The 56570-nt window shown below is 72.7% G+C and carries 50 protein-coding genes, 1 tRNA gene and 2 pseudogenes (1 of these 53 only partly in view); 36 read left to right on the top strand and 17 right to left on the bottom strand.

Annotation, left to right across the window (positions count from 1 at the left end; translation table 11 throughout):
- Positions 1-1862, top strand: the 3' portion of a protein-coding gene (locus tag ACZ5ID_RS08895; RefSeq protein WP_468894853.1) for a PQQ-dependent sugar dehydrogenase. 217 nt of this gene lie to the left of the window's left edge; only the last 1862 of its 2079 coding nucleotides appear in the window; its start codon lies beyond the left edge, outside the window; its stop codon occupies positions 1860-1862.
- Between the two features lie 60 nt (positions 1863-1922).
- Here ACZ5ID_RS08895 and ACZ5ID_RS08900 read toward each other — a convergent pair whose 3' ends face one another.
- Both ACZ5ID_RS08900 and ACZ5ID_RS08905 read right to left on the bottom strand, forming a co-directional pair.
- Positions 1923-3722, bottom strand: a complete 1800-nt coding sequence (locus ACZ5ID_RS08900) for an AMP-dependent synthetase/ligase (RefSeq protein ID WP_468894855.1) — start codon at positions 3720-3722, stop codon at positions 1923-1925.
- Positions 3723-3965: 243 nt separating this feature from the next.
- On the bottom strand, positions 3966-5450 hold the full coding sequence (locus ACZ5ID_RS08905) for an MFS transporter (RefSeq protein WP_468894857.1): 1485 nt from the start codon (positions 5448-5450) through the stop codon (positions 3966-3968).
- A gap of 113 nt (positions 5451-5563) precedes the next feature.
- Here ACZ5ID_RS08905 and ACZ5ID_RS08910 point away from each other — a divergent pair, with 113 nt between their 5' ends.
- Positions 5564-6532 (top strand): Lrp/AsnC family transcriptional regulator, encoded by a 969-nt coding sequence (locus ACZ5ID_RS08910; RefSeq protein ID WP_468894859.1) that lies wholly within the window; start codon positions 5564-5566, stop codon positions 6530-6532.
- A 254-nt stretch (positions 6533-6786) separates the two neighbouring features.
- On the opposite strand, the gene ACZ5ID_RS08915 is transcribed toward ACZ5ID_RS08910, so the two are convergent.
- Positions 6787-7689 (bottom strand): quinone oxidoreductase family protein, encoded by a 903-nt coding sequence (locus ACZ5ID_RS08915; protein WP_468894861.1) that lies wholly within the window; start codon positions 7687-7689, stop codon positions 6787-6789.
- A gap of 107 nt (positions 7690-7796) precedes the next feature.
- Here ACZ5ID_RS08915 and ACZ5ID_RS08920 point away from each other — a divergent pair, with 107 nt between their 5' ends.
- Entirely contained in the window at positions 7797-8252 is a 456-nt protein-coding gene (locus ACZ5ID_RS08920; RefSeq protein ID WP_406553338.1) for a MarR family winged helix-turn-helix transcriptional regulator, read from the top strand.
- A 109-nt stretch (positions 8253-8361) separates the two neighbouring features.
- Here the strand turns inward: ACZ5ID_RS08920 and fdhD are convergent, their stop codons facing one another.
- Positions 8362-9213, bottom strand: a complete 852-nt coding sequence (fdhD, locus tag ACZ5ID_RS08925) for a formate dehydrogenase accessory sulfurtransferase FdhD (RefSeq protein ID WP_468894863.1) — start codon at positions 9211-9213, stop codon at positions 8362-8364.
- Between the two features lie 370 nt (positions 9214-9583).
- Here fdhD and ACZ5ID_RS08930 point away from each other — a divergent pair, with 370 nt between their 5' ends.
- Complete coding sequence (locus ACZ5ID_RS08930; protein ID WP_468895091.1) at positions 9584-10522, top strand: beta-ketoacyl-ACP synthase III; 939 nt, start codon at positions 9584-9586, stop codon at positions 10520-10522.
- Between the two features lie 91 nt (positions 10523-10613).
- On the opposite strand, the gene ACZ5ID_RS08935 is transcribed toward ACZ5ID_RS08930, so the two are convergent.
- Entirely contained in the window at positions 10614-11069 is a 456-nt protein-coding gene (locus ACZ5ID_RS08935) for a peroxiredoxin (protein WP_468894865.1), read from the bottom strand.
- A 250-nt stretch (positions 11070-11319) separates the two neighbouring features.
- Here ACZ5ID_RS08935 and ACZ5ID_RS08940 point away from each other — a divergent pair.
- A tRNA-Leu gene (locus ACZ5ID_RS08940) sits at positions 11320-11407 on the top strand.
- Positions 11408-11520: 113 nt separating this feature from the next.
- On the opposite strand, the pseudogene ACZ5ID_RS08945 reads toward ACZ5ID_RS08940, so the two are convergent.
- The 3 genes and pseudogenes from ACZ5ID_RS08945 to ACZ5ID_RS08955 all read right to left on the bottom strand — a co-directional run.
- Positions 11521-11774: pseudogene (locus tag ACZ5ID_RS08945) on the bottom strand (DUF6879 family protein); the annotation flags it as partial.
- A 274-nt stretch (positions 11775-12048) separates the two neighbouring features.
- Complete coding sequence (locus ACZ5ID_RS08950; protein ID WP_468894867.1) at positions 12049-12222, bottom strand: hypothetical protein; 174 nt, start codon at positions 12220-12222, stop codon at positions 12049-12051.
- Positions 12219-12599, bottom strand: coding sequence for a hypothetical protein (locus tag ACZ5ID_RS08955; protein ID WP_468894869.1), 381 nt, complete (start codon positions 12597-12599; stop codon positions 12219-12221). The genes ACZ5ID_RS08950 and ACZ5ID_RS08955 overlap by 4 nt, the downstream gene beginning before the upstream one ends.
- Before the next feature lie 428 nt (positions 12600-13027).
- Here ACZ5ID_RS08955 and ACZ5ID_RS08960 point away from each other — a divergent pair, with 428 nt between their 5' ends.
- The 4 genes from ACZ5ID_RS08960 (at position 13028) to ACZ5ID_RS08975 (ending at position 19501) form a co-directional block, all read left to right on the top strand.
- A complete protein-coding gene (locus ACZ5ID_RS08960) occupies positions 13028-13411 on the top strand; it encodes a hypothetical protein (RefSeq protein ID WP_468894871.1) in 384 nt (127 codons plus the stop codon).
- 455 nt (positions 13412-13866) lie between these two features.
- Positions 13867-15618, top strand: coding sequence for a cytochrome bc1 complex cytochrome b subunit (qcrB, locus tag ACZ5ID_RS08965; RefSeq protein ID WP_468894873.1), 1752 nt, complete (start codon positions 13867-13869; stop codon positions 15616-15618).
- A 219-nt stretch (positions 15619-15837) separates the two neighbouring features.
- Positions 15838-17895 carry a phosphocholine-specific phospholipase C gene (locus ACZ5ID_RS08970; protein ID WP_468894875.1) on the top strand — a complete coding sequence of 686 codons (2058 nt, stop codon included), beginning with the start codon at positions 15838-15840 and terminating at the stop codon, positions 17893-17895.
- A 178-nt stretch (positions 17896-18073) separates the two neighbouring features.
- Positions 18074-19501, top strand: a complete 1428-nt coding sequence (locus ACZ5ID_RS08975) for an FAD-dependent oxidoreductase (RefSeq protein WP_468894877.1) — start codon at positions 18074-18076, stop codon at positions 19499-19501.
- A 14-nt stretch (positions 19502-19515) separates the two neighbouring features.
- On the opposite strand, the gene ACZ5ID_RS08980 is transcribed toward ACZ5ID_RS08975, so the two are convergent.
- Positions 19516-19986 carry a MarR family winged helix-turn-helix transcriptional regulator gene (locus ACZ5ID_RS08980; RefSeq protein WP_468894879.1) on the bottom strand — a complete coding sequence of 157 codons (471 nt, stop codon included), beginning with the start codon at positions 19984-19986 and terminating at the stop codon, positions 19516-19518.
- Between the two features lie 190 nt (positions 19987-20176).
- Here ACZ5ID_RS08980 and ACZ5ID_RS08985 point away from each other — a divergent pair, with 190 nt between their 5' ends.
- Genes ACZ5ID_RS08985 through pcaDC form a run of 5 tightly spaced genes read left to right on the top strand, consistent with a single transcriptional unit; the run spans position 20177 to position 23708 of the window.
- Positions 20177-20980, top strand: a complete 804-nt coding sequence (locus ACZ5ID_RS08985; protein ID WP_468894881.1) for a CoA transferase subunit A — start codon at positions 20177-20179, stop codon at positions 20978-20980.
- Entirely contained in the window at positions 20977-21273 is a 297-nt protein-coding gene (locus tag ACZ5ID_RS08990) for a hypothetical protein (RefSeq protein WP_468894883.1), read from the top strand. The genes ACZ5ID_RS08985 and ACZ5ID_RS08990 overlap by 4 nt, the downstream gene beginning before the upstream one ends.
- Positions 21274-21284: 11 nt before the next feature.
- Complete coding sequence (gene pcaH, locus ACZ5ID_RS08995; protein ID WP_468894885.1) at positions 21285-22058, top strand: protocatechuate 3,4-dioxygenase subunit beta; 774 nt, start codon at positions 21285-21287, stop codon at positions 22056-22058.
- Entirely contained in the window at positions 22055-22576 is a 522-nt protein-coding gene (gene pcaG, locus ACZ5ID_RS09000) for a protocatechuate 3,4-dioxygenase subunit alpha (protein WP_468894887.1), read from the top strand. Before pcaH ends, pcaG begins: the two co-directional genes overlap by 4 nt.
- Entirely contained in the window at positions 22563-23708 is a 1146-nt protein-coding gene (pcaDC, locus tag ACZ5ID_RS09005; RefSeq protein ID WP_468894889.1) for a bifunctional 3-oxoadipate enol-lactonase/4-carboxymuconolactone decarboxylase PcaDC, read from the top strand. The genes pcaG and pcaDC overlap by 14 nt, the downstream gene beginning before the upstream one ends.
- Positions 23709-23715: 7 nt before the next feature.
- Here pcaDC and ACZ5ID_RS09010 read toward each other — a convergent pair whose 3' ends face one another.
- The 3 genes from ACZ5ID_RS09010 to ACZ5ID_RS09020 form a co-directional block, all read right to left on the bottom strand.
- Positions 23716-24477: a hypothetical protein gene (locus ACZ5ID_RS09010; RefSeq protein ID WP_468894891.1), complete on the bottom strand. Its 762-nt coding sequence runs from the start codon at positions 24475-24477 to the stop codon at positions 23716-23718.
- Positions 24477-25751 carry a VWA domain-containing protein gene (locus ACZ5ID_RS09015; RefSeq protein ID WP_468894893.1) on the bottom strand — a complete coding sequence of 425 codons (1275 nt, stop codon included), beginning with the start codon at positions 25749-25751 and terminating at the stop codon, positions 24477-24479. Before ACZ5ID_RS09015 ends, ACZ5ID_RS09010 begins: the two co-directional genes overlap by 1 nt.
- 99 nt (positions 25752-25850) lie before the next feature.
- Complete coding sequence (locus ACZ5ID_RS09020; RefSeq protein WP_468894895.1) at positions 25851-26528, bottom strand: helix-turn-helix domain-containing protein; 678 nt, start codon at positions 26526-26528, stop codon at positions 25851-25853.
- A 304-nt stretch (positions 26529-26832) separates the two neighbouring features.
- Between ACZ5ID_RS09020 and ACZ5ID_RS09025 the strand changes: the two genes are divergently transcribed.
- From ACZ5ID_RS09025 to ACZ5ID_RS09040, 4 genes are all read left to right on the top strand, one after another.
- Complete coding sequence (locus ACZ5ID_RS09025) at positions 26833-27549, top strand: MmyB family transcriptional regulator (RefSeq protein WP_468894897.1); 717 nt, start codon at positions 26833-26835, stop codon at positions 27547-27549.
- 225 nt (positions 27550-27774) lie between these two features.
- Positions 27775-28803 carry an L-threonine 3-dehydrogenase gene (tdh, locus tag ACZ5ID_RS09030; RefSeq protein ID WP_468894899.1) on the top strand — a complete coding sequence of 343 codons (1029 nt, stop codon included), beginning with the start codon at positions 27775-27777 and terminating at the stop codon, positions 28801-28803.
- A 39-nt stretch (positions 28804-28842) separates the two neighbouring features.
- On the top strand, positions 28843-30024 hold the full coding sequence (locus ACZ5ID_RS09035; RefSeq protein WP_468894901.1) for a glycine C-acetyltransferase: 1182 nt from the start codon (positions 28843-28845) through the stop codon (positions 30022-30024).
- A complete protein-coding gene (locus tag ACZ5ID_RS09040) occupies positions 30021-30935 on the top strand; it encodes a LysR family transcriptional regulator (RefSeq protein WP_468894903.1) in 915 nt (304 codons plus the stop codon). The genes ACZ5ID_RS09035 and ACZ5ID_RS09040 overlap by 4 nt, the downstream gene beginning before the upstream one ends.
- Positions 30936-31016: 81 nt before the next feature.
- On the opposite strand, the gene ACZ5ID_RS09045 is transcribed toward ACZ5ID_RS09040, so the two are convergent.
- Both ACZ5ID_RS09045 and ACZ5ID_RS09050 read right to left on the bottom strand, forming a co-directional pair.
- Positions 31017-31445, bottom strand: coding sequence for a hypothetical protein (locus tag ACZ5ID_RS09045; RefSeq protein ID WP_468894905.1), 429 nt, complete (start codon positions 31443-31445; stop codon positions 31017-31019).
- Positions 31442-31909 carry an ATP-binding protein gene (locus tag ACZ5ID_RS09050; RefSeq protein ID WP_468894907.1) on the bottom strand — a complete coding sequence of 156 codons (468 nt, stop codon included), beginning with the start codon at positions 31907-31909 and terminating at the stop codon, positions 31442-31444. Before ACZ5ID_RS09050 ends, ACZ5ID_RS09045 begins: the two co-directional genes overlap by 4 nt.
- A 184-nt stretch (positions 31910-32093) precedes the next feature.
- Here ACZ5ID_RS09050 and ACZ5ID_RS09055 point away from each other — a divergent pair, with 184 nt between their 5' ends.
- Together ACZ5ID_RS09055 and ACZ5ID_RS09060 are read left to right on the top strand one after the other, a co-directional pair.
- Positions 32094-32954, top strand: coding sequence for a helix-turn-helix domain-containing protein (locus ACZ5ID_RS09055; RefSeq protein WP_468894909.1), 861 nt, complete (start codon positions 32094-32096; stop codon positions 32952-32954).
- Positions 32955-33191: a DUF397 domain-containing protein gene (locus tag ACZ5ID_RS09060; RefSeq protein ID WP_067166531.1), complete on the top strand. Its 237-nt coding sequence runs from the start codon at positions 32955-32957 to the stop codon at positions 33189-33191.
- Positions 33192-33249: 58 nt separating this feature from the next.
- Here ACZ5ID_RS09060 and ACZ5ID_RS09065 read toward each other — a convergent pair whose 3' ends face one another.
- Entirely contained in the window at positions 33250-35034 is a 1785-nt protein-coding gene (locus ACZ5ID_RS09065) for a hydroxysqualene dehydroxylase (RefSeq protein ID WP_468894911.1), read from the bottom strand.
- A 181-nt stretch (positions 35035-35215) separates the two neighbouring features.
- Here ACZ5ID_RS09065 and ACZ5ID_RS09070 point away from each other — a divergent pair, with 181 nt between their 5' ends.
- Together ACZ5ID_RS09070 and phsA are read left to right on the top strand one after the other, a co-directional pair.
- Complete coding sequence (locus ACZ5ID_RS09070) at positions 35216-35632, top strand: YchJ family protein (RefSeq protein ID WP_468894913.1); 417 nt, start codon at positions 35216-35218, stop codon at positions 35630-35632.
- Between the two features lie 66 nt (positions 35633-35698).
- Positions 35699-37534, top strand: coding sequence for an O-aminophenol oxidase PhsA (gene phsA / locus ACZ5ID_RS09075; protein WP_468894915.1), 1836 nt, complete (start codon positions 35699-35701; stop codon positions 37532-37534).
- 54 nt (positions 37535-37588) lie between these two features.
- On the opposite strand, the gene ACZ5ID_RS09080 is transcribed toward phsA, so the two are convergent.
- The gene (locus ACZ5ID_RS09080; protein WP_468894917.1) at positions 37589-39667 is read right to left on the bottom strand and encodes an MDR family MFS transporter; all 2079 of its coding nucleotides are present in this window, start codon (positions 39665-39667) and stop codon (positions 37589-37591) included.
- A gap of 253 nt (positions 39668-39920) precedes the next feature.
- Between ACZ5ID_RS09080 and ACZ5ID_RS09085 the strand changes: the two genes are divergently transcribed.
- Positions 39921-41825, top strand: coding sequence for an AMP-dependent synthetase/ligase (locus ACZ5ID_RS09085; protein WP_468894919.1), 1905 nt, complete (start codon positions 39921-39923; stop codon positions 41823-41825).
- On the opposite strand, the gene ACZ5ID_RS09090 is transcribed toward ACZ5ID_RS09085, so the two are convergent.
- Complete coding sequence (locus ACZ5ID_RS09090) at positions 41761-43044, bottom strand: PucR-like N-terminal domain-containing protein (RefSeq protein ID WP_468894921.1); 1284 nt, start codon at positions 43042-43044, stop codon at positions 41761-41763. The two genes, ACZ5ID_RS09085 and ACZ5ID_RS09090, sit on opposite strands and share 65 nt — an antisense overlap.
- Positions 43045-43801: 757 nt before the next feature.
- Between ACZ5ID_RS09090 and ACZ5ID_RS09095 the strand changes: the two genes are divergently transcribed.
- From ACZ5ID_RS09095 to ACZ5ID_RS09155, 13 genes and pseudogenes are all read left to right on the top strand, one after another.
- The gene (locus ACZ5ID_RS09095) at positions 43802-45310 is read left to right on the top strand and encodes a DUF6801 domain-containing protein (RefSeq protein WP_468894923.1); all 1509 of its coding nucleotides are present in this window, start codon (positions 43802-43804) and stop codon (positions 45308-45310) included.
- Between the two features lie 14 nt (positions 45311-45324).
- Positions 45325-46359 (top strand): ABC transporter ATP-binding protein, encoded by a 1035-nt coding sequence (locus tag ACZ5ID_RS09100; protein WP_468894925.1) that lies wholly within the window; start codon positions 45325-45327, stop codon positions 46357-46359.
- The gene (locus ACZ5ID_RS09105; RefSeq protein ID WP_468894927.1) at positions 46356-47183 is read left to right on the top strand and encodes an MlaE family ABC transporter permease; all 828 of its coding nucleotides are present in this window, start codon (positions 46356-46358) and stop codon (positions 47181-47183) included. Before ACZ5ID_RS09100 ends, ACZ5ID_RS09105 begins: the two co-directional genes overlap by 4 nt.
- A 1-nt stretch (position 47184) precedes the next feature.
- Positions 47185-48054: an MlaE family ABC transporter permease gene (locus ACZ5ID_RS09110; RefSeq protein ID WP_468894930.1), complete on the top strand. Its 870-nt coding sequence runs from the start codon at positions 47185-47187 to the stop codon at positions 48052-48054.
- Entirely contained in the window at positions 48051-49367 is a 1317-nt protein-coding gene (locus ACZ5ID_RS09115) for an MCE family protein (RefSeq protein ID WP_468894932.1), read from the top strand. Before ACZ5ID_RS09110 ends, ACZ5ID_RS09115 begins: the two co-directional genes overlap by 4 nt.
- A 40-nt stretch (positions 49368-49407) precedes the next feature.
- Positions 49408-50442, top strand: coding sequence for an MCE family protein (locus ACZ5ID_RS09120; protein ID WP_468894934.1), 1035 nt, complete (start codon positions 49408-49410; stop codon positions 50440-50442).
- Entirely contained in the window at positions 50439-51503 is a 1065-nt protein-coding gene (locus ACZ5ID_RS09125; RefSeq protein ID WP_468894936.1) for an MCE family protein, read from the top strand. The genes ACZ5ID_RS09120 and ACZ5ID_RS09125 overlap by 4 nt, the downstream gene beginning before the upstream one ends.
- Positions 51500-52546 carry an MCE family protein gene (locus tag ACZ5ID_RS09130; RefSeq protein ID WP_468894938.1) on the top strand — a complete coding sequence of 349 codons (1047 nt, stop codon included), beginning with the start codon at positions 51500-51502 and terminating at the stop codon, positions 52544-52546. Before ACZ5ID_RS09125 ends, ACZ5ID_RS09130 begins: the two co-directional genes overlap by 4 nt.
- The gene (locus tag ACZ5ID_RS09135; protein ID WP_468894940.1) at positions 52543-53691 is read left to right on the top strand and encodes an MlaD family protein; all 1149 of its coding nucleotides are present in this window, start codon (positions 52543-52545) and stop codon (positions 53689-53691) included. Before ACZ5ID_RS09130 ends, ACZ5ID_RS09135 begins: the two co-directional genes overlap by 4 nt.
- Positions 53688-54923: an MlaD family protein gene (locus ACZ5ID_RS09140; RefSeq protein WP_468894942.1), complete on the top strand. Its 1236-nt coding sequence runs from the start codon at positions 53688-53690 to the stop codon at positions 54921-54923. The genes ACZ5ID_RS09135 and ACZ5ID_RS09140 overlap by 4 nt, the downstream gene beginning before the upstream one ends.
- A gap of 4 nt (positions 54924-54927) precedes the next feature.
- Positions 54928-55431 (top strand): hypothetical protein, encoded by a 504-nt coding sequence (locus ACZ5ID_RS09145; protein ID WP_468894945.1) that lies wholly within the window; start codon positions 54928-54930, stop codon positions 55429-55431.
- A 14-nt stretch (positions 55432-55445) separates the two neighbouring features.
- Positions 55446-56006 (top strand): hypothetical protein, encoded by a 561-nt coding sequence (locus ACZ5ID_RS09150; protein ID WP_468894947.1) that lies wholly within the window; start codon positions 55446-55448, stop codon positions 56004-56006.
- A gap of 27 nt (positions 56007-56033) precedes the next feature.
- A pseudogene (locus ACZ5ID_RS09155) lies at positions 56034-56549 on the top strand (nuclear transport factor 2 family protein); the annotation flags it as partial.
- Between the last annotated feature and the right edge of the window lie 21 nt (positions 56550-56570).

Consider the following 56570-nt stretch of genomic DNA (forward strand, 5'->3'; position numbering starts at 1 on the left):
GCAACGCGGTGGGCGCGTATGTGGAGTTCACGGTCGACGCCCCCGCCGCCGGCAACGCCACGCTCGGTGTGCGCTACGCCAACGGCACCACCGCCGACCGCCCCGCCGACGTCCAGGTCAACGGCGCCACCGTCGCCGCCGCCCGCGCCTTCGGGCCCACCGCCGACTGGGACACCTGGACCACCTCCACCCTCTCCGCGCCGGTGCGGGCGGGCGCCAACAAGGTCCGGCTCAGCGCCACCACCGCGGCGGGCCTCGCCAACCTCGACTACCTCGACGTCCAGGCCTCCGGCGGCGACGGCCAGGCACCCACCGCACCCGGCGCGCCCACCTGTTCGGCCGTCACGGAGGACTCGCTCACCCTGAGCTGGGGCGCCTCCAGCGACAACGTGGGTGTGTCGATGTACGACGTCTACGAACACGGCAACAAGATCGACGAGGTGGCGGGCAACCTCACCTCCGACACCCTCACGGGCCTGAGCCCCAACACCCCCTACAACCTGACGGTGTTCGCCCGGGACGCGGCCCAGAACGTCTCCCCGGCCAGCGCCGCCGCCGACTGCACCACCCGCCCCAGCACCGACACCTCCCCGCCGACCACCCCCGGCACCCTCACCGCGTCCCGTGTCACCGCCGACAGCGCTGACCTGAAGTGGGGCGCCTCCAGCGACGACAAGGGGGTCACCGCCTACGAGGTGCGCAGCGGCGCCGGCGTCTACAAGACCGTCACCGGCACACCCCCTGCCACCGCCGTCACCGTGACCGGGCTCGCCTGCGACAGCCCGTACACCCTGACCGTGGTCGCCAGGGACGCCGGCGGCAACACCTCGCCACCGGGCAACGCGGTCACCTTCACCACGGGCGCCTGCCGCAGCGACGGCGGTGTGCCGTCCTCCATCGGCACGCTCTCCAGCGGCTGGACCATCCCGTGGGGCACCTTCTGGCTGCCGGACGGATCCGGCGCCCTGGTCACCGAGCGGGACAGCTTCAAGGTCTTCACATTGACCCCGAACGGCACGAAGACGCAGGTCGGAACCGTACCCAACGCGGTCACCACCGACGGTGAGGGCGGTCTGATGGGTGTCGCGGTGGACCCGAAGTGGGCCACCAACCACCGCGTCTACTTCATGCACAGCGCCGCCGAGGGCAACCGGGTGGTGCGTATGACGTACGACGGCGGTTCGCTCGGTGAGTACACCGTCCTACTCAAGGGGATCAAGAAGAGCAAGTACCACAACGGCGGGCGGCTCGCCTTCGGCCCGGACGGGTATCTGTACGCCTCGACCGGCGAGGCCCAGAGCCCCGACCTCGCCCAGGACAAGGCCTCCCTCAACGGCAAGATCCTGCGGATGACCACCGACGGCAAACCGGCCCCCGGCAACCCGTTCGGCACCTACGTCTACAGCTACGGCCACCGCAACCCGCAGGGCCTGGCCTTCGACCGGAGCGGCCGGCTGTGGGAGGCCGAGTTCGGCAACAGCTCCAAGGACGAGCTCAACCTCATCAAGCCGGGCGGCAACTACGGCTGGCCGGTGTGCGAGGGCCCCTGCTCCACGGCCGGAATGACCAACCCGAAGGCGTCGTGGCCCGTCGCGCAGGCCTCGCCCAGCGGGATCGCCATCGTCCGCAACGTCATCTACATGGCGGCGCTCAAGGGCGAACGGCTCTGGCGCGTCCCGATCAACGGTGACACGGAGACGGTGGGCACACCGACCGCGTACTACGTGGGCTCCTACGGCCGGCTGCGCACGGTCACCAAGGTGCCGGGGGAGGACGCGCTGTGGCTGTCGACCACCAACTGCGACAACAACGGCCACGCGCCCGCGGGCTCGGACAAGGTCTTCAAGGCGCAGATCAAGTGAGCCGGAGGGGAGGAGCCCCGGCCGGCTGAGAGGGGGCGGCCCGCCCTGTACCGCGACGGCTCAGCGGTACAGGGCGTCCACCTCCACCGTGTAGGCCTCCTCGATGGCCCGCCGCTTGAGCTTCAGCGACGGGGTGAGCAGACCGTGCTCCTCGGTGAACTGATGGGCGAGGATCCGGAAGGTACGGATCTGCTCGGCTGTGGAGACCAGGGTGTTGGCGGCGACCACCGCGCGCCGCACCTCGGTCTCCAGGTCGGGGTCGCGTACGAGCTCCGACGGGGTCATCGACGGTTTGTTGCGCATCGCCAGCCAGTGGTCGACGCCCTCCTGGTCGAGGGTGACCAGGGCCGCGATGTAGGGGCGGTCGTCCCCGACGACGATGCACTGGGCCACCAGCGGGTGCGCGCGCACCCGCTCCTCCAGGGCCACCGGCGAGACGCTCTTGCCGCCGGAGGTCACCAGGATCTCCTTCTTGCGGCCGGTGATGGTCAGATAGCCGTCCTCGTCGAGCGCGCCGATGTCACCGGTGGCCAGCCAGCCGTCCTTGAGAACACGCTCGGTCGCCTTGGGCTCGTTGAGGTAGCCGGAGAAGACCTGGCCGCCGTGGAGCCACACCTCGCCGTCCTCCGCGATGTGCACGGTGGTGCCCGGTACCGGCTGGCCGACGGTGCCGAACCGGGTGCGCTCGGGCGGGTTGGCGGTGGCGGCGGCCGTGGACTCGGTCAGACCGTACCCCTCGTAGATCGTCACCCCGGCTCCGGCGAAGAACAGCCCGAGGCGGCGGCCCATGCTGGAACCGCCGGACATGGCGTGCCGCACCCTGCCGCCCATCGCGTCGCGGACCTTGCCGTACACGACCTTCTCGAAGAACTGGTGCTGCATCCGCAGCGCCGCCGAGGGCCCCGGGCCCAGCCCGAAGGCCTTCTCCTCCATCGCCTCCGCGTACTTCACCGCGATGTCGACGGCCTTGTCGAAGGCGGCTCTCTTCCCCTCCGCCTCGGCGCGCCGGCGGGCGGTGTTGAAGACCTTCTCGAAGATGTACGGGACCGCCAGGATGAAGGTGGGCCGCAGCGACCGGAGGTCGGGCAGGAGCGCGGAGGCGGACAGCGCGGGCTGGTGGCCCAGCTTCACCCGGCCCCGGACCGCGGCGACCTCCACCATCCGGCCGAAGACGTGCGCCAGCGGCAGGAAGAGCAGCGTCGAGGCCTCGTCGCCGGGGCGCGAGTGGAAGACCGGCTCCCAGCGGGCGACCATGGTGTCCGCCTCGAACATGAAGTTGGCGTGGGTGATCACACAGCCCTTGGGGCGGCCGGTGGTGCCGGAGGTGTAGATGACGGTCGCGGTCGACTCGGGGGTGACCGCGCGCCGGTGGCGGTGCACCACGTCGTCGTCGATCTGCTCGCCCGCCGCCAGGAGTTCGGCCAGCGCCCCCGCGTCCAGCTGCCACAGGCGTTTGAGGTGCGGCAGCCGGTCCACGACCGAGCCGATGGTCATGGCGTGGTCCTCGTGCTCGACCACGCACGCGGTGACCTCGGAGTCGTGCAGCATCCAGAAGACCTGCTCGGCGGAGGAGGTCGGGTAGATGGGCACCGGCTGGGCGCCGATGGACCAGAGCGCGAAGTCGAAGAGCGTCCACTCATAGCGGGTCCTCGACATCACGGCGACCCGGTCCCCGAACCGCACACCGTCCGCGATCAGCCCCTTGGCGAGCGCCAGCACCTCGTCGCGGAAGCGCGCCGAGCTCACGTCCTGCCACTGGCCCGCCGCGTCCTTGCGGGCCAGCGCGACCCGGTCCGGATCGTCCAGGGCATGGTCGAACACCACGTCCGCGAGCCCGCCGACGTGAGGCGCCGTCGCCATGGGTGGGACAGTGAACTCGCGCAATACCTTGCTCCTTGTGGCGCTCCGCACAGCGCCGGTGACGGTACCCCACCCGGGGTCCCGGGGGGAGGGGCGTCAAGGAATGCGGTCAAGTGCGGCAGTGATCGGCATCACTACAGGTCAGCACCGTGGAAACGGCCCCGTCCGGCCCGAGCGTCCCCCCATTCTGACCCTGGAGTCAGGAGCGGGCCGTCTTTTCTCCACGGAATCTGTACGACCTGGTCACGCCCGCTCTACCGGCACCGGGCCGTTGGTCCGTACCTGCGCGGGCGCCGCCGACGGCGTCCGTACCAGCGCGAAGACCGCGAGCCCGGCCACCACGGCAAGCACCCCGGCCGCCACCGCGGCGCCGTTCAGACCCGAGGCGAAGGCGGTGTGCAGCGCCTCGTCGGGGACCCGGCCGCGCAGCGACCCGGCTGCGCCGCCCGCCAGCGCCCGTGCCTCGGAGGTGCTGTCCAGCGAGTCGGCCATCCGGGAGGTGGCGAGGGTGCCGAACACCGCGATGCCGACCGCGTAGCCGAGCTGGCGCACGGCGTTCATCGCGCCGGTCGCCATACCGCTGCTGCGCTGCGGCACCGACGCGAGCGCGGCCGACGCGAGCGCCGGGCTGACCAGGCCGACGCCGACACCGGTCACCACCAGCCCCGCCACCAGCGCCGTCCAGTCCGAGCCCGCGTCCAGCAGCGCCTGCCCGAACAGTCCGGCGGCGATGAGCAGCAGCCCGAGGCAGAGCAGCAGCCGCTGCGAGACGCCGTGCAGGAACCGGCCGCCGAGCGCCGAGGTCGCGAACGAGGCCAGCGCCAGCGGCACCAGCGCCAGGCCGCCGGTCACCGGGCTCATGCCCAGGAGCGTCTGGAGCCAGATCGAGGTGTACGGGAGCACTCCGAAGGCGGCCGAGTTCAGCGCGAGCGCCGCCATCAGCACGCCGACGAAGGCAGGGCGCCGCAGCAGCGACAGATCCATCAGCGGATGCTCGGTGCGGCTCTCCACCACGACGAAGACCAACAGGGCGGCCACCGCCACGGCGAAGGAGAGCAGGGTGCGGGTGGCGCCCCAGCCGTCGGAGCCCGCGTTCACCGCCCCGTAGGTGAGGGTTCCGGCGAAGAGCGCGAACAGGGCCGTGCCCGCCCAGTCGGTGCGCCCGCCCGCCGGGCTCTTGGACTCCGGGACCACCCGCAGCGTCAGCCACACCGCGGCGGCGCTCACCGGAAGGTTGACGAAGAATATCCACCGCCAACCGAACCCCTCGGTGAGCAGCCCGCCCAGGATCGGGCCGAGCGCCGCGGCGGCGCCGTTGACCGCGCCCCACACCCCGAGCGCCACCGAGCGGTCACGGCCCTGGTAGGCGGCGCCGAGCAGGGGCAGGGTGGTCGCGAACATCGCGGCGGCGCCGACGCCCTGGAGCGCGCGCATCGCGATCAGCGTGCCCGCGTCGTCCGCGAGGCCGCAGGCGAGGGAGGCGCCCGCGAAGAGCACCGTGCCCGCCGCGTAGAACTTCCGGCGCCCGGCCCGGTCCGCGCCCGCACCGGCCCCGAGCAGCAGCGCGGCCAGCGCCAGCGCGTATACGTCGATCACCCACTGCAGGCTCGACAGCGAGGCGTCCAGCGAACTCGCCATGTCCGGCAGCGCCACCGTCACGATGGTCACGTCCAGCAGCAGCATGAACGTTCCCAGACACACGGCGACCAACGGCCCCCACTTGCGCATCACATTCCTCCGGATCAGTCGTTCGTCGTCCCGTACGATCGATCGAGGCCGGACCGAAGTTCCACCCAGTTCGCCGATCACGCAGGAATCCGACATCACGGGGGCACAGGCCGATGGATTCACCCGAGTTCGATGACCTCGACCAGCGTCTGGTGAGCGCGCTCGTCCTGGACGGCCGGGCCCCGTTCAGCCGGATCGCCGCCGTGCTCGGTGTCTCCGACCAGACCGTCGCCCGCCGCTACCGCAGGCTGTACGCGGAGGGCGAGCTGCGTGTCGTCGGGGCCCGCGACACCGAGCGGCTCGGCCACACCCGCTGGATGCTGCGGCTGCGCTGCACCCCGGACGCCTCCGTCTCCATCGCCACCGCGCTGGCGCGGCGCCCCGACACCGCCTGGATCGGGCTGACCTCGGGCGGCACCGAGGTGGTGTGCACGACCGAGACACGCCGGCCCGAGGACCACGAGGCATTGCTGCTCGGCAAGCTGCCGCGCACCCCGAGCATCGTCGAGATCGGCGCCCACCAGCTGCTCCACCGTTTCTACGGCGGCCCGCTCGGCTGGTTCACCAAGGACTCGGCGCTCACCGCCGAGGAGCGGGCCGCGCTGCTGCCCGCACCGGTGGAGCCCCCGGGCGGGCCGATCCGGCTCGACGAGTCGGACGAAACCCTGATCGCCGCGCTGGCCCGCAACGGCCGGGCGGGCTATCCCGAGCTCCAGAAGGCCACCGGGCGTTCGGAGTCCGCCGTCAAGCGGCGCCTGGACCAGCTGGTGCGCTGGGGGGCCGTGTTCTTCGACGTCGAGTTCGACACGGCCCGGTTCGGCTTCCACAGCCGGGCGCTGCTGTGGATCACGGTGGCGCCATCGGCCCTGGCCTCGGTGGGCGAGGCCCTGGCCGCCCACCCGGAGGTGGCCTTCGCCGGTGCCACCTCGGGTCCGGCCAACCTCGTCGCGGTGGTCATCTGCCGGGACGCGGCCGGGCTCTACACGTACCTCAGCGAGAAGCTCGGCATGCTGGAGGGCGTCCGGCACGTCGAGACCGCGCCTCTGCTGCGCCAGGTCAAACGGCTGACGTACGCGGGCTGAGGCCGCTCGCCGGGATCGCCGACGCGTGCGCGTCCGCCGCTTCCCGCGTCGAGGGACGACGCCGGCCCGTCCGTGCGGCAGCACGAAGTGCACCGGTCCCGGCCCGGACAGCCCCGACCGTGCCGACAGCGGTACGGGCGGGTGGGGCCAGTCCTCGGGCGTACACCATCACCCCGAGGCCCGCCCGGGCCGCGGCGACCACCCGCTGAAGGAGGCGGCACCGGCCGCCCCGGGCGCGGCGCCGCCCGCCGCCGTCACGCGGCGCCGGTGACGAGTACGACCTTGCCCAGGTTGCGCCGTGACTCGATGAGCCGATGCGCGTGGACGGCCGCGCGCAGCTTCCCGGTGCGGTGCAGCTCCCACAGCTCCTCGCGCCAGGCCGCGTACAGCTCGGGCCTGCCGCGCGCGATCATCGCCATCTGGAAGGCGATCACCGACTTCCCGCCGACGAGCAGGTCGTAGACCTCGACCGTGCCACCGCCCGAGCCGAAGGCGACCAGCCGGCCGCCGGGGGCGAGCGCCCGCACCGCCGGGGCGAGCACCTCGCCGCCCACACCGTCGAGGACGACGTCGACCGGCTCGCCCCAGGACGCGTCGCCGTAGAGCACCACCTCGTCGGCGCCCTTCTCCCGTACGAAGGCCGCCTTGTCGGCCGAGCTCACCGCCGCCACCACCCGGCTCGCCCCGCCCGCCCGGGCCAGCTGGAGGGCGAGCTGCCCCACCGCGCTCGCCGCCGCCGTCACCAGCACCGATTCCCCGGGCCCGGGGCGCGCCGCCTCGTGGGCGCCCCGCGCCACCAGACCGCTGCGGACGAGCGCGACCGCCTCGACGGGGGTGGCGTGGTCGGGGACGCGGGAGGTCATGGACTCGTGCAGGACGGCCAGTTCGGCGTACCCGTACGAGAAGCAGAGCCCCGTCACGCGCTCGCCCACGGCGAAGGCGGTGACGCCCTCGCCGACCGCGGCCACCGTGCCCGCGACCTCGCCGCCGAGCGGGAACGGCTCCTTTCCCTCGCGGACCTTGCGGACGACGGGCAGGGTGACGCCGATCGCGTCGGTACGGATCAGCAGCTCGCCGGGGCCGGGCGCGGGGGCCTCGACGTCCTCGACGAACAGGACCTCGGGGCCGCCGTTGACCTCGAAGCGAACACGGCGCATGGACTCTCCCGGTATGTGGGTGGTTCACCGACGGAATTCGTTGGTGGTCCCAACGGTAAACGATGAATCGTTGGGAAGTCCAATGGTTTGAGGGTAGGGTCGGTGACGTGACCGAACACGCCGACTCCCTCCCCGCCCTCCAGCGCATCCAGACGCTGCCCAGTTGGGTCCTGGGCCGGGTGGCCGCCCGGGGCCGGAGCATGGTGGCGCGGGCCATCGGGCGCGAGGGCGCCAAGATGTGGCACCACGCCGTGCTGGCCGCCGTCTCCGAGCACGGCCCGCTCGCCCAGGCCGACCTCGGGCGCCGGATCGCGCTCGACCCCAAGGACCTGGTCGGCGTCCTCAACGACCTTCAGGCCGACGGCTATGTCGTACGCGAACCGGACCCCCGCGACCGCCGCAAGAACGCGGTGACGGTCACTCCGGAGGGCGAGGCGATGCTGACGCGCTGCGCCGCGGCGGCCGAACGGGCCAACGACACCCTTCTCGCGCCGCTGAGCGCGGCCGAACGTGAGCAGCTGATGGAGCTGCTGCGACGGATCGGAGTGGAGGAGCCCGAGTAACCGGGCGGGACGGACGGGGCGCGGGGACGGGAGCTCCGCCCCGGCCGGGGCGGAGGTGCTCCTCACCGGCCGCACCCGCTGGTGCCGGCGCCGCGGTCGGCGGCCCTCCTCAGTCCTGCACGGGGGCGGGAACCTCCAGGGCGATCCGGTGCTCGCCCGCGTACACGTTCATGGAGGCGCCCCGCAGGAAGCCCACCAGGGTCAGGCCCGTCTCCGCGGCCAGGTCCACGGCGAGCGAGGAGGGCGCCGAGACGGCGGCGAGCAGCGGTATCCCGGCCATCACGGCCTTCTGGGCCAGCTCGAACGAGGCCCGCCCCGACACCAGCAGCACCGACCGGGACAGGGGCAGCCGACCCTCCTGGAGCGCCCGCCCCACCAGCTTGTCCACCGCGTTGTGCCGCCCCACGTCCTCCCGTACGTCGAGCAGTTCGCCGTCCGGCGAGAAGAGCGCGGCGGCGTGCAGACCGCCGGTCCGGTCGAAGACCCGCTGGGCCGCCCGCAGCCGGTCGGGGAGGCTCGCGAGCAGTCCGGGCGTCACCCGGACCGGGGGAGTGTCGGCGATCGGGAAGCGCGCCTGCGTCCGTACGGCGTCCAGGCTGGCCTTGCCGCACAGCCCGCACGAGGACGTGGTGTACACGTTGCGCTCCAGCGTGATGTCCGGGACTTCGACGCCGGGGGAGAGCCGCACGTCGACCACGTTGTACGTGTTGACGCCCTCGGCGGTCGCTCCGGCGCAGTAGACGATCGACTGCACGTCGTCGGCCGCCGCGATCACCCCCTCGCTGACCAGGAACCCGGCCGCGAGCGCGAAGTCGTCGCCGGGGGTGCGCATGGTGATGGCGAGCGGCCGGCCGTTCAGCCGGATCTCCAGTGGCTCCTCGGCCACCAGCGTGTCCGGCCGGGCGGAGACGGCCCCGTCCCGGATGCGGATGACGCGGCGGCGCTCGGTGACCCGTCCCATGACGCAATTCCTTCGTTTTCCGACCGGTTTTCGTGCCGGTTTTCTTGCCGGGGTTCGTGCCGGGTTTGGTGCCGGTCTCTGTGCCGGTTTCGTTAGTCGCCCTCCGTGACCGGCCGGCGCCGGGTACGTGCGGGAATCCGAAGGGGCCGGTGACGCAAAGTGTGCCGTGGGCCACCGGGTTGTGGTGCGGCGGGGCGGCCCCGGCCACCTCATTGTCCTGCACGGACGGGGCGGGCCGTCCCGCCGCTGACACAAGGCTCCAAAGGCACGCCGGGAAGCCTGTGGGATCTCTTGCCTCTGTACCGGTCGGTAGCCACGAAGACTGGTTGGCTCCTGATGTCCTACGAGGGGAAACCGTGGCATGACCGGCATGCGAGGCTCACGCGTCGTCGCGCTCGGGCACTACCAGCCCGCCAAGGTGCTCACCAACGACGAGCTCGCCGCCATGGTCGAGACCAGCGACGAGTGGATCAGGAGCCGGGTCGGCATCCGCACCCGCCATGTCGCCGGGCCGGACGAGCCCGTCGACGAACTGGCCGCGCACGCCGGCGCCAAGGCACTGGCCGCCGCCGGGCTGACCCCGGCCGACATCGACCTGGTCCTGGTCGCCACCTCCACGGCGGTCGACCGCTCCCCGAACACCGCGGCCCGGGTCGCCGCCCGCCTCGGCATGGGCGCGCCCGCCGTCCTCGACCTCAACGTCGTCTGCGCGGGCTTCACCCACGCCCTGGCCACCGCCGACCACGCCGTACGGGCCGGCTCGTCCACCCGGGCCCTGGTCATCGGCGCGGACAAGATGACCGCCATCACCGACTGGACCGACCGCACCACGTGCGTCCTGGTCGGCGACGGCGCGGGCGCGGCCGTGGTGGAGGCGTCGCAGGAGGAGCTGATCGGCTCGGTGCTGTGGGGCTCGGTCCCCGAGATGGGCCACGCCGTACGGATCGAGGGCACCCCGCCCGTCTTCGCCCAGGAGGGCCAGGCCGTCTACCGCTGGGCCACCACCCAGCTGCCGCCGATCGCCCGCCGGGTCTGCGAGCGCGCCGGGGTCACCCCCGAGGACCTGGCCGCGGTCGTCCTGCACCAGGCCAATCTGCGCATCATCGAGCCGGTGGCCCGCAAGATCGGCGCGGTGAACGCGGTGATCGCCCGCGATGTCGTCGACTCCGGCAACACCTCGGCCGCGAGCATCCCGATGGCCCTGTCGAAGCTGGTGGAACGCGGCGAGATCGGCACCGGCGACCCGGTCCTGCTCTTCGGTTTCGGCGGCAACCTGTCGTACGCGGGTCAGGTCATCCGCTGCCCGTGACGCGCCGGGGTCCGCCCAGGCGGCGGTCCCCCGCCCGGGCGCCGGGCTTCGGCCCAGACGGCGGCCCCCCGCCCCGGTGGCGGCCTCCCGCCTAGGTGGCGCGCCCGCGCAGGGCGGCGAGGGCGCGGTCGGCGTGGACGCTCATCCGGATCTCGCTCCTGACGATCTCCAGCACGCGCAGATCCGTGTCGATGACGAAGGTGACGCGCTTGGTCGGGGCGATGCTGAACCCGCGCCGGACGCCGAACGCCTCCCGTACGGCACCGTCGGCGTCCGAGAGGAGCGGATAGCCGAAGGAGTGCTTCCGCGCGAACTCCGCCTGCCGCTCCACCGCGTCGGCGCTGATCCCCACGGGCTGGGCCCCGAGAGCCCGCAACTCCCCGGCGATGTCGCGGAAGTGGCAGGCCTCGGCGGTGCAGCCGGGGGTGAAGGCGGCGGGATAGAAGAAGAGCACCACGGGACCCTCGGCCACGAGCCCGGAGAGGGTGCGCGGGGTGCCGGTCTCGTCGGGGAGCTTGAAGTCGTCGACGGTGTCGCCAATTCTCATGCGCGCAGTCAACCACTCGCGGAGGGGGGAGGCACGGGGCCGGGGAACGGGACGCGCGTCACGCTCGGCACCCGACCGACCACGCTGGGCCCCCCACCCCCACCGACCACGGCCCGGACCGCCCACCACCCCACCCCGGCGAAGGCCCCCCACTCGCCTGACCACGCAATATGCGGGTGAACACCACCTCGAACCCCTGGTAGAGTTATCTCTGTCGCCGCGGGGAACGAGCCCGCGCGAAAGACACCTTGTCCGGGTGGCGGAATGGCAGACGCGCTAGCTTGAGGTGCTAGTGCCCTTTATCGGGCGTGGGGGTTCAAGTCCCCCCTCGGACACCAGCGAAAACCCCAGTTGATCTGGGGTTTTCTGCGTTTGTGGTGCAGTGGTGCGTGACGCCTTGGCCGGACTCCAGCCACAGCGAAGAGCCGCGGATGCAGGTTGAAGAGCACGGTTTCCCGTCGAACACCCAGCAGTCGTTCCCGGGAAGAGCGATGTCGGATGCCTGACGGCGGGGAAGCCAGCGCACCTGTTCCCCGGCGTAGAGGTTCACCACGGTGCCGGCGTGCTCGTACCGGATGTACTCATGACCGGCTCCGACACCACACGGGCCCGCCGGACGACGACTCCCCGGGCCACGGTGCCGCGAATCAGGTCAACCCAAGGCGCCCAGCAGGCAGAGGCAGGGTCCACGTCGCGTTCGCCGGTGGTTGGGATGCTGCCCGCTCCCCCCAAGGGGCCTCATCGGCAGGAGGCGAGCGATCTTCCCTAGCCGGCTCACCTCATACCCCTGACCGCGGCCTGTCGAATACGGCAGTGCCCCGCTTCCAGTCCGTGAGGATCGTTCCGCGCTCACGTGTGTTCGTCATGCTGCATGCCTCCGGGCCGCTTCATCGGTTGTGAATACCTTGCGGCCGCAAGCGATCTCAGCCCAGGGAGAGGGCGTGCGAGTGCGCACCTCAGGTAGGACGCGGTGTCCTGGTCAGTTCTCGACCTCCAAACGAGCCGCCAGATCTCTGATGGGCGAACCACGGCGCCGTTCGCGCTCCCGCAGCTCGATGACGAGATGGCGGGAGGTGGAGTGGTACCGCATCCACTCGGGGGCCGTCCGTTCAGCAGCCAGCAGAGCCCTGGTGGCTTCGGGATCGCGGTTCATGTCCGCATAGGCCAGAGCGCGGTCCAGATGATGCCGGGCAAGCCAGGTGGGGGGGGCAGGCCGGCCGAGTCGGTGATGCGCCTGGCGTGACTCAGGGCCTTGTCCGGCTTCCCCATGTCCGCATACGCGTTCACCGCCGCCACTGCGGCATTCGTCGGGCCGAAGGGCGTCGCGTAGTCGAGTCGGTCGAGGCCGATGCGCGCGGCTGCCGCCGTGGCCAACGACAGCAACTCTGCGGCGGTGGCGGTGCGTTGCGCCCGGACCGCGGCACTTGCGCCACGAAGAAGAAGAATCCCCCACCGTGACAGGTCGATCGGCGCCGACCTGAATCCGGGCTCGATACGCTCCGCCATCCGGACCGCGACCTCTTCGGCCATCCGCCAACAGGATCGGCAGGAGCGCGGTGATCTTCGTGAGCTCACCTCGGCGACGGATCCGTTCGGTGCTGCGGATGCTCTCGCGAAGCTGGGCGATGGTCGGAGGCGGCGCGTCGTCGGGCTCCCCGCAAGCTGCTCCTGCGTCAGGCCACGACGCGTGCGAAGCTCGACCAGCCGGTCCCCAGGTGTTGTCGCCATGGCCCTGCCTGTCGGAGGAGGAAAGCGCCTCGCAACCACGGTACGCCCGCCCCCGCTTGCCCCGGTCGTCCCTCCAGCGCTCCGGCCACCGTCCCGCCGCCGGTGGATCCCCCCGGTCAATCCCCCTGCGGGCAAGTCTCCCTATAGCCCCATGCGATACACACGGTCCGTGGCCGGTGCCCCACCCCCGCGCCACGAACCAGTGTCACGACCGGCAAGGAGCAGCAGTGATGACCGTCGTCAGCGTCTTTCTGACCCGTCTCGATGTGAAGGACGCCGTGATCGGCCTGCTGGCGGCGCCCGCCGAGGGGCGGGAAGGGGCCGGCGGGGTCGCTGTGAAGGCCGAGTTCGACGGCAGGCCCGTCAGCGCCGCCCTCCAGCGTGTTCACCGCTATGTCGACGAGCAGCTCGCCGACGCCCGTACGTACGGGGTGTGCGAGCAGTCCGTACGGGACGAGTTGAGCGGGCTCCTCGCCGGCGGTGAGGGGGGAGCCGGCACGGAGGTGGCCGACCCGGATGCCGACCGGGACGTGGCCCATCAGATCATCGCCGCGCTCGCCCAGCGGTATCCCCTTCCGCCGGACGTACTGGCCGCCCTCCCCGTGGCCGAGTGAGGTTATCCGACCGGTCTGCTGGTTTTTGATGGGCGGAAAGCTCCCCTATCTGGCGATACGGGTCGTTCGGTCGCGCGGTTTTCGTGCCCGACCGCTAGTGAAGTAGACTCTCCGGTTGGTATTCTCGGTCCGCGTCGCGAGCCGCCGTCGTTACGTCACCCACCCCCCACCCCTCACTCCGATCCCGAACGCCTCTCAGGGGAGCGACACTTGAACGCCATCGTCATGCCCGCAGCCGACGCCGCCGCAGCCACCCCCGCTGCCGCATCCGCAGCCGAGCCCACCTGGGAGTTCGTCGCGCGCGACCGCCGCCGGGCCGGCTGACCGGCCATCGGCGCCCGGACCGCGTGGTCCGGCTCACTCAACTCGCGTCCGGGTAGGGGCTGTTGGCCCGGGTGTTCGGATGTCTACCCTGTTACAGGCCTTGAGGGATGGAACGCCTGAGGGGGAGACGCATGAGCACCGATATCAGGAGCGGCACGGAGGACACCGAGCGGCCCGCGGAGCCGGCGAAAGGCGAGCGGCTGGCCGACTGGGCGGACGGGCGGCTCGGTATCTACTCCATCGCCCGGACCCAGATGCGCAAGATCTTCCCGGACCACTGGTCCTTCATGTTCGGGGAGATCTGCCTCTACAGCTTTCTCGTCCTCATCCTCACCGGCATCTATCTGACCCTCTTCTTCGAGCCGAGCGGTGTCGAGGTCGTCTACCACGGCTCGTACACCCCGCTCAGCGGCGTCCGGATGACCAGGGCCTACGAGTCCACCATCGACCTCAGCTTCGACGTGCGCGGCGGTCTGCTGATACGTCAGGTCCACCACTGGTCCGCGCTGGTCTTCTGCGCCGGGCTGCTGGTGCACATGATGCGGGTGTTCTTCACCGGCGCCTACCGCAAGCCGCGCGAACTGAACTGGCTGTTCGGCTGGACCATCCTGTTCACGGCCCTCATCACCGGCCTCACCGGCTACTCGCTCCCGGACGATCTGCTCTCCGGTACCGGCATCCGCTTCGCCGACGGCGCGATCCTGTCGATCCCGGTGATCGGTACGTACATCTCCTTCTTCCTCTTCGGCGGCGAGTTCCCCGGGCACGACATCATCCCTCGGCTCTACTCGGCGCACGTGCTGCTGCTGCCGGGGCTCATCCTGGGGCTGGTCGTCACCCATCTGATCCTGGTCTTCTACCACAAGCACACCCAGTTCGCCGGACCCGGCCGCTCCGAGAAGAACGTGGTGGGCGCGCCCCTGATGCCCGTCTACACCGCCAAGGCCGGCGGGTTCTTCTTCCTGGTCTTCGGGCTGCTGACCATCATGGGCGCGGTCGCGACCATCAACCCCGTCTGGGCGATGGGCCCCTACCGGCCGGACCTCGTCTCCACCGGCGCCCAGCCCGACTGGTACCTGGGCTTCTCCGAGGGGCTCATCCGGGTGATGCCGGGATGGGAGATCAACGCCTGGGGCCATACGCTCGCCCTCGGCGTCCTCATCCCCTTCACGCTCTTCCCGCTGCTGCTCGCCGCGATCGGCGCGTACCCCTTCATCGAGGCCTGGGTCACCGGCGACAAACGCGAGCACCACATCGCGGACCGGCCGCGCAACCATCCCGTCCGCACCGGCCTCGGCACGGCCTGGCTCGCCATGTACTTCGTCTGCCTCATCGGCGGCGGCAACGACCTGTGGGCCACCCACTTCCATCTCTCCATCAACTCGATCACCTGGTTCGTCCGCGTCGCCTTCTTCGCCGGACCGGTCCTCACCTTCATCGTCACCAAGCGCATCTGCCAGGGACTCCAGCTCCGCGACCGGGAGATGGCGCTGCACGGCCGGGAGAGCGGCGTCATCAAGCGGCTGCCGCACGGCGAGTACGTGGAGGTGCACGAGCCGCTCGACCAGGGGCAGCTCTACAAGCTCACCCACCACGAGCAGCCCGCGCCCTACGAACTGGGCCCGGAGGTCGACGGGAACGGCGTCCGCCGCAAGGTCACCCGCTCCCAGCGGCTGCGCGCCAAGCTCGCCGGGGCCCTGTACGGACCGGGTTCGCACATCCCCAAGGCCACCGTCGAGGAGTACCGGCAGATCCAGAACTCCGGCCACGGCCACGGCCACGGCCATGCCCAGGCCCACGGTCGGCTCCCCGGTCGCGGTCGGCTCCCCGGCCACGAGGAGCAGGAGCACCAGGAGGAGCAGCAGGAACAGCAGCCGCGCTGAGTCACCTCGGCCGCCCCGGCCGCCCCGGCCTCCTCGGCCCCTCAACCCCGCAGCGCCCCGCACCAAGGACCCCGTCGCCCCGCGGCGGGGTCCTGTTCGTCTCGCGTACCGCCGCGGGACACCGATCCGCCACCGGGTCTTCCGTATTCCTCGCTGTTCTTGGAACACTCCACTCCGAATCGCTTCCGTCCCCACACCCTTGCAGAGGTCACCTCACTCATGGCTGAACTCAATCGGCGCCGGTTCATGCAGCTCGCCGGCGGCACCGCCGCCCTCACGATGCTGTCCGACAGCATCGCCCGCGCCGCCGCCATCCCGGCGCAGGGCAGCACCGGCAGCATCCAGGACGTGGAGCACATCGTCGTCCTGATGCAGGAGAACCGTTCCTTCGACCACTACTTCGGCTCGCTCAAGGGCGTCCGCGGCTTCGGCGACCCGCGGCCGGTCACGCTTCCCAGCGGCAAGTCGGTCTGGCACCAGGAGAGCGGCGGCAAGGAGGTACTGCCCTTCCGGCCCCAGGCCGACAACCTCGGGCTCCAGTTCATCCAGGACCTCAACCACGACTGGGCCGGCGGCCACAAGGCGTTCAACAACGGCAAGTACGACCAGTGGGTGCCCGCCAAGACGTCCACCACGATGGCGTACCTCACCCGTGAGGACATCCCGTTCCACTACGCGCTCGCCGACGCCTTCACCATCTGCGACGCGTACCACTGCTCGTTCATCGGCTCCACCGACCCGAACCGCTACTACATGTGGACCGGGTACACCGGCAACGACGGCACCGGCGGCGGCCCCGTGCTCGGCAACGACGAGAAGGGGTACGGCTGGACGACGTACCCCGAGCGTCTGGAGAAGGCCGGGGTGTCCTGGAAGATCTACCAGGACATCGGCGACGGCCTGGACGCCGCCGGCGGCTGGGGCTGGATCAACGACGCCTACCGCGGCAACTACGGCGACAACTCCCTGCTGTACTTCAACAGCTATCGCAACGCCAAGCCGGGCGACGCGCTGTACGAGAAGGCCCGCACCGGCACCAACGCCAAGGCCGGGCAGGGCCTCTTCGACATCCTCAAGGCCGACGTGCGGGGCGGGAAGCTGCCGCAGGTCTCCTGGATCGCCGCGCCGGAGGCGTTCACCGAGCACCCCAACTGGCCCGCCAACTACGGCGCCTGGTACATCTCCCAGGTGCTCGACGCGCTCACCTCCGACCCCGATGTGTGGGCGAAGACCGCGCTGTTCATCACGTACGACGAGAACGACGGCTTCTTCGACCACATCGTGCCGCCGTTCCCGCCCTCCTCGGCCAACCAGGGCCTCTCCACGGTCTCGACCGCTGCCGACTACTACACCGGTGGCCTCACCTACGCGGCGGGCGCCTACGGGCTCGGCCAGCGCGTCCCGATGCTCGTCGTCTCGCCCTGGTCCACCGGCGGCTACAGCTGCTCCGAGACCTTCGACCACACCTCGATCATCCGCTTCATGGAGCGCCGCTTCGGTGTCCAGGAGCCCAATATCTCGCCCTGGCGGCGGGCCATCTGCGGCGACCTGACCTCGGCGTTCGACTTCGCCAAGTCCGACACCGCGCCCGCCGCGCTGCCCTCCACCGCCGGCTATGTGCCGCCGGACCGCGACCGGCACCCGGACTACGTGCCGGTGCCGCCCACGACCGGCAGTGTGCCCAGGCAGGAGCGGGGCTCGCGCAGGACCCGGCCGCTGCGGTACGCGCCGTGCGTGGACGGCTCGGCCAACGCCGCCACGGGCAGGTTCACGCTGACCTTCGGCGGAGGCGCCTCGGCCGGCGCCCAGTTCCTGGTGACCTCCCCGAACCGCACCGACGGGCCGTGGACCTACACCACCGAGGCGGGCAAGACGCTCTCGGACACCTGGAACACCGCGTACTCCAAGGGCACCACCGACCTCACGGTCTTCGGGCCCAACGGGTTCCTGCGCACCTTCCGCAACCCCGGCAGGGCCGCGGGTCCCGAGGTGCGAGCCCGGCACAACGCCGTCACCGGCAACCTCGACCTGACGCTGACCAACGCGGGCACGACCAGTGCGCGCCTGACGGTCACCAACGGGTACGGCGGCGCCTCCCAGGCGCTGACCGTCCGGCCGGGCGCGACCGTCACGTACACGGTCGACCTGACGGCGAGCAGGCACTGGTACGACGTGTCGGTGGTGTCCAGCGCCAGTTCGGTGTTCCTGCGGCGGTTCGCCGGACATGTGGAGACCGGGGCGGCGGGCGTCAGCGACCCGGCGATCCTCACCGTCTGAGCGATCGGACGCGTACGGCCGGGCCGTCCCCGCGGGGGGCGGCCCGGTCCGCTCGCACGGAGCCGCCTTCGCCGAACGAGGGGTCGGATCGGGCCACATCGTGTGACTTCGCCGGTTCTGGGAAGGGATGGCACGCCATACTGGTCGGCCACGGACCACGGCGGACAGGGGAAGTACGTTGCTGGAGACGGTGAACGGGACGGGCGCGCCCCGGAGCGGGGGACGGCACGCCGTCGTCGTCGGGGGGAGCCTGGCGGGGCTGCTCGCGGCCCATGTGCTCGCGGAGCACGCCGAGCGGGTCACGATCGTCGAGCGCGACCGGCTGCCCGAAGGGCCGGAGCCGCGCGGCGGGGTGCCGCAGAGCCGCCACACCCATGTGCTGATCGCGGGCGGCCAGGCAGCGTACGACGCGCTGCTGCCGGGCTTCTGCGAGGAGCTGATGGAGCTCGGCGCACCCCGCGTCGGAGCGCCCAGCGACATCGCGCAGTGGCAGGGAGGCCGCTGGTTCCGCCGTACCGAGGAGACCGCGTTCTTCATCTGCCCGACCCGGCCCCTGCTGGAGTGGCTGGTGCGCCGCCGGGTGCTGGCCAACCCCCGGATCGAGCTCGTCGAGGGCACCGAGACCGTGGGCCTGGTCGGTGACGCCTCGCGGGTGCGCGGGGTGCTGCTGCGCGAGCGGGGCGCGGCGGCCGTCGCCGTGGGCCGGGAGCCGCAGCCGCTCGCCGCGGACCTCGTCGTCGACGCCTCGGGGCGGGGCAGCCGGGCCGGCGACTGGCTGACCGCCATCGGCGCCGAACCGGCGGTCGAGGAGACCCTGGAGACCGGTCTCGCCTACGCCACCCGGGTCTACCGCACGGGCGAGGACAGCGGCGCGGAGCCCCACTTCATCGTGCCGAACCCCGGCCAGACGTACGGCGCGGTGGTGCTGCCCGCCGAGGGCGGCCGGTGGATGGTCACCCTCTCGGGGCTGCGCGGCGCCGAACCCCCGCTGGACGACCGGGGGTTCACCGACTTCTCCGAGCGGCTGCCGCACCCGATCACCCGCGAGTGGCTGGACGCGGCCAAGGCCGAGTCGCCCGCGCTCGCCTACCGCACCACCGCGAACGTCCGCCGCCGCTACGACCGTCCGGGCCGGCGCCCCGCCGGTTTCCTGGTCACGGGTGACGCCCAGTGCGTCTTCAACCCGATCTACGGGCAGGGCATGACGGTCGCCGCCCTCTGCGCCGTCGCCCTGCGGGACGCGCTGGCCGACCCCCGTCGTACGCCGACGACCCGGCGCGTACAGAAGGCGATGCTGGACGCCTCGCGGCAGGCCTGGGACATCTCGGCCGGGTCGGACAAGAACATGCCGACCGCGACGGGCAGCGCGGCGCGCGGCACCCTCGCCGACCGGGTCTCCGGGTGGTATCTGGGGCGCGTGGAGGCCCGAGCGCCCGGCGACCCCGCGGTCGGCCGGGTCTTCCGCGATGTGCTGTATCTGAGCGCGCCGGTGTCCGCGCTGTTCGCGCCCGCCATCGCGAAGGCGGTGCTGTTCGGCCCCGTACGGCCGGCCCCGCAGAAGCCGCCGCGCCGGCGCGAGGACCAGGACCCCCTCGGCAACCGCTGACCGGTCGCGGCCGGTCAGCTCGCCTCCGCCTCCCGCACCTCCTCGGCCGTACGGCCCAGGCCCTCCGCCGCGTCCGCGACCCGGCGCAGCAGATCGAGGAAGACGCCCTGCTCGGCGGGGTCCAGCGGGGCGAGGAAGACCTCGTTCATCCGGCCCGTGCGGACGGTGAGTTCGCGGTGCACCGCGCGGCCCTCCTCGGTGACGGCGAGCCGCGAGCGCCGGCCGTCGCGCGGGTCGCGCGTCTTGCGCAGCAGACCGCGCCGGGTGAGCCTGCTGACGACTTCGGCGATGGTCGACCGGTCCAGGCCCACGCGCTCGCCGACGGTCCGCTGGTCCAGCCCCGGTGCGGCGACCAGGGTGTTGAGGACGGCGAACTGGGGGGAGGTGGTCTGCTCGGAGACCATCGTGTTCCACAGCAGGTGGTGAACCTGCTGGAGCCGCCGGGCCAGATGCCCGGGGTGGCTGCTCAAGTCGACTGCGGACACGGCCGTGTTCCTCTCGTGCTGCCGCTCGTAGCGAGCGCTTTCGGTCAACCGCGTACGGTCAAGTGTTCAGCGCCCGCCGGGTGTTGACCCGTCCGAGTCGTCCCGTTAGCTTCGGGAGCGGTAGGTACTCAGTGCACTGACCAATCACTGACCCTACCGCTACGGGGAAGCGAAGGGCAGGGGGGAAGCAATGGCCGAGATCCGAGGGCTGCGCGAGGCGGTGGCCGACCTGATCCACGACGGTGACACGGTCGCCATGGAGGGCTTCACGCACCTCATTCCGTTCGCGGCGGCCCACGAGGTCATCCGGCAGGGCATCACCGATCTCACGCTGGTGCGGATGACCCCGGACGTGATCTACGACCAGCTCATCGGGGCGGGGCTGGCCAGGAAGCTGGTGTTCTCCTGGGGCGGCGACCCGGGGGTGGGCTCGCTGCACCGCTTCCGGGACGCGGTCGAGAACGGCTGGCCGCGGCCCTTGGAGCTGGACGAGCACAGCCACGCGGGGATGGCCAACCGCTATGCGGCGGGCGCCTCCCGGCTGCCGTTCGCGCTCCTCAACGGCTACCGGGGCAGCGATCTCGGACGCCGTACGACAACGCTGTCAACCATCGACTGCCCCTTCACCGGGCAGGAGCTTGCGGCGGTCGCCGCGGTCAACCCGGACGTCACCGTCATCCACGCCCAGCAGGCCGACCGGGAGGGCAACGTCCAGCTCTGGGGGCTCGCCGGGGTGCAGAAGGAGGCGGTCCTCGCGGCCGACCGGGTGCTCGTCACCGTCGAGGAGCTGGTCGAGGAGCTGGACCCGCGCCCGGGAGGCGTGGTGCTGCCCGGCTGGGTCGTCGACGCTGTCGCCTGGGTACCGGGCGGCGCCCATCCCTCGTACGCGGCGGGGTACTCGGAGCGGGACAACGACTACTACCGCGAGTGGGAGCGTGTCTCGCGCGACCGCGAAATGTTCCAGCAGTGGCTCAGGGAGTGTGTGACCGGATGAGCGACGGGCCGGGCCGGGGCGCCCCCGGGGGCGACGTGCCGATGGCGGTCGGCGCGGCACGGGCCCTGGCGGGCGCGCCGACGTGCTTCGCGGGCAGCGGACTGCCGTCCCCGGCCGCCGCCGCGCGATGCGGACACGCCGGTGACCGCGGTCTCGGGGTGCGCCCCGGCGTCACCGTCGGGCAGGTGCGGGCGGCGACGGGCGGGCGGCTGCGGGCCGCCGAGCGGGTGGGGGTGACACCACCGCCCAGCCGGACGGAGCTGAAGGAGCCGCACGCGCTCAAAACGGCCTGAAAGAGGTACGGATGACATCTCGTCAGCACCACGGCACGGCGCCCGACGGTCTCGATCAGCATGTCGTCGCCACCGGGGCCGCCGAGGTCCGGGCCGCCGTGCGGGACGCCGGCCACCCCCCGCGCGACTTCCCGCCGTACGTGGGCAGCCGGCTGCGCCACCCCCGCCGCCCGCCGCTGCCGGTGCGCGACCCGGACGCCGTCGAGCTGTACGGTCCGGTCTTCGGCGCCACCGACGTGGGCCCGCTCGACCACGACCTGACCGTGCACCACCGGGGCGAGCCGCTGGGCGAGCGCATCACGGTCAGCGGCCGGGTCGTGGACCGGCGGGGACGGCCCGTGGCGGGCCAGCTCACCGAGATCTGGCAGGCCAACGCGGCCGGGCGGTACGCCCATCAGCTCGACCGGCACCGCGCGCCCCTGGACCCCCACTTCACCGGCGTCGGCCGCTGCCTCACCGACGCGGACGGGCGGTACGCCTTCACCACCGTCAAACCGGGCGCCTACCCCTGGCAGAACCATGAGAACGCCTGGCGGCCCGCGCACATCCACTTCTCGCTCTTCGGGACCGCCTTCACCCAGCGGCTGATCACCCAGATGTACTTCCCCGGAGACCCGCTCCTCGACCTCGACCCGATCCTGCTCGCGGTCCCCGACGAGGCCGCGCGGGGCCGTCTGGTGGCGGCGTACGACCCGGAACTCTCCGTCCCCGACGAGTCGCTGGGCTACCGCTGGGACATCGTGCTCGACGGACCCTCGGCCACCACCCGCGAGGAGGAACGGTGAGGCCCCCCACCCCCTCCCAGACCATCGGCCCCTTCTACGGCCACGCCCTGCCCTTCCCGGGCGGCGCCGCGATCGCCCCGCCCGGCCACCCGGACACCCTCACGCTCCACGGCCACGTCTACGACGGCGAGGACGCGCCGGTCCCCGACGCCCTCCTGGAGTTCTGGCAGCCCGGCCCCGACGGCTCCCGTGCCGGGAGGCCCGGCTCGCTCGGCCGCAACGGCGTCGACTTCACCGGCTTCGGCCGGGTCCCCACGGACGCGGCGGGCCACTGGACCCTGCGCACCCTGGCGCCCGGCGGGGTCCCCTACCTCTGTGTCGCGGTCTTCGCCCGGGGCCTGCTCCACCACCTGTTCACCCGGGTGTATCTGACCGGGGCGCCGGACCCGCTGCTCGACTCCCTGGAGCCGGAGCTGCGCCGCACCCTGGTGGCGGTGCCCGACCCCGGGGCGGGCGGCCACCGCTTCGACATCCACCTCCAGGGCGCGAAGGAGACGGTGTTCCTTGAACTCCGCTGACCGGGGGGCCGCCGGTCTCCTCCACCACCGCTGCGAAGGCCCGGCGGCCGGGCCGGTGCTCCTGCTGGGGCCCGCCCTCGGCACGTCCACCGCCGTGTGGGACGGCGTCGCCCCCGGACTCGCCGCCACGCACCGGGTGGTCCGCTGGGACCTGCCCGGCCACGGCGGCTCGCCCGCCACCCCGGTCGGCGCCGGCGCCGGCGTCGGGGACTTCGCCCGGCTGGTGCTGCGCCTCGCCGACGCGCTGGGCGTCCGCGGCTTCTCGTACGCGGGGGTCTCGTTCGGCGGGGCCGTCGGGATGTGGATCGCCGCGCACCACCCGGACCGGGTGGACCGGCTCGCGGTGGTGTGCGCCTCGGCGGACTTCGGTGGCCGCGAACCCTGGCACGAGCGTGCCGCCGTCGTCCGCCGGGAGGGGATGGAGCCGGTCGCGGCGGGCGCCGCCGGGCGGTGGTTCACCTCCGGCTTCGAGGTACCCGGGCCCCTGGCCGATCTGCGCGCCACCGACCCGCGCGGCTACGCGGCGGCCTGCGACGCCCTGGCCGGGTTCGATCTGCGGACCGAGCTGAAGAAGATCGCGGCGCCGACGCTCGTCGTCGCCGGGCGGGCCGACCCGGTCACCCCGCCCGCGCACGCGCGGGAACTCGCCGACGCGGTGCCGGGCGCCTCGCTCGTCGAGATCGCGGGCGCCTCGCACCTGGCTCCGGTGGAGCGCCCCGAGGCCGTACTGGCCGCGCTGCGCGGCCACTTCGCGCCGCCCGCGCCCGGCGGCGCCGCGATCCGCCGCGAGGTCCTCGGGGACGCCCATGTCGACCGGGCCGAGGCCCGCACCGACGCCTTCACCACGCGCTTCCAGGACCTCGTCACCCGGTACGCCTGGGGCGAGGTCTGGGGCGACCCGACGCTGACCCGGCGCGAGCGCAGCCTGATCACGCTGACCGCGCTGGTGGCCCGCGGGCACTGGGACGAGCTCGCCCTGCATGTGCGGGCCGCGCGGCGCGGCGGCCTCACCCCCGACGAGATCGGCGCGGCCCTGCTCCAGAGCGCGGTCTACTGCGGGGTGCCCGCCGCCAACTCCGCCTTCGCCGTGGCCCAGCGGGTGCTGGCCGAGCCCGCGGCGCAGGCGGAGTGAGGGGCCGTCAGCCCCGGGGGACGTGCGGGGGACGGCCCCGGCCGCGGGTCAGCGCGTACCCGCCGACACCGGCGAGGGCCGCGAGGACCCCGCCGAGCGCCGTCCAGATCCAGCGGTCGGTCCACCAGCCGGACGACCAGCCGTCCTCCGGCTCGGTCTTCGGGCCGCCCGCGCCCAGCGGCGTGGACAGGCTGCCGTCCACGGCGTGCGAGCCGCCCGCCTTCACCGTGCGGGGCTTCATCTCCGCCCTGACGGGCAGACCCCGCTCGGAGGCGGGCAGCCCGACGGCGGTCAGCCGTACGTAGTAGCTGCCCGGCAGCGGGGCGTCGGCCCACGCGTCCGCCCAGGCCACCACCGGCCGCAGGGTGCAGGAGAGCGTCACTGCGGTGGCGTCGGGCGCCGCGGTTCGGGACTGCGCCCCGTACATGCACGGCTGGCGGCGGCGCAGCCCGTCGTACACGTCGATCCGCCACGTCGTCGCGGCCTGGCGGCCGGACGACGGCAGCGTCACCGTGGCGTCGACGGTGGGGCGCTGCCCCGCGTCGGCGGGGAAGACCCAGTACAGGTAGTCACCGGTGGAGGCGGTCGCGGTGGCCTGCTGACCCTGCTTGACCGGTGTCGCGGTACGGAAGGTGGTGCCCGCCTCGGTGGGCGCGCCGGTGGACTTGCCCGGGGCCGGCGACGGTGTGCCGGCCACCGCCGGGGCCGCGGGGGCGAGCAGGGCGGCGCCGGTGAGCAGCGCGGCCGTCAGCATCCTCGGGGTACGCATCAGTTGGTCCTCCAGACGGCGACGCGCCAGCGCGAGATCCAGCCCCACAGCAGACCGGCGACGAAGCCGGTGAGCACCAGGGCGCCCAGCAGCCACCAGCCGCGGCCGAGGCCGAAGGCGGCGACGTCGGACGGCCCGTCGGGGCCGTCGACGAGGTCCACGGCCAGTTCGACGGGCATGCCCGGCGTGGTCTTCACCGACGGGGGCGCCGAGAAGGAGTTGCTGACCTGGAGGCAGACGGTCTCGACGGTGTTCTTGTCGTCGTCGTCCTTGGCCTCGGGCCTGGGATAGCGCAGACCCGTCGAGATCAGGTCGGTGCGGCCGTCGCCCGCCTCGGAGCCGCGGACGATCTCCCGGCCGTGCCGGGTGACGGCCCGCAGCAGGACGCCGTAGTCGTTGTTGACGGCACGGTCGGCGCCGACGCTGACGGCGGCGCGCAGCTCCTGGCCGGGCTTGACGTCGACCTTGTACCAGCGGTGCTCGCCGAACGTCTCGCGGTCGGTGTACAGGCCGGGCTTGAGCTGCGGCGCGCTCGCGCAGCTCGCGGCGCCGCTGGTGGCCACCGGGACCACCACGGGATCGGCCGCGCGGTCCACCGACTGCTTGACGCGGTCCTTGAGCTCGTCCTTGTGCTTGACCGAGGTGTACGTACCGCCGGTGGCCTGCGCGATGCAGGTCAGCTGGTCGCGGGTCTTGGCGTCCGGGTTGAGGCCGAGGGTGTCGATGACCAGGTGGATGCCCTGGGCGGCGATGTCGCGCGCCACCTCGCACGGGTCGAGCGGGGCGCAGGTGTCCTCGCCGTCCGTGATGAGCACGATCCGGCGGGTCGCCTCACCGCCCTTGAGGTCCTGGGCCGCGCCCTGGAGCGCCGGGCCGATCGGCGTCCAGCCGGTGGGGGCGAGGGTGGCCACGGCGGTCTTCGCCTCGGTGCGGTCGAGCGGGCCGACCGGGTACAGCTGGCGGGTGTCCTTGCAGCCGACCTTGCGGTCGTTGCCGGGGTAGTTGGCGCCGAGTGTGCGTATGCCGAGCTCGACCTCCGGCGGGACCGAGTCCAGTACGTCGTTGAAGGCCTGCTTGGCGACGGAGATCCGGGACTGGCCGTCGATGTCACGGGCCCGCATGGACCCGCTGACGTCCAGCACCAACTCGACCTTGGGTGCGGCCTTCTGCGCGGTCGGCCCGTCGGCCGCGACCGCGTCGGCCGGGAGGATACCGGTGGCGAGGGTGGCGAGCAGCGCGCCCACCCCGGCCGCCAGCCGTTTTCTGGTGATCATCGCCGGATCCTATGGAAGATCGTATGCCCGCCCAAATCCAGCGGGGCGAAATCCGGCGCCTGGGTGCCCGGTCCGCCGCGGCGGACGGCGGGCGGTCCGTCAGGGATCGACGCGCTTGACGCTCTCCAGGAGCATGTCCAGCCACTCGGTGACCTTGTCCCGGTGCTTGTCCGTGGGGAGTTGGGCGGCGCGCCAGGCGATCCCGCGCACCCCGTGGTCCTGGAGCAGGCGCTCCAGCGGGTCCTGCCCGGCGGGGGCGAGTGCGTCGAGTTCGCGCTCCCGGTCGTGCTCGCGGGCGGCGAAGGCGTGCAGCAGCTCCTGTTCGGTGCGGAGCAGGGCGTCGGCGAGTGCCTCGCTGTCGTCGGCGGTGAGATAGCCGGCGTGGACCTTGAAGAAGCGCTGGATGGCGTCGCAGTGCTCCATGGTGGGGCGCCGGTCGCCATTGATGAGCGCGCCCGCCTGCTGCCGGGACATCCCGGCGCCGGCGGCGATCTCCTGCTGGGTGTAGGGGCGGCCGTTGGGTTTCAGCCGCGAGCGGCGCAGCGCCGCGAACCGCTGGAGGAACCTGGCCTGGACGTCCGGCTCCCCGGCCGCGCGGCCGTCGAGCAGCGCCTGGACGACCTCGGCCGGGACCCCCGAGGCGTCGGAGAGCTGGTGGACGTCGAAGACCTCCGCCTGGCTCATTCCGAGCTTGCGGGCCAGGTCGCCGACGCGGGCGGCGATGTCCCCCAGCGGGCCCGTGGCCGCCGGTCCCGGATCCGAGAAGCCGTCCGTCACCAGTCATTCTCCTAGATCACACGAGTTGCTCCACACAGCTCGGACACACAGTGAATATGTCGGGAGGCTACTTGGTCACGCCGGGGAGAACCAGAACTTGCCACAGCTGTGGCGTATTTGAGGCGTTCTCGGGCCGGAATGCCACGATGGTTGACATCCTCTTGCGGACGGGAGCAGGATCGCAGCACGGTGCGAAGATCGACCTCTGTGCCATGAGGCCACTGGGCCGGGAGGAAGCAGAGGACGGCAGGCGCACCGCGTGCCTGCAAGAGGAGTCGCGTTCTCGATGGCGAAAGAACCGTTGGTGAACAGGTCAACAGGCCCCGTGCCGAAGGAGGTACGGGACACCGCCGCCACCGCCACCGGCCAGTGGGACGCCGAGGCGCGCGCCTACGTCGACGACCACATCGCGATGATGGACGCGACGGATCTGCCGTCGTTCCTCGTCGACCGGGGCTGGAACGTCGTGCACGCCAACTCCGCGTACGACACGCTCTTCAGGGCGGTCGGCCCCCACCCCACCGCGATGCCGCGCGACAACTTCCTGCGCTTCGTCCTCTTCCACCCGCACGCGGGCTCCGTGCTCGCCCAGCACGAGACGGGCTGGTGCCTGCCCATGCTCGCGCAGCTCTCCAGCGCGCTGGAGGAGGACCCGCACGACCCCGGGCTGCGCGCCGTGCGCCGCGAGATCGCCGACGACCCGCTGATGAGCGCGGCCTACCAGCAGGGCCTGCCGCACTGGATGCGGATGGTCGGGGCGGCGGCCGTGGACCACGACGGCGCCCTGCGGGCGGTGCGCCACCCCGACCCCGGCTGGGACGCCGTGGAGTGCCGGGTCCTCGACGAGTCCTCCGGCACCCTGGGCGAGCTCGGGCTGCGCCGGGTCACCCTGGTCCTGCGCCGCGAGCCCGCGGCCCCCCGCGCGCACGAGCCCGGAACCGTGCCCGGGAACGTGGTGACCACCCGGCGCCGGGGCCATCTGAGCGTCGTCCGCGCGGACGCGGCACCCGCCGGAAGCTGACGGCCCGCCGCCGGGCCGACACGCGCGGCGACGACCGCCCGCGCGACGCCGGTGAAGCCGGGTGACCCCGGTGGCAGGGGGTGCGCCAGGGGCGCGTGAAGCTCGGCTGTTGGTCCGCTTAAGAAATCCTCGATGGACGTGGGCGGCTCCTGCTCGGCAGATTGGTGATCAGCCATGGAACCATGGCCCTTTCGCCCTCTTTGTACGCCCCGGGAGCCGCCCCCCATGAAGGCCCTTGTCAAGCAGCACGCCGAACCCGGACTGTGGCTCATGGACGTCCCGGAGCCGGAGACCGGCCCCGGCGATGTGCTGATCAAGGTGCTGCGCACCGGCATCTGCGGCACCGACCTGCACATCCGCTCCTGGGACGGCTGGGCGCAGGGCGCGGTCAGCACCCCCCTGGTCCTCGGCCACGAGTTCGTCGGCGAGGTCGCCTCGGTCGGCGCGGACGTCCGGGACATCGCCGTGGGCGACCTGGTCAGCGGCGAGGGCCACCTGGTCTGCGGCAAGTGCCGCAACTGCCTGGCGGGCCGCCGCCACCTGTGCCGCTCCACCATCGGCCTGGGCGTGGGCCGTGACGGCGCCTTCGCGGAGTACGTGGCGCTGCCCGCCGCCAACGTGTGGGTGCACCGCACCCCGGTCGACCTCGACGTCGCCGCGATCTTCGACCCGTTCGGCAACGCCGTGCACACCGCGCTCTCCTTCCCGCTGGTCGGCGAGGACGTCCTGATCACCGGCGCGGGCCCGATCGGCATCATGGCCGCGGCCGTCGCCAGGCACGCGGGCGCCCGCAACGTGGTGATCACCGATGTCAGCCCCGAGCGCCTGGAGCTGGCCCGCAAGGCGGGCGCCACGCTCGCGGTGAACGTGGCGGAGTCCTCCATCGCGGACGCGCAGCGCCGGCTCGGACTGCGCGAGGGCTTCGACATCGGCCTGGAGATGTCCGGCCGCGCCGAGGCCATGCGCGACATGATCGACAACATGACGCACGGCGGCCGGATCGCGATGCTCGGACTGCCCGCGCAGGAGTTCGCCGTCGACTGGTCGAAGATCGTCACCTCGATGATCACGGTCAAGGGCATCTACGGCCGCGAGATGTTCGAGACGTGGTACGCGATGACGGTGCTGCTCGAAGGCGGCCTCGACCTCTCGCCGGTGATCACCGGCAGCTACGCGTACCAGGACTTCGACGCGGCCTTCGACGAGGCCGCCACCGCCCGCAGCGGCAAGATCATCCTCGACTGGACCGCCTGAGTCCCCTCGTCAGCCACTCGGCATCTAGGAGCCCGAAGCATGTACGCGTCCGTCCGCGACGACCTCCAGAACACCCTCGACGAGATCCGCGAAGCCGGTCTCTTCAAGCCCGAGCGGGTGATCTCCACCCCGCAGAACGCCTCGGTCGCCGTCCCCACCGGTGAGGTCCTGAACTTCTGCGCCAACAACTACCTGGGTCTCGCCGACCACCCCGAGGTGGTCGCCGCCGCCAAGGAGGCGCTCGACCGCTGGGGCTACGGCATGGCCTCGGTCCGCTTCATCTGCGGCACCCAGGACGTCCACAAGGAGCTGGAGGCGCGTCTGTCGGCGTTCCTCGGCCAGGAGGACACGATCCTCTACTCGTCCTGCTTCGACGCCAACGGCGGTGTCTTCGAGACCCTCCTCGGCCCCGAGGACGCGGTGATCTCCGACGCCCTCAACCACGCCTCGATCATCGACGGCATCCGGCTGTCCAAGGCCGCCCGGTACCGGTACGCCAACCGTGACATGGCCGAGCTGGAGGCGCGGCTCAAGGAGGCGTCGGGCGCGCGCCGCCGCCTCGTCGTCACCGACGGTGTCTTCTCCATGGACGGCTATGTCGCCCCGCTCCAGGAGATCTGCGACCTCGCCGACCGCTACGACGCGATGGTCATGGTCGACGACAGCCACGCGGTGGGCTTCGTCGGCCCCGGCGGCCGGGGCACGCCCGAGCTGCACGGCGTGATGGACCGGGTCGACATCATCACCGGCACCCTCGGCAAGGCCCTCGGCGGCGCCTCCGGCGGCTATGTCGCGGCCCGCGCCGAGATCGTCGCCCTGCTGCGCCAGCGCTCGCGTCCGTACCTCTTCTCGAACTCGCTGGCCCCGGTGATCGCCGCCGCCTCGCTCAAGGTCCTCGACCTGCTGGAGTCGGCGGGCGACCTGCGCGACCGGCTCGCCGCCAACACCGCGCTCTTCCGGACCGCGATGACGGAGGCGGGCTTCGAGATCCTGCCCGGCGACCACGCCATCGCGCCCGTCATGATCGGCGACGCGGCCGAGGCCGCCCGGATGGCCGAGCTGCTCCTGGAGCGCGGCGTCTACGTGATCGGCTTCTCCTACCCGGTGGTCCCGATGGGCCAGGCCCGGATCCGGGTCCAGCTCTCGGCCGCGCACTCCACGGCGGACGTGGAGCGGGCGGTGGCGGCGTTCGTCGACGCGCGGGCGACAATGGCGGGGTGATCGACCCGCGCCGGCTCCGCATCCTGCGCGCCGCGGCGGACCACCGTACGGTGACCGCCGCAGCCGCAGCGCTCTATCTGACCCCCTCGGCCGTCTCCCAGCAGCTCGCCGCACTGGAGCAGGAGACCGGCCACACCCTGCTGACCCGCAGCGGCAAGGGCGTACGGCTCACCGCGGCCGGCGAGATCCTGCTGGAACACGCCAACGCGGTCCTCGCGCAGCTGGAGCGGGCGGAGGCGGAGCTGGCGGCGTACGCGGGCGGCGCGGCCGGTGACGTGACCGTGGCGGCGTTCGCCACGGGCATCGCGGAGGTGCTGGCCCCGGCGCTGGCCCGGCTGCGCGGGACGCACCCCGCCATCCGGGTCCGGGTGCGCGACGCCGAGGGCGACGCGTCGCTGCCGATGGTCCTGGACGGCGAGGCGGACCTGGCGCTGGCGGTCGAGTACCGGGGCGCGCCCCGTGAGGACGACCGGCGGCTGGTCCGGGTCGCGCTCTACGCGGAGCCCTTCGACGCGGTGCTGCCCGCCGGGCACCCGCTGGCGCAGGCCCCGGAGGTACGTCTGTCGGCCCTGTCCGAGGACGACTGGATCGGCCCGTACCCCGGCAACCCCTGCCACGACGTGGTCTTCCTCGCCTGTGAGCTGGCCGGTTTCGAGCCGCGCCTGATCCACTCCTCGGACGACTTCCGGGCCGTGGTGGCGCTGGCCGACGCGGGGGCGGGCGTGGCGCTGGTGCCGCGCTCGGCGCTGCGCGGCATGGAGCGGAAGGACACCGTGGTGCGGCCCGTGGCGGGCCCCGCCGCCACCCGCCGCGTCTTCGCGGCCGTACGCAGCGGCGCCGAGCACCACCCGTTGATCAGCCCGGTCCTGGACGCCCTGGCGCGGGCGGCGGAAGGTCTGACGACGGGCTGAGCCCGGCGGCGGGGAGCTCGGGTCCGCGGGGGCGGGGCACGACGTCCCACCCGGGGTCGGCGCGAAGGGCGGTCGAAGAGGCTAGGTCCATGCCGGTGCCGTTCCAGTCAGCTGGCATACCACCAGGTAGAGCGGGATGGGGGGCGTATAAGGGCTGCTGCCCTCGGGCCGGTGGATCAATCGTCGTCCCGGGTTCGGCGGAACCTTCGCGTCCGGGGCGTAGCGGGCCGGGTGCGGCCAGGTCAGCTCGTGGTCCGAGCCCGATGGGACGATCCACCACCAGCAGTCCGCGTCCGCGAAGACGCACCCCGAGCGGGGCAGCCGCGCCAGGACCCGGAAGCCGTAGGAGGCGGGCACCGCGACCGCGTCGCAGCCCGCGGACGCCGGGAGCGACGGCGGCAGCACCAGTGTGCTGCCGCCGGTCGCTCCGGCGCCCCCTCGCGAGCCGGGCCCCCGAGGCCCCCCAGCCTCATCCCGGCCGCCTCTGGACAGAAGTGTGCGTGTGCTCATCGGCATGTACGGGCCGCCCCGAGCCGGGCCCAGACGATCCGGCCGGTGCCGTGCGGCACCTCGTGGCAGCCCCAGGCGACGCTGAGCGCGTCGACGAGCAGCAGCCCCCGGCCGCGCTCCGCGCCGTCCTCCGCGTCGCACAGCGTGGGCCCGCCCGCGCCGTACCCCTGGTCCCGGACGGCGACCGTCAAGTGACCGGTGGCGAAGGAGAGTTCGCAGGACACGAGGGTGCCCGCGGTGTGGACGACGGCGTTGGTGACGAGCTCGGAGACCACCAGGGCCGCCGCGTCGCCGACCTCCTCGCCGAGACCCCACCGGAGCGTGATCTCGGCCGTGTGGCGGCGGGCCGCGGCGGCGGATTCGGGCCGGGCCGTCAGATCGAAGGCGTACCGGCGGACGTCGGGAACGGACAGGGTGGAGGCCGCGCCTATGAGCTGCGGGACGAGCGCATTACCAGGGGCCACGACCGGGTCCTCACAGTGGGGTGGCGGCGTCGCTCGCGACAGCCGCATGTGCTGGCGTTCACCGACCTACCTTCCACCCATCCGTGACACTTGGCAAGAGGCACTCTGAAAAATGCAGAGTGCTGTGTTCTGGGCTGAGGTGGCATGGCACACTGCTCGGCAACAGGGTTAGGGGAGGTCTGACGTGAGTGAACCCCGGTCCGCCCCGACCGTGGGGCAGGTCGTGCTGGGCAGACGCCTGCAGGATCTGCGCGAGCGCGTGGGCCTGCGGCGCGAGGAGGCGGCCAAGGTGCTCCGGGTCGCCCCCGCCACGATCCGCCGCATGGAGACGGCCGAGGTCGCCCTGAAGATCCCGTACGTACAGCTGCTGCTCAAGGCGTACGGCATCGGGGACGAGGAGACGGACCGTTTCATCGAACTCGCGGAGGAGGCCAACAAGCCGGGGTGGTGGCAGCGCTTCCACGACATCCTGCCGGACTGGTTCAGCATGTACGTGAGCCTGGAGGGCGCCGCCTCGCTCATCCGGACGTACGAGCCGCACTTCGTTCCCGGTCTGCTCCAGACCGAGGAGTACGCGCGTTCGGTGATGATCAGTGGCGCGCTCGGCCAGACGAAGCCGGCCGACATCGAACGGCATGTGGCGCTGCGCATGGAGCGCCAGTCGCTGCTCACCCGGGCCGACGCGCCGAGGCTCTGGGTGATCATGGACGAGACCGTGCTGCGACGGCCGGTGGGCGGCCGTCATGTGATGCGCGGCCAGCTCGACCGGCTGCTCGAAGCCGCCGAACTGCCCCATGTGACGATCCAGCTCGCGGAGTTCGCAACCGGCCACCACCCGGGCACCTACGGCCCGTTCGTCCTCTTCCGATTCGCCGTGCCGGAACTGCCGGACATGGTCTACAGCGAGTACCTGACGGGCGCGGTCTACCTCGACGCGCGCCCCGAGGTGGCGACCCATCTCGAAGTCATGGATCGCATGGCGGCCCAGGCCGCGACTGCACGACGCACGAAGGAGATCCTGGCGGATCTCCGCGAGGAGCTGTGAATGGATCACATATACAACGGCATGCCTGCCCGCGAGCTGGGGACCGAGGGCTGGCACAAGCCGTGGAGCGGTGGCAACGGCGGCAACTGCGTCGAGGCCATGAAGCTGGCCGACGGCCGGGTCGCGGTGCGCCAGTCGGCCGACCCGGAGGGCCCCGCTCTGATCTACACCAGCAACGAGATCGCCGCGTTCATCCTCGGCGCCAAGTCGGGCCAGGCCGACTTCCTGCTGACGTGATCCACCGGACGGCCGCCGCCCGCGCTCCCCTCGGGGCCGGGGCGGCGGCCGATCCGTGTCAGCCCACGTCGAAGACGTTGGGCAGCCCCAGCCGGTGCCGGAACCGGTCGTCGCGCTTGAGCGGCTCCAGCTCCGGGGCGCTGTAGAGCGGGATCACCGGGCAGCGCGGGGCGCTGGAGCCGGCCCGGTCCAGCAGCGCGTTGGCGGCGAGGCGGCCCGAGGTGTTGGCGCCCTCCATCGTCGCCAGGTCGATGGGGACGGCCACGTAGTCGCCCGCCAGATGGAAGTTGGGGATCGCGGTGGCCGCCGAGGGGCGGTTGTGGAACGTGCCGACCGGGTGGATCAGCAGCTCGTCCTCGTTCCTCGGCTCGGGGGTGCCGATGCCGGAGACGCCCGGGTCCAGGAACCACGAGTGCAGTCTGCCGTCGCTGAGCACGGTCCGGCCGGTGTCGTTGACCGAGGCCTTCAGCTGCGCCCACACCTCGCGCGCGACCTCCTCGCGGGTGCACTGCTTGGCCGTCTTCCCGTACAGCATCCCGGGCCTGTCCCACTCGGAGATGTCCACCGAGAGGCAGTCGGCCACCGTCCCGTCGCCGAAGTCGGCGCGGAAGTCGTGGTGCGGCCAGTGCTCGGCCTGGGCGATGGCGGTGAGCGACCAGGGGGAGTCGATGCAGTCGAAGTGGCCGTGCACCCCGTCGGGGCGCTCGGTCAGATAGAACTGGATGCCCGTCATCCAGTCCGTGCGGAGCTTGTCGCAGCGGGCCAGCTGCGGGTCGGCCGCGCGCATCGCGGCGCTCCAGGTGCGCCGGGCGTGCTCGACGGGGAGCGCGCAGACGTAGTGGTCGGCGCTCACCGTGCGGCGCGCCCCGGCCGGGTCCTCGACCACCGCCCCCCTCACCCGCGAGCCGTCGTACGCGAACTCCCGCAGGGTCCAGCCCACCCGGAACTCCACCCCCAGAGTGCGCAGATGCGCGACCCAGGGGTCGATCCAGGCCTCGTTCGTGGGCGCGTTGAGGATGCGGTCGAGGGGGCCGTCCGCGCCCCGGCCGAGCGCGTTGAAGACGAACGCCTCCAGGAGCGAACCCACGGTGCGGGTGCTGGCCTCCTCGGCCTTGGTGGCGACGATGTTGCGGGTGACGCCGACGGCGAGGATGCGCTGGTACTCGTAACTCATCTGCCCCGCCCGGGTGAAGGTCCACCAGGGCGTGGCCTCCCACTGGGCGTTGCGGCGCTCGTCGCAGCTGGTCAGGAAGGTGAGGAGGCGGTCCGCGAAGTACGCGGCCTCGCGCGCGGGCAGCCGCTGGAAGGTGCCGAGCACCCCGGTGAGGGCGCGCCGCAGCGCGTCGGGGGTGAGCTGCCGCGGGGTGCCGGACCAGGGCAGCGGCAGCCGCAGGTCCTCGTAGCCGGTCCGGGCGAACATCATCTCCTTCGGCGCCACCAGGTTGTCCCGGACGCCGTGCGGGTTTCCGGCGAAGGGGATGCGCCGCATCGTGTCCGGCAGGTTGTGGTAGATCCCGGGGATGAACCGGAAGCCGTGCTCGGCCGGGAGCGGCCCGCGCCCGCCCCGGGCGCTGTCCGGCACGTCCATGCTGCGCGCCTTGCCGCCGAGCGCCCGGCGCTCGTAGAGCGTGACGGCGAAGCCGCGTTCGGCCAGCTCGTGGACGGCGGTCAGGCCGGCCACGCCGCCGCCGAGCACCACCACCGACTGCCCGGCCGCCGAGGTGGCCCCCGGACGGGCCTCGGCCGTGGCGGGCGCCGCCGCGTCGAGCCCCAGGGCGGTCGCCGCGCCCGCCACCGCCGTCCCCGCGACGAACGTGCGCCTCGTACTGCCCGAACGCTCCATGGTGCCCCCTATTACCGGCGGTAACGGTCACGTCGGCGCAGGAGCATACGGATGCGGCGGTCAGGCCGGAAGAGACAATCGAGCCCCGCGTTCCCCGGGTGCGCGGCGGGTGCGGCCGGAGTCCGTCGTGCCGTGTCCGGCCGTGCGGAGGCCGGGAGCGCGGGTGTGGTCAGATAGGGGCATGGCCCGTCGCACCTCCCGCCCCGCCCGCCCCAAGACGCCCCAGGCGTGCCCGTGCGGGCTCCCCGCGCCGTACGCCGAGTGCTGCGGGCGCTACCACGCCGGGCAGGCGGCCCCCACCGCCGAGGCCCTGATGCGCTCCCGCTTCAGCGCCTTCGCGGTCCACGACGAGGGGTATCTGCTGCGCACCTGGCACCCCGACCACCGGCCCGCCACCGTGGACTTCGACCCGGGGATGCGCTGGACCCGGCTGGAGATCCTGGACACCGAGGACGGCACCGCCTTCCACACCACCGGCGAGGTCACCTTCCGGGCCCATTACACCGAGGGCGGCGGCGAGGGCTCACTGCACGAGCGGAGCCGATTCGTCCGGTACGAGGGTGCCTGGGTGTATCTGGACGCGGTCTTCACGAGCTGAACCGGATCGCGGCTTTCGGCGTCTTCTTCCTCGAACGGCCGCGATGGCCGGGATCAGGGGGAGAACATGTCCGACATCGCCGGGGACGAACTCGTCCCGTACACCGATCACTTACCGGTACCGAAGGTGCTGCGCCCCGCCGGGGGCGAGGTGCGCCGGGAGACCGAGATCGCCGTGCGCCCCGCCTGGGTGCGCCTGCACAGCCAGCTGCCGCCCACCCTGATGTGGGGATACGACGGCACCGTGCCCGGCCCCACCATCGAGGTGCGGCGCGGGGAGCGCGTCCGGATCGCCTGGACCAACCGGGTACCGCGCGGCAGCGAGTACCCGGTCACCGCCGTCGAGGTGCCGCTGCGCCCGCAGGGCACCCCGCCCGCCACCACCGAGCCCGGCCGCGGGGGCACCGAGCCCAGCGCGGACGTGGCGGCGCTGCCCGCCTGGACCGTCACCCATCTGCACGGAGCCCAGACCGGCGGCGGCAACGACGGTTGGGCCGACAACGCGGTGGGCGAGGGCGACGCCCAGCTCGCCGAGTACCCCAACGACCACCAGGCCGTGCAGTGGTGGTACCACGACCACGCCATGAACATCACCCGGTTCAACGTCTACGCCGGGCTCGTCGGCACGTATCTGGTGCGCGACGACGAGGAGGACGCGCTGCGGCTGCCGCACGGCAAGCGGGAGATCCCGCTGATCCTCATCGACCGCAACCTCGACACCGACGAGGACGGACGCCTCGACGGGCGGCTGCTGCACAAGACGATCGTCGTCGACCCGAAGAACGCCGAGACGGGACGGCCGGTCTCGGCCCCCTTCACCGGCCCCTTCACCACGGTCAACGGCGTCATCTGGCCCCACCTCGACACCGACGCCGCCTGGTACCGCTTCCGGCTCGTCAACGCCTCCAACGCCCGCATCTACGACCTGGTGCTCCTCGACGAGGACGACAACCCGGTGCCCGGGGTGCTCCACCAGATCGGCAGCGACGGCGGACTGCTGCCCGCCCCGGTTCCGGTCGGCTTCGACGCGGCGCTGCCCGCGCTGACCGTGGCGCCCGCCGAGCGCATGGACCTCCTCGTCGACTTCCGGGAGCTGGCGGGCCGGCGGCTGCGCCTGGTCAACAAGGGCGCGGGCAAGCCCGCCGGGGTGCCCGACCCGGTGAACAACGTCCGCTACCCCCACGTCATGGAGTTCCGGGTCCGCGAGTGCCACGAGCGCGACGACTTCGCGCTGCCGCGGGTGCTCTCCGGCTCCTTCCGGCGGTACGAGCACGGGCAGCTGCACCACGGCCACCGTCTGGTCGTGCTCACCCCGCCCGGCACCGTGGGGGGCGGCGGACACCCGGAGATCTGGGAGATGGCGGAGGTCGCCGACGCCCCCGCCGAGGCGGCCGACGGCGTGATCCAGCTGCGGGGCGCCGACGGCACGGTCAAGACGTACCGGCGGATCTCCCGCACCTTCAACGACGGCCTCGGGTTCACCGTCGCCGAGGGCGCCTTCGAGCAGTGGAGCTTCCTCAACCTCGGCGGGCCCGTCCACCCGATGCACATCCACCTGGCCGACTTCCAGCTGATGGGCCGCGACGCGTACACCGTGGACGGGTTCGACCCCAAGCTCGGCGGCACCCGGACACCGGTGGCCCTCGACCCGAACCGGGTGATCCCGACGGCTCCCAACGAGCGCGGTTACAAGGACGTCTTCCGGGTCCCCGCGGGGCAGCTGGTGCGGGTGCTCGGCCGCTTCGACGGGGCGTACGGGCGGTTCATGTACCACTGCCATCTGCTGGAGCACGAGGACATGGGCATGATGCGGCCGTTCGTGGTGGCGCCCGCCGAGGCGCTCAAGTTCGACCACGCGGGCGGACACGGCGGCCACGACGGCCACGGGGCGCATACGGGCTGAGGCACGGGAGCTCCTCGTTCTCGGGGACGGGACCGGGGCCGGGGCGCGGCCGGGTCAGGACCTGGCCGCGCCCACCGGCTCGCGTTCGGCCGGGGGCAGGCCGCTCGCCAGGTCCTCGGCGAGCAGCCGCTTGGCGATGGTGTCGGCGGCGGCCCGCAGCTCCGCGCTGCGCGGGCGCCCCCGGTCCCGCTCCAACTGCTCGTTGAGCCAGGTGGACCAGGCCGCGCTGATCGCGTCGACCTCGCGGCGGCCCGCGCCGGTGAGCGAGAAGTAGGCGCCCTCGCGGCTCAGGAAGCCCTCGTCGACCATCCGCTCGAAGACCGGCACCAGCACCTCCGGCGGCAGGTGGCGGCGGCCCGCGATCAGGCCGAGGCGCGCGTGCCCGACCATCCTGGTGAACAGCTCCACCTGCATCACCGCCCAGGCGCCCGCGATGTCGAGCCGCGAGTCGGAGCGGGTCACGATATGGCGCGCGGTGTCGGTGCCCGCACCGCGGACGATCCTGCCGACGGACAGCTCCAGAAGCTTCTGCGAGTCGCCGGCCGACGGCTGCGCGAAGCCCTCGCCCATGTCGGTGGAGGAGGAGCGCGCGGTGTCGCGCAGCTCGACCTGCTTGAGGAAGAGCGCCACGAGGAAGCCCAGGGCGGCCACCGGCACGGTCCACAGGAACACGGTGTGCAGGGAGTCCGCGTACGCCTGGACGATCGGCCCGGCCGCGGCCGGGGGCAGCGACTTCACACCCCCGGGGGACTGCGCGGCCCGGGCGAGCGCCGCCGGGTCCGCCCCGCCCGTCCGCGCGGCGGCGGCGATCCCGTCCGCCAGGTTGGTCTTGAGGGTGTTGGCGTAGATGGTACCGAAGACCGCGGTGCCGAAGGAGCTGCCCAGCGTACGGAAGAAGGTCACCCCGGAGGTGGCGGTGCCGAGGTCGGCGTAGTCGACGGTGTTCTGTACGGCGATGGTGAGGACCTGCATGCACAGGCCGATGCCGGTGCCGAGGACGAACATGTACAGCGACTCCAGCCAGGCACCGCTGTCCGGGCCCATCAGTGAGAGCAGATAGAGCCCCACGCCCATCACCAGGGCGCCCGCGATGGGGAAGACGCGGTACTGCCCGGTCCTGCTCACCACGGTGCCGCTGAACACCGAGGCGATCAGCAGGCCGACCACCATCGGCAGGGTGCGGACGCCCGAGACGGTCGCGGAGTCGCCGTCCACGTACTGGAGGTAGGTCGGCAGGAACGTCATCGCGCCCAGCATCGCGAAGCCCACGATGAAGCTGAGGACCGAGCAGACCGTGAAGACGGGGTTGCGGAACAGCCGCATCGGCAGCATCGGTTCCGCGGCCCGGGTCTCCGCCCAGCAGAACAGGGCCAGCGCCGCCACCCCGCCCGCGAAGAGGGCGAGGATGGCCGGCGAGGACCAGGCGTACTCGTTGCCGCCCCAGCTCGTCGCCAGGATCAGGGCGCTCGCCCCGGCCGCGACGAGCCCGATGCCCAGGTAGTCGACGACCGGCTTGGCGGCCGAGCGGATCGAGGGGATGGTGCGGGCGGCGGCGACGACCACCAGGACCGCGACGGGCACGTTCACATAGAACGCCCAGCGCCAGCTCAGATGGTCGGTGAAGAGTCCGCCCAGCAGCGGCCCGATGACGGTGGAGACACCGAACACCGCGCCGATGGCGCCCTGGTACTTGCCGCGCTCGCGCAGCGGGACGACATCGGCGATCAGCGCCATCGAGGTGACCATCAGCCCGCCGGCGCCGATGCCCTGGAGCGCCCGCCAGGCGATGAGCAGCGGCATGCCGGTCGCCAGACCGCACAGGAACGAGCCGGTGATGAAGACGACCGCCGAGACCTGGAAGACCACCTTGCGGCCGAAGAGGTCGCCGAACTTGCCGACCAGGGCGGTCGCGACGGTCTCCGCGAGGAGGTAGGAGGTGACCACCCAGGACATGTGCGCGGCGCCGCCGAGGTCCGAGACGATCGTCGGCAGCGCGGTGCCCACGATCGTCTGGTCCAGCGCGGCCAGCAGCATCCCGAGCATGATCGTGCCGAACACGATGTTCCGCCGGCGGACGTCCAGCACGGGCGGCGCGGCGGCTGCCGGGGGCGCGGTGTCGCTGGCGGTGCTCACAGTGGCAGCCTCACACCGCCGCAGGTGGGACGCATGCGGTGCGGGCCGTGCGGGTGAGCGCGGGAGGCCGGGACGGGAGGGGCGCCGGCCGTCCCGGGTGTCTCGACGGGCACCGCCGCCGTTCCGGCGGTCCGCCCGGCGGATCCGGTGGGATTGATTTCTGGTTACGCGACGGTAAGTTGGCGGGTCAGTCATCTCTCGTACCACCGGTAGGTGCTCCGTACCACTCCGCCCCGAGCAGAGGAGTCGACGCATGGGCGTACGGAAGGATCTGAGGACGGCCGTCCGGCGCGGTGACCCCACCGGCGGGGCCCGGGTGGAGCTCGTGCGCGAGGGCGGGGAGGTGCGCGAGGTGCGGGTCGCCCCGCTCGCCGAGCCCGGGACGGGCAGCGTCGCCGACATCCCGTTCAGCAACGCCGCCGAGGCACCGGACGCGGTGGCGCTGCGCCGCAGACGCGGCGGACGCTGGCAGCCGGTCACCGCCGCCGCCTTCGCCCGCGAAGTCGCCGACACCGCCAAGGGGTTGATGGCCTCGGGCCTCGAACCCGGCGGGCGCGTCGCCCTGATGTCGCGCACCCGGTACGAGTGGGCCGTCCTGGACTTCGCGATCTGGGCGGCGGGCGGTGTGAGCGTACCCGTCTACGCCACCTCCTCGGCCGAGCAGATCGACTGGATCCTCGCCGACTCCGGCGCCGGGACGCTGATCGCGGAGAGCGGCGCCGAGGTGCGGACGGCCGGAGCGGCCACCGAGGGCCGCCGGGTCTTCGTCATCGACGACGGCGCCCTGGCCCAACTCGCCGTCCTGGGCAGGGTCGTGAGCGACGAGGAGCTCGGCAAGCGGCGCGCCGCGCTGGGGCCCGACACCCTCGCCACCCTCTGCTACACCTCCGGCACCACCGGGAAGCCGAAGGGCTGTGTGCTCACCCACGGCAACCTCTACGCCGAGGCCGCCAACACCGCCGAGCTCGCCCACCCCGTCTTCCGCGCGGACGGCGCCCGGCCCGCCTCCACCCTGCTCTTCCTGCCGCTCGCCCACATCCTCGCCCGCAGCCTCCAGATCGGCTGCCTGCTGGCCCGTATCGAGATAGGCCACTGGCCGAGCGTCAAACCCAATGAACTCCGGCCGCAGCTAAGGGAGTTCAGGCCCACGTTCATCGTCGGCGTGCCCTATCTCTTCGAGAAGATCCACGACACCGGGCGGGCCACCGCCGAGCGCACGGGACGCGCCGCCTCCTTCGACCGCGCCCACCGGACCGCCGTACGCTACGGCGAGGCGGCCCTCGACCGCCTCCGGGGCAGGGGGAAGGGCCCCGGCCCCGCGCTCCGGCTCACCCGGGGCCTCTACGACCTGCTGGTCTACCGGCGCGTCCGCAAGGAGCTCGGCGGCCGGCTGCGGCACGCCATCAGCGGCGGCTCGCCCCTCGACCGCGAGCTGAGCCTGTTCTTCTACTCCGCCGGCATCCTCGTCCACGAGGGCTACGGCCTCACCGAGACCTCCGCCGCCGCCGTCATCACCCCACCGCTCGGCCCACGCCCCGGCACGGTCGGCCTGCCGGTGCCCGGCACCTCGGTACGGATCGCCGACGACGGGGAGGTCCTGGTCAAGGGGCCGATCGTCTTCGGCGGCTACTGGAACGACGCGGCGGCCACCGACGCCGTCCTGGACGGCGGCTGGTTCGCGACCGGTGACCTCGGCCGCTTCGACGACGACGGCTACCTCACCATCACCGGCCGCAAGAAGGACATCCTGGTCACCTCCGGCGGCAAGAACGTCTCGCCCAGCGTCCTGGAGGACCGGCTGCGCAGCCGCCCGCCGGTCGGCCAGTGCCTGGTGGTGGGCGACAACCGCTCGTACGTCGCCGCGCTGGTCACCCTCGACCCGCAGGCGCTGGAGCACTGGCTGGCGGTGCGCGGGCGGCCCGTGGACACCCCGGTCGGGGAGCTCGTGGACGACGAGGAGCTCATCGCGGAGGTGCGCAAGGCCGTGGACCACGCCAACGCGGCGGTCTCGCGGGCCGAGTCGATCCGCCGGTTCCGGCTGGTGGCGGGGGAGTTCACCGAGGAGAACGGGTTGCTCACCCCGTCCCTCAAGGTCAGGCGGCGGGCGGTGGCCGCCGTGTACGCCCGCGAGGTCGAGGAGTTGTACGGGCGGGAGTGACCGAGGGGTCCGGCAAGGGGCCGGCCCGCTCGCGCAGCCGCATCGCGCGCAGCACGATCTCGGTGGCGAAGCGCCGTTCCGGGTCGGCCAGCCGGGCTCCGAAGGCGGCGTCGAGGTTGCGCATGCGGTAGCGGACGGTCTGCGGGTGGATGTGCAGCACCTCGCCGATCTGGGCGGCGGTGCCCCGGGTGGCGAGCCAGGCCCGTAACGTCTCGGTCAGGCGCTCGCGGCGGGTCTCCGTGTGGCCCTGGAGCGGGGCCAGTTCGCGGGCCGCCAGCAGTTCCAGGAGCGCCGGGTCCGACATCAGCAGCAGGGTGACCAGGTGGTCGGCGCTGTGCACGACCGGCCCCTCGGTGATCACCCCGGACAGCGCAAGCCCCAGCGCCTGGCGGGCCCAGCGCAGCGAGTCGGCCGCCCCGGCCGTCCCCACCGTGGGACCCGCCGCCGCGCGCGCCCCGCCGAGCGCCCGGACCAGGGACGCCTGGCGCTCCGCGTGCAGCGCGCCCGGCACCAGCAGATACGGCTGCGGGTCCCCGAGGTCCATGAGCACATCGCCGTGCAGGGCGGTACGGGCGGGATGGGCGCCGGCGCTCAGCGCGACCGGGGTCAGCTCCTCCGGGAGCTGCCAGCCCGCCCGTTCGGCCAGCTCCACCAGGGTGGACCGGGGGGCGCCGCTGCCGGAGACGATCAGCCGCAGGATCTTTTGGCGCAGCTCGTCCCGGTCGTCCTCGGCCGACGCCCTGGCCTGGAGGTAGCCCTCGCTCGCCAGTGCCTCCAACTGGTCCATGTAGGCGAAGAGGGTGTCGGCGAAGGACAGCATGAAGACGGGGGAGAGGTTGTAGCGCTTGCCCAGCTTCTTGGTGTGGCGCAGCGCGACCCGGGCGCCGACCCGGAAGGTGCCGCGCAGGGTGTCCAGACTGCCGCCCTGGGACGCGGCGAACCGGCCGAACGTACGGATCATCTCGTCGCGCAGCGGCGAGGGCACCGAGGGCCGCACCACCTGGTCCACGAAGATGGTCAGGCTCTGCTCGATCGCCGAGTGCACGAACCGCCCGTGCGGACCCGCGAAGACCTCCGCGAACTCCGGGTACGCGCGGACGACCTCGGCCTTGATCTCGTCGAGCAGTGGCGGGAGTTCGGGCCACATGATGGAGGCGAGCTCCCGGGGGATCGGACCCAGCTGCTCCGAGGAGGCCGATGCGTGGAGGGCGTTCGGCATGCGCTGTCCCTTTCACTGGCCGGGACGTACGGCTCGACGTTCGGCTCGGGTGGGCGACGCACCGTGGGCCTTCTGCGGGGCCGACGTCAACTCACAACATCTGCAACATAGACCAGCCCGCTCCCGAGGGCACCCGTGGGGACGGAGGAAATGTGTGTCCCGTGACGGGTTCTCGCTGCGGCCGGACACAAAGATGCTCGCCCCGGCACGGAAGGGGCAATGGGATTGCCCGAACACGGCTGAAAACGTTGACCTGTGGACGAATTTCGGGGTGCGGCCGGACGAGGCGCGATAACGCGCGTGCGCGTGGCGGACCAAAGACCGGGCGGCCGGATTCGGCCGTCGGGTATTGCACGGTCCGATTCCGCGCGCGTAGCGTCCTCGGTGCCCCGGGGCGGACGGCTCTCGCCGCCCCTCACGGCGGGCCGCCGCCCGCCCCCCGGCGGCGCGGCCCACGCCCCAGGGCTGCGGATCCCGGCGGGGCCCCGCGATCCGTCCCCCCGGTCGCGGGGCCCCGCTCCGGTGTGTGCCCCGCTTCCGTGTGTGTCCGGGTCCGACGCGCGCCCCGGTTCTGTGCCGTCGTTGACAAGGCGCGCACCCGGAATTGTGGCGCCGGTGACAAATAAGCGCGGACCGGCGCGGAGATCGGAGATTCGCGCGGAAGCGGTATTGCGGCACCGGGTTACCCGTACGTAACGTCACGGCGACATCGGCCGTTCCCGGCGCCCGCAGAACCGCTATTCACAGGAGCCTAGCCATGGGCGGTGCATTCGACCGGCGTGGTGCCGCTATCGCCGCCGCGCTGGGGGTGATCGTGCTTCTCCTCGGCCTTGTTCCGGCATCGGGGACAATTGCGCGGAACCGGGAGGCGGCCGTTCACGCCGTTTACGACTGCGGGTCGGGCTCCGCGCACCGGGCCGTCACCGTGGGATTCCTCGGCGTCTATCCGGCGGACGGCCGCCCGGGGCAGCCGCTGCGGCCCGAGCGGTTCTCCCTGCGCCCCGAGCTGACCGCCGAGACGGTCGCCGCACTCCTGCCCCCGGGCACCACGGCGGTCTCCGGCACCGCCCGGCTGGCCGTGGAGGTCACCGAGAACGGGGCGTCGGCCCGCGCCGACTGGGCGGGGCTCACGGCCTCGGCGGCCACGGGGGCCGACGGACTGCGGCCGGTGTTCACGGGCGGGGTACCGGCGATCACCGTGGGGAGGCCGGGCGAAGTGGCGCTGGAGGCAAGGGAGTTGACGCTGCTCCTCCAAACGGCAGTGGCACCGGCCTCCCCGCCGGGGCCGGCCCCCTCTTCCGCGCCCCCGTCGACTCCGGCTCCCACCCCGGCTCCGGCGCCCTCCGCGTCACCCGGTGCGGGACAGACACCGGTCGGCGCACCGCCGTTGGAAGTGCGGTGCGTTCCCGCGAGCCCCCCGGGTCCCCGGCTCGCCGTCTGGACGGTGACCGAACCCACGGCACCCAGCGCCGCCCCCGGCTCCACGTCCTCGCCCGCGCTCCCGTCCCCCGCCTCCGGCACCCGGACCGGCGGCCCGGCGATCCAGGTCGGTCCGGCCCCGCTCGCCACCGCACCCGTCTGCCCGGCCGACCCGCCCGCCGGGGAGCTCGACCCGAGCCGGCTGCCGCCGCCACCGCCCGGCGCGGTCGAGGGCCGGCTCGGCGCCTCGCTCTGTGTGGTGGCCGTGGGGTACGCCACCGTCCACAAGCTCGGCGGCGCGATGGTCGTCAACGATCCGCACGGCCGTCCCGGCCCGATGCACCTCAACCTCGGCAAGCGCACGGTCAGCGCCCCCGACTACGACGAGTCGGACTCGGTGGGCCTGCTCAGCTTCCCCGACGCCCCGTCCACCTTCCTCACCTTCGGCTTCCAGCCCACCAGCGCGCTGGTCACCTTCGAACCGGAACCGGTCACCGTCGTCAACGTGCGGCGCGGCGAGACGTTCACCACCACCATCGCCTACCGGCAGTACCTGCGCCTCCACGACGTACGCGTCAACGGCGTACCTCTGGAGGTGGGGCCGCGCTGCCGCACCGCCCGGCCGTTCGACACCGTCCTGAGCGGCGCGTACAACTTCCTGACCGGCGGCATCCTCGACGGCCGGATCACCATCCCGCCCTTCGCCGGCTGCGGCAGCCGGGGCGAGGACCTGTCACCGCTGTTCACCGCCGCCCTCTCCGGCCCGGGCAACGCCGTCCGTATCCGGCAGGGGCAGCTCGCGGGGGCCGGCAGCGCCCCGCCCGTCCCCGAACCGCCCCCGCGCTGAGGAGCCGCGAAGCCATGGGAATCGACGTGGTCGTCGAGGGGCTCACCAAGGCCTTCGGACGGCAGACCATCTGGCAGGACGTCACCCTCACCCTGCCCGCCGGGGAGATCAGCGTGATGCTCGGCCCCTCCGGCACCGGCAAGACGGTGTTCCTGAAAGCGATCGTCGGACTGCTCCGGCCGGACCGGGGCCGGGTCCTGGTCGACGGCGTCGACATGGCCAACAGCCGCGAGAAGGACATCTACGAGGCCCGCAAGCGCTTCGGGCTGCTCTTCCAGGACGGCGCGCTCTTCGGCTCGATGAGCCTCTTCGACAACATCGCCTTCCCGCTGCGCGAACACACCAGGAAGAAGGAGTCGGAGATCCGCCGGATCGTCATGGAGCGCATGGAGGTGGTGGGGCTGGCGGGCGCCGAGCGGAAGCTGCCGGGCGAGATCTCGGGCGGGATGCGCAAACGGGCCGGGCTCGCCCGGGCGCTCGTCCTCGATCCGCAGATCATCCTCTGCGACGAACCGGACTCCGGTCTCGACCCGGTGCGCACCTCCTACCTCTCCCAGCTCCTCATCGACATCAACACCCAGCTCGACGCGACCATGCTGATCGTCACCCACAACATCGACATCGCGACCACCGTCCCCGACAACATGGGGATGCTCTTCTGTCGTGAGCTCGTCGCCTTCGGCCCCCGGGAGGTGCTGCTGACCAGCGACGAGCCGGTCGTCGAGCAGTTCCTCGCAGGACGCCGGGCCGGCCCCATCGGCATGTCGGAGGAGAAGGACCGGGCGACCCTCGCCGAGGAGGCCTCGCACGCCCCCGGCCCGGCCGCCCGCCGCGCCCTCGCCCCGCAGCTCGAACCCACCCCCGGCCTGCCGCCCCGCCGCGCGGTCCAGCGCCGCCGCGCCCGGGTGCGCGCGCTCCTCGACGAGCTCCCGCCCGCCGCCCGCGCGGCCGTCGAGGCGGACCTGCGGGGCGCGCCACCGGGCGGCCCCGACACCACGCTCGTACGGACCGGGGCCCCGCACACCTACGAGGGCGGGGGGACGCGGTGACCGCCCCCACCGACTCCGGCCCCGGGCCCGCCGGGACGCCCGTGCCCCGTCCGCCGCTGCGCGTCCTCAACCCGCTGCGCGAGACCGGCCGGCTCTTCGCGCTGAGCCTCACCGTCGTACGGCTGATGTTCCGGCGGCCCTTCCAGGCGCGGGAGTTCGTCGAGCAGTTCTGGTTCATCGCCAGTGTCACCATCCTGCCCGCGATGCTGGTGACGATCCCGTTCGGCGCGGTCATCGCGCTCCAGGTGGGCTCGCTCATCCAGCAGTTCGGCGCCCAGTCCTTCACCGGCGGCGCCAGCGTGCTCGTCCTGGTCCAGCAGGCGAGCCCGCTGATCGTGTCGCTGCTGATCTCCGGGGTCGCGGGCTCGGCGATCTGCGCGGACCTGGGGGCGCGGACGATCCGCGAGGAGCTCCAGGCCATGGAGGTCATGGGCGTCTCACCGGTGCAGCGGCTCGTCGTGCCCCGGGTCCTCGCGGTCATGTCGGTCGGGCTGCTGCTCAACGGTCTGGTCTCGGTGGTGGGGACGCTCGGCGGCTACTTCTTCGCGGTGACCGTGCAGCACGGCACCCCGGGTGCGTACCTCGCGGGCTTCTCCACGCTCGCCCAGCTCTCCGATCTGCTCATCGGTGAACTCAAGGCGGTGCTCTTCGGGTTCATCGCCGGGGTGGTCGCCGCCTACCGGGGGCTGAACCCCAGGGGCGGCCCGAAGGGCGTGGGCGACGCCGTCAACCAGTCCGTCGTCTTCACCTTCCTGATGCTCTTCTTCGTCAACATGGTGCTGACGGCCCTGTATCTCCGGCTCGTCCCGGCGAAGGGGCTCTGACATGGCGCTCCTGGACCGGGCCCGAGGCCGCGCCCGAAGCGGCGCCGAACCGGGGAGAGGCGAACCGAGCAGGCTGTGGGCCTGGCTGGACCGGCCCGGCGACGAGCTCCTCTTCTACCTCCGTGCCCTGCTGTGGATCCCGCGCGCGGTCCGCCGCTACCCCAAGGAGGTCCAGCGCCTGCTGGCCGAGGTCTCCTTCGGCAGTGGCGGACTGAGCGTCATCGGCGGCACGGTCGGCGTGATGATCGGCATCACCGTCTTCACCGGCACCGTCGTCGGCCTCCAGGGGTACGCGGCGCTCAGCCAGATCGGCACGGACGCCTTCACCGGGTTCGTCTCCGCGTACTTCAACACCCGCGAGATCGCCCCGCTGGTGGCCGCGCTGTCCCTCTCCACCACGGTCGGGGCGGGCTTCACCGCCCAGCTCGGCGCGATGCGCGTCAACGAGGAGATCGACGCCCTGCGGAGCATGGGCGTACGGCCCCTGCCGTATCTCGTCTCGACGCGGATCGTGGCGGGCACGGTCGCCATCGTCCCGCTGTACGGGATCGGGCTCCTGGGGTCGTTCCTGGCGTCCCGGACGGTCACCGTCCTCTTCAACAACCAGTCCACCGGCACCTACGACCACTACTTCCACCTCTTCCTCGCCCCCACCGACGTGCTGCTCTCCTTCCTCAAGGTGCTGGTCTTCAGCGTCCTGGTGATCATGGGGCACTGCTACTACGGTTACCGCGCCACCGGCGGCCCGGCGGGCGTCGGCGTGGCCGTGGGCCGGTCGGTGCGGACCGCCATCGTGCTCATCAGCGTCGCGGACTTCTTCCTCAGCCTGGCGCTGTGGGGCGCCACGACCACGGTGAAGGTGGCGGGATGAGCGCGCCCGTGCGGGACAGGACGACGAGTGCCCCGGCGAAGGCACGCCCGGCGGACGCCGTGCTCACCCGCCGCCGCAGGCTGGCCGGTCTGGCCTATCTGCTGCTGCCGGTCCCCCTCGTCTGGCTCTCGCTCGCCTTCTACCACCACGACTTCGAGGACACGGCCCGCGTGGTCGTGGAGGCCGGCCCGGTCGGCGACGAGATGCGCCCGCAGGCGGACGTGAAGCTGCGGGGCGTGGTGATCGGCCGGGTCGAGAAGGTCGACACCGACGGCCGCACCGCCCGGCTCACCCTCGCCGTGAAACCGGGGCAACTGCGCCGGGTGCCCTCGGACGTGTCGGCCCAGCTGCTGCCCACCACGCTCTTCGGGCAGCGCTATGTGGCGCTCGTACCGCCCGCCCGGCCCTCCACGAGCCCGCTGCGGCCCGGCAGCGTCATCCCCAGGGACCGCAGCCGCAACGCCGTGGAGCTGGAGACGGCCCTCGACCATCTGCTGCCGGTGCTCACCGCCGTACAGCCGCAGAAGCTGTCGGCGACGCTGACGGCGGTGGCGGACGCGCTGCGCGGACGCGGCGACAGGCTCGGCGCCTCCCTGGAACAACTCGACGCGTACCTCGGGAAGTTCAACCCGCGGCTGCCCGTGCTGAGCAGGGACATCAAGGAGTTCGTCCGGGTGGGCGAGGGGTACGCGCGAGCCGCACCCGACATCGTCGATGCGCTCTACGACGCGACCACCACCAGCGCCACCCTCGCCGCCGAACAGCGGCGGCTGGCGGCGGTGTACGGATCGGTCACCACCTCGTCGGGGGACCTCACCACCTGGATCCGGCAGAACCGCGACAACCTCATCCGGGTGACGGCCGCGAGCCGCCCCTCCCTGCAGATCTTCGGCCGGTACGCGCCCGCCTTCCCCTGCACCCTCAAGACCCTGGCCGACTTCGTGCCCGTCATGGACCGGGCGCTCGGCAAGGGCACCGACGAGCCGGGGCTGCACGTGGACGTGACGGTGGTCCCGGACCGGGGCGCCTACCGGCCGGGCCACGACACACCGCGCTACACCGCCACCGGCGGCCCGGCCTGCTACCCGGTCCCGTACCCGGGCGGCCCGGCGTCGGGGCGCGCCCCGCAGAGCGCCTCGGCGCCGCTCGCGACCGTCGGCGGCGGCCTCGGCGTCGCCAACTCGCCGCAGGAGAACACCCTGGTGAACGAGGTGCTCGCGGCCGGTGTCCGGCGGACCCCGGACACGCTGCCCGACTGGTCGAGCGTCCTGGCCGGACCGGTGCTGCGCGGCGCGGACGTGAGACTGCGGTGAGCCCCGTGACGACCGAGAGGAGGACGGAGGTGGCGACGAGGTGAACCGCGCGCCCCTCACCGCACCGCTGATCAAATCGGTGGTCTTCGTCCTGGTCACCGTGGTGGCCACCACCGTGCTCGCGCTGAGCATCAGCAACACGGGCATGGGCGGCAAGGACACGTACCGGGCGTGGTTCACCGACGCCACCGGACTCGGCAAGGGCGACTCGGTCCGTATCGCGGGCGTCGAGGTCGGCCGGGTCGAGTCGGTGGAGATCGTCCAACGGCGGTACGCGCAGGTGCGGTTCTCCGTCCGGCGGGGCCGGGCCCTGCCCGCCTCCAGCACCGCCGCGATCAAGTACCTCAACATGGTCGGCCAGCGCTATGTCGCCCTGGAGCGCGGCGCCGGTCCCGTCGGAGAACCTCCGCTGCGGCCGGGCGGGACGATCCCGCTGCGCCGCACCTCGCCCGCCCTCGACCTCACCCAGCTCTTCAACGGCTTCCAGCCGCTCTTCCAGGGTCTGTCCCCGGCCGAGACCAACAAGCTGGCCGGCTCCGTCGTGCAGGTCCTCCAGGGCGAGGGGCCGACCGTGGACAGCCTGGTCACCAGTATCGGGTCGGTCACCAGCACCCTCGCGGCGAAGGACGCGGTGATCGGGTCGGTCGTCGACAACCTCACCACCGTGCTGCGGACCGTCAACAGCCGCGAGAGCCGGCTCACCGGCCTCATCGACACCCTCGACGAGCTGGTCTCCGGCCTCTCCGCCGACCGCAAGCCCATCGGACAGGCGGTCAGCTCGCTGGCGGCGCTGACCACCAGCACCGCGGGACTGCTCGACGAGGGCCGGGAGCCGCTGCGCGGCAGCATCGACCAGCTCGGCCGGGTCTCCGCCAACCTCGCGGACAACGGCCCGCTGCTGGAGGAGTTCCTGCGCCGCACCCCCGCCAAGATGCGGGCCCTCACCCGTGCCGTCTCGTACGGGAGCTGGCTCAACCTCTACCTCTGCGAGGCGAAGGTCACCGGCGTCACCACCGACGACGGCAGCCCGCCCCCCACCGGCATCGCGATCAAGGACCAGAGGTGCCGCCGATGACTCCTGTACGCATCCGTGGCCCGCGCCCGCCGAAGCCGGCCCGCAGACCGGCGGCCGAACGGCACCCCGTGGCGATCGCCGTCGTCGGGCTGCTCACCATGGCGGTGATCGGACTGCTCGTCCGCCACGTCGACGCGCTGCCGTTCGTCGGCGGCGGCACCCGCTACACCGCCGATTTCAAGGAGTCGGCCGGACTCCACCCCGGGGACGAGGTGCGGATCGCGGGCGTGAAGGTCGGGAAGGTCAATGCGGTCGGGCTCGACGGGCCCAAGGTGAAGGTGGCCTTCACCGTCAAGGACGCCTGGGTCGGGGACGCCAGCACCGTCGGCATCGCCGTCAGGACACTCCTCGGCTCCAAGTACCTGGCGGTCGACCCGCGCGGTACCGGCGCCCAGGACCCGCACCGGCGCATCCCGATCACCCGCACGACCTCACCGTACGACGTGCTCGACGCGCTGGACGGACTGGGCGAGACGGTCGGCGAGCTCGACACGCGCACCCTCGCCAAGAGCTTCGAGACGCTCTCGGCCACCTTCCGCGACACCCCGCCGGACGTGCACAGGGCGGTCACCGGCCTGGCCGACCTGTCGCTGGCCGTCGCGAGCCGCGACGAGCAGATCACCCGGCTCCTCCAGGGCACCGACCGGGTCACCAGGACCCTGGACGGCAAGAAGGACCGGGTGCGCGACCTGCTCGGTGAGGGCGGACGCCTCCTCGCCGAGGTCGGCTACCGCAGGGACGCCATCCACGGGCTGCTCACCGGCGCGCAGAGCCTGAGCGTCCAGCTCAGCGGCGTCGTCGCGGACAACCGGGCCCGGCTCGGCCCCGCCCTCGACTCGCTCGGCCGCGTCACGGCGGTGCTCTCCAGGAACAAGACGAACCTGGACCGCATCCTGGCGCAGGCGGGCCCGTACTACCGCCTCATCGGCAACACCCTCGGCAACGGCCACTGGATGGACAGCTATCTCTGCGGCCTCGTCCCCAAGTCGTATCTGCCCCCGGGCAGCACACCGCCCCGGGGCTGTATGCCGCCGAAACCAGCGAAGGGGAACGGGAGTTGAGACCCTCACGCAGCACACTGCCCCGGCCGCGCCGGCTCCTCGTCCTCGGTGTCGCCTTCGTCCTGCTGGTCGCGGCCACCGTCTCGGCCGTCGCCGTGCGCGTCCTGGGCGACGACGGCGCCCTGCGCCTCACCGCGTACTTCGACCGGACGGTCGGCGTGCACGAGGGCTCGGACCTGCGCGTGCTGGGCGTACGGGTCGGCAGCGTCGGCCGCATCCGCCCCGAGGGCACGCGGGTGCGAGTGAGCCTGCGCGTCGACGAGGGCGTACGGATTCCGCGGCTCGTGCGGGCGGTCGTGGTCGCCCCGAGCGTCGTATCGGGCCGTTTCGTGCAGCTCAGCCCCGCCTACAGCGGCAGCGGACCGACCCTCGCGGACGGCGCGGTCATCCCCCGGGAGCGGACCGCGACCCCGATGGAGGTCGACGAACTGACCGAGAGCGTCAGCGGCCTCGTCGACGCGCTCGGCCCCGAGGGCGCCAACCGCGAGGGCGCGCTCTCCGACCTCATCGGCACCGCCGCCAGGAACCTCAAGGGCAACGGCGACGCCGTCGGCCGTACCGTCCAGCAGCTCGGCGGCGCCGCCAAGGTCCTCGGCGGCTCCAGCGCCGACCTGGTCAGGACCGTGCGCCAACTCCAGTCGTTCGTCACCATGCTGAAGGAGAACGACAGCACGGTCCGCACCACCGAGCGGCAGCTCTCCGACGTCACCACCTTCCTCGCCGGCGAGAAGGACGACCTCGCCGCCGCGCTGCGACAGCTCGGAACCGCGCTCGGCCAGGTGAAGACCTTCATCCGCGACAACCGGGGCAAGCTCACCCAGCAGGTCGACCGGCTCGCGACCGTCACCCGGTCGCTCGTCGACCAACGCGCCTCCCTGGCCGAGGCGCTGGACACCCTGCCGCTCGCCGCCGCCAACCTGGAGAACGCCTACAACCCGGCCACCCGCACCATCGACGGCCGCGCCGACCTCAACGAGCTCGGCCCGCTGCCGCTGCCCGCCGCCGAGACGTACGCCGACAGCGCGCCGGGGGCCCGGCGATGAGGCGGGGCGCCGCGCGGGCCGGGCTGGCGCTGTGCGCGGCGGCCGTCGTCACCGGGCTCGCGATCGTGCCCGGCGGGCCCGGCGTGCCCTCGTTCCACGGCATCCAGGACCTGCCGCTGCCCGGCGGCGCCGACCTCGGCAGCCACCCCTACCGCGTCACCGCCGTCTTCCGGGACGTCACCAGTCTCTTCCCCCGGTCCGCCGTGAAGGTCAACGACGTTCCGGTCGGCCGGGTCGAGAAGATCACGGCGGGCGGCGACGACTGGCTGGCGAGGGTGACCATGAAGGTCAACGGCAAGGTGCGCCTGCCCGCCGACGCCTACGCCAACCTGGAGCAGTCCAGCCTGCTCGGCGAGAAGTACGTCCAGCTCGTCGCCCCCGAGGAGCTGGCCCCCCGCCCCGACCTCAACGACACCACCGGCCCGCGTGCCGCCGCCACCACCCGTGCCTCCGCGCCGCTGGCGGACGGCGCCGTCATCCCGCTCGCGCGCACCAACCGCAACGCGGAGGTCGAGGAGGTCTTCGGCGCGCTGTCCATGCTGCTCAACGGCGGTGGAGTACAGCAGATCAACACCATCACCCGCGAGCTCAACCGCGCCCTCGACGGCCGCCGATCCGCGGCCCGTTCCGTCCTCGCCCGGATCGGCACCTTCGCCAAGGACCTCGACAAGCACCGCGGCGACCTCACGGACGCGCTCGGAGCCCTGGACCGGCTGTCGTCCACCCTGGCCGGCCGGGACGCCAGGGTCGGCGCGGTACTGGACCGGCTCGGCCCCGGCCTCAGCGTCCTCCGCGACCAGCGCGGCTCGCTCGTCACCATGCTCAGATCCCTGGACACGCTCTCCACGGCGGCCGTCGGCACCGTCGACCGCACCCGGGCAGACCTGGTGGCCGACCTGCGGGCGCTCGCACCCACCCTGAAGGGCCTGGCCGACGCGGGCCGGAACCTGCCCGCCTCGCTCCAGGTGCTGATGACGTACCCGTTCACCGACGAGGTGCTGAGCGGGGTCAAGGGCGACTACCTGAACGTCTACCTCAAGGTCGCCGCCGCCCCCGGCACCATGGTCCTGCCCGAACACGCCACGCCCGCGCCCACCGGGGGCACGCTGCCCCTGCCCTCCGTCGGGGAGGCCGGTGCCCGGTGACCACCCTCGGCACGCACATCAAGAACCTCGCCTTCCTGCTGCTCGGCACGCTGGTGCTCGGCTACATCGCGGTGACCTACGCGGACCTCGGACGGTTCGTCGGCGCGCCCGGCTCGTACACCGTACGCGTCCAACTCGCCGAGACCGGCGGGCTGTTCACCGGCGCCGGGGTCACCTACCGGGGCGTCGACGTCGGCCGGGTCCGGAGCATCGCACTGACCCGGGACGGGGTCGAGGCGCGCCTCGCCATCGACGACGGCACCCCGGCCATCCCCGCCGACCTGGACGCCAAGGTGGCCTCTCTGTCGGCGGTGGGTGAGCAGTACCTCGACCTCGCCCCCCGCACCGACCGCGGCCCCTACCTCCACGACGGCGACACCATCGCCCGCCGGGACACCAGCACACCCGCCCCCATCACCCGCCTCCTCACCGGCGTCGACGCCCTGGCCGCGTCGGTGCCGACCGACGACCTGCGCACGGCCGTCGACGAACTCGGCAGGGCCTTCGCCAACCAGGGCTCCAACCTCCAGGTGCTCCTGGACGCGGGCAGCCAGTTCCTCAACGCCGCCGACCGGGCGCTGCCCGCCACCACCCGACTGCTCACCGACGGGGAGACCGTGCTCAGGACCCAGGCCGACAGCACCCGCGCCCTCACCTCCTTCGCCACCGGGGCCCGTACGCTCGCCCGGCGGCTGAAGGACTCGGACTCGGATCTGCGCCGGGTCATCGACGAGACACCGGCCACCGCCGACGAGTTCACCGCGCTGCTGCGGGACAACGACCCCGGTCTGAGCGTGCTCCTCGCCAATCTGACGACCACCTCCGAGCTCCTGGTCACCCGTCAGCACGGCACCGAGGAGCTGATGGTGCGGCTGCCCCGGGTGGCCGCCGCGGGCTCCAGCGCGGTCGGCCCGGGCGGAGCGGACTTCGGCATGGTCACCACCTTCTTCAAGCCCCTGCCCTGCACCACCGGGTACGAGGGGACCCGCTACCGCGACGGCCTCGACACCGCCGGGGACGCGCCGGTGAACACCGGGGCGCGCTGCACCGCCCCGCCCGCGAGCGGCCGGAACGTCCGGGGCTCGGCCAACGCGCCCAGGGGCCCGGTCCCCACCCCGGCCGTGCCGGGCTCGCTGCCGGGCGCCGGCCGGGGAACCGGCGTGCTGGGCGCTCCTTCCGTACCGCCGCGGAGCCCCGTGGGCCTCGCCCAACTCCTCGGGCTGGGGGAGTGAGGGCATGAGACGCCGACGGCTCGTCCTGATCGCGGGGCTGGTGCTCGCCCTGGCGCTGTGCGGGGTGTCCGGATGGACGTACGCCCGCGCCAGGGGCGACGGCGATCTGACGTACGCGCACAGCCGCGACGCGGCGCTCGCCGACGGACGCCGCGGCATCGCCCGGCTGACCTCCCTCGACGCCCGTGCCGTCGACGCGGACCTGGCCGCCTGGCTGGACGCGACGACCGGACCGCTCGGGGACGAGCTGCGCGCGACCCGCGCCAAGAGCGCCCAGGTCCTCAAGGAGCAGGGCACCACGACCCGCGCCGAGGTCACCGACGCGGCCGTCACGGAGCTCGACGACCGCTCCGGCACGGCCCGGCTCATCGCGACCGTACGCGTCGAGGCGCGGCCCCGCACCGGTGCCCCGACCACCGACCGCAAACGTTTCGAGGCGGCCCTCGCCCGCACCGGCCACGGCTGGAAGCTCACCTCCCTGACCGCCGTCGCGGTCGGGACGGGCTGAGGGGAGGGACGGCGATGACCACGACCGAGGAACAGCCGGACACCGCGGCCGACGCCGCCGGGGAGACGCCCGCCCGGCGCCGTCCACGCCGCTTCCTGCCGCCGCTGCTCATCGCGGCCCTGCTGGCGGCGAGCGGCGTCCTGCTGCTGCTCGCCGGGCAGTCGAGGCACTCCCCGGCCACCGTCAACCGCGCCCTGACCGACCGCGCGGCCACCGACGAGGTGCTGGCGGAGGTGGGAACGGCGGCCTCCCGTGTGTTCAGCTACGCCCCGGACACCCTGACCCGCACCCGTGACGACGCGCGCGTGCTGCTGCGGGGGCAGGCGGCGAAGGAGTACGACGCGCTCTTCGCGCAGGTCCGCGAGCGGGTGGCCGAACAGGGGCTGACGCTCACCACCAGGGTCGCCCGCGCCGGGGTCACCCGGCTCACGGCCGGCCGCGCGGAGCTGCTGCTCTTCCTCGACCAGACCAGTGTGCGGCGCGGTGGCAGCGCGACGACCGTGGCCGCGCAGCTCTCGGTGTCCGCCGCGCGCGAGGGCGGCCACTGGCGGATCACAGCGATCAAGGCCCGCTAGGGCGGGTGGGGAGGTGTCATGGCACGGATGACCCGGGCGGTGCGCGGACGGCCGCCGCTGACGGCGGCGGCCGGGGTGGCGGCAGCGCTGGCCTGTGCGTTCGCGCTGTGGACGGGCGGTTCCTGGTACACGGCGGCGCACGACGACCGGGCCGCGTTCGCCCGTACCAGGGACGAGGTGCTGCGGGCCGGTGAGCAGGGCGTGCAGAACATGAACACCCTCGACCACGGCGACCTGGCCCACGGCCTCGACCTCTGGGAGGAGTCCGCCACCGGCGACCTCCTCAAGGAACTCAAGGACAGCAGGCAGCAGTTCGTCCAGCAGGTCGAGAAGGCCGGGACCACGACCACCGCCAAGGTGCTCTCGGGCGCGGTCACCGAACTCGACGAACGGGCGGGCCACGCCCGGGTGATGGTCGCGACCCGCGTCACCGTCGTCGCGGCGGACCACCGGAGCAGTACCAAGGACAGCCGGATGCTCGGCGAACTCACCCGCACCCCCGAGGGCTGGAAGCTGAGCCGACTGGGCCAGGCGCCGATCGGCGACGCGGCCACCCCCTCCGAC

This window comes from Streptomyces sp. NPDC031670 (genome assembly GCF_055580545.1).

Bases quoted from the DNA above. Each gene is read 5' to 3' on its own strand.
- ACZ5ID_RS08900 (WP_468894855.1), bottom strand. From the start codon at position 3,722: ATGGCGACGGCGCCTCACGTCGGCGGGCTCGCGGACGTGGTGTTCGAC.
- ACZ5ID_RS08905 (WP_468894857.1), bottom strand. From the start codon at position 5,450: ATGCGCAAGTGGGGGCCGTTGGTCGCCGTGTGTCTGGGAACGTTCATG.
- ACZ5ID_RS08910 (WP_468894859.1), top strand. From the start codon at position 5,564: ATGGATTCACCCGAGTTCGATGACCTCGACCAGCGTCTGGTGAGCGCG.
- ACZ5ID_RS08915 (WP_468894861.1), bottom strand. From the start codon at position 7,689: ATGCGCCGTGTTCGCTTCGAGGTCAACGGCGGCCCCGAGGTCCTGTTC.
- fdhD (WP_468894863.1), bottom strand. From the start codon at position 9,213: ATGGGACGGGTCACCGAGCGCCGCCGCGTCATCCGCATCCGGGACGGG.
- ACZ5ID_RS08930 (WP_468895091.1), top strand. From the start codon at position 9,584: ATGCGAGGCTCACGCGTCGTCGCGCTCGGGCACTACCAGCCCGCCAAG.
- ACZ5ID_RS08935 (WP_468894865.1), bottom strand. From the start codon at position 11,069: ATGAGAATTGGCGACACCGTCGACGACTTCAAGCTCCCCGACGAGACC.
- ACZ5ID_RS08950 (WP_468894867.1), bottom strand. From the start codon at position 12,222: ATGAACCGCGATCCCGAAGCCACCAGGGCTCTGCTGGCTGCTGAACGG.
- ACZ5ID_RS08955 (WP_468894869.1), bottom strand. From the start codon at position 12,599: ATGGCCGAAGAGGTCGCGGTCCGGATGGCGGAGCGTATCGAGCCCGGA.
- ACZ5ID_RS08960 (WP_468894871.1), top strand. From the start codon at position 13,028: ATGACCGTCGTCAGCGTCTTTCTGACCCGTCTCGATGTGAAGGACGCC.
- qcrB (WP_468894873.1), top strand. From the start codon at position 13,867: ATGAGCACCGATATCAGGAGCGGCACGGAGGACACCGAGCGGCCCGCG.
- ACZ5ID_RS08970 (WP_468894875.1), top strand. From the start codon at position 15,838: ATGGCTGAACTCAATCGGCGCCGGTTCATGCAGCTCGCCGGCGGCACC.
- ACZ5ID_RS08985 (WP_468894881.1), top strand. From the start codon at position 20,177: ATGGCCGAGATCCGAGGGCTGCGCGAGGCGGTGGCCGACCTGATCCAC.
- ACZ5ID_RS08990 (WP_468894883.1), top strand. From the start codon at position 20,977: ATGAGCGACGGGCCGGGCCGGGGCGCCCCCGGGGGCGACGTGCCGATG.
- pcaH (WP_468894885.1), top strand. From the start codon at position 21,285: ATGACATCTCGTCAGCACCACGGCACGGCGCCCGACGGTCTCGATCAG.
- ACZ5ID_RS09010 (WP_468894891.1), bottom strand. From the start codon at position 24,477: ATGCGTACCCCGAGGATGCTGACGGCCGCGCTGCTCACCGGCGCCGCC.
- ACZ5ID_RS09015 (WP_468894893.1), bottom strand. From the start codon at position 25,751: ATGATCACCAGAAAACGGCTGGCGGCCGGGGTGGGCGCGCTGCTCGCC.
- tdh (WP_468894899.1), top strand. From the start codon at position 27,775: ATGAAGGCCCTTGTCAAGCAGCACGCCGAACCCGGACTGTGGCTCATG.
- ACZ5ID_RS09035 (WP_468894901.1), top strand. From the start codon at position 28,843: ATGTACGCGTCCGTCCGCGACGACCTCCAGAACACCCTCGACGAGATC.
- ACZ5ID_RS09045 (WP_468894905.1), bottom strand. From the start codon at position 31,445: ATGAGCACACGCACACTTCTGTCCAGAGGCGGCCGGGATGAGGCTGGG.
- ACZ5ID_RS09060 (WP_067166531.1), top strand. From the start codon at position 32,955: ATGGATCACATATACAACGGCATGCCTGCCCGCGAGCTGGGGACCGAG.
- ACZ5ID_RS09065 (WP_468894911.1), bottom strand. From the start codon at position 35,034: ATGGAGCGTTCGGGCAGTACGAGGCGCACGTTCGTCGCGGGGACGGCG.
- ACZ5ID_RS09070 (WP_468894913.1), top strand. From the start codon at position 35,216: ATGGCCCGTCGCACCTCCCGCCCCGCCCGCCCCAAGACGCCCCAGGCG.
- phsA (WP_468894915.1), top strand. From the start codon at position 35,699: ATGTCCGACATCGCCGGGGACGAACTCGTCCCGTACACCGATCACTTA.
- ACZ5ID_RS09085 (WP_468894919.1), top strand. From the start codon at position 39,921: ATGGGCGTACGGAAGGATCTGAGGACGGCCGTCCGGCGCGGTGACCCC.
- ACZ5ID_RS09090 (WP_468894921.1), bottom strand. From the start codon at position 43,044: ATGCCGAACGCCCTCCACGCATCGGCCTCCTCGGAGCAGCTGGGTCCG.
- ACZ5ID_RS09095 (WP_468894923.1), top strand. From the start codon at position 43,802: ATGGGCGGTGCATTCGACCGGCGTGGTGCCGCTATCGCCGCCGCGCTG.
- ACZ5ID_RS09100 (WP_468894925.1), top strand. From the start codon at position 45,325: ATGGGAATCGACGTGGTCGTCGAGGGGCTCACCAAGGCCTTCGGACGG.
- ACZ5ID_RS09110 (WP_468894930.1), top strand. From the start codon at position 47,185: ATGGCGCTCCTGGACCGGGCCCGAGGCCGCGCCCGAAGCGGCGCCGAA.
- ACZ5ID_RS09115 (WP_468894932.1), top strand. From the start codon at position 48,051: ATGAGCGCGCCCGTGCGGGACAGGACGACGAGTGCCCCGGCGAAGGCA.
- ACZ5ID_RS09125 (WP_468894936.1), top strand. From the start codon at position 50,439: ATGACTCCTGTACGCATCCGTGGCCCGCGCCCGCCGAAGCCGGCCCGC.
- ACZ5ID_RS09135 (WP_468894940.1), top strand. From the start codon at position 52,543: ATGAGGCGGGGCGCCGCGCGGGCCGGGCTGGCGCTGTGCGCGGCGGCC.
- ACZ5ID_RS09145 (WP_468894945.1), top strand. From the start codon at position 54,928: ATGAGACGCCGACGGCTCGTCCTGATCGCGGGGCTGGTGCTCGCCCTG.
- ACZ5ID_RS09150 (WP_468894947.1), top strand. From the start codon at position 55,446: ATGACCACGACCGAGGAACAGCCGGACACCGCGGCCGACGCCGCCGGG.